We start from the raw sequence: 53,674 nt of genomic DNA on the forward strand, positions 1-53,674 counted from the left end.
CCTACCAAGCGCCCACCACCCCCACCGAAGAACTCCTCACACACATCTGGACCGAACTGCTCCACCTCGACCAGATCGGCATCACCGACAACTTCTTCGACCTCGGCGGCCACTCACTGCTCGCCACCCAAGCCATCACCCGCACCCGCACCACCTTCAACATCGGCCTGCCCCTCGCCACCCTCTTCGACCACCCCACCATCAAAGAACTCGCGCAGGTCATCACGCAGGAGCTGATCGGCGCGGACGCGGACGCCGACGACTACGAAGGGTTCGAGTTCTGATGGCCGGCGCCGACCTTGGCGACGTCGACGTCGCGGTGCCCGCCGCGGTCACGGACCGGCTGCGCGGGCTCGCACGGCAGCATGACGCGACCCTGTTCACGATCGCGGCCGCCGCCTACGCCGTGCTGCTCCAGCGGTACTGCGGCCAGGACGAAATGCTCATCGGCGCCTCCGTCACCGGCAGCACGCTGCCGTTGCGCATCCGCCTCGACGGCGATCCGACCTTTACCGAGCTGCTGGCCGGCACCCGCGGCACCATCCTCGACGCCCAGGCCCACCCGGACCTGCCGCCCGAGGCCCTCGGCCCAACGGCGGTCCGCGCCCTGGTGCGGTGGGCCGGGGCCGGCGAGCGCCCGGCGGCGGGCCGGTGGCATCTCACGCTCACCCTGGCCGAGGCCGAGGACGGGATGCGCGGTGCGCTGCGGTACAGCACCGAGCTGTTCGACCACACCACCATCGAACGGCTCGCCGGCCACCTGGGGATTCTGCTGGAGTCGGTCGCGCTCGATCCCGATCGGCCGGTGTCCCGGCTGCGGCTGCTCAGCGAGGCCGAGCAGCGGTGGCTGCGGGAGTCGCAGTCCGCCGTCGCCGAGCTGCCCGCGGTCGACGGCATCCACGAGCTGTTCGCCGCCCGGGCGCGGACGTGCCCGGACACCGTCGCGGTGCGGTTCGGGGAGGACAGCCTGACGTACGCCGAACTCGACCGGCGGGCGAACCGGCTCGCCCACCGCCTGCGCGGGCTCGGCGTCGGGCCGGACACCGTGGTCGGGTTCTGCCTGCCGCGCGGCATCGACGTGGTGGTGTCGATCCTGGCGATCTGGAAGGCCGGCGGTGCCTACCTTCCGCTGGATCTGAACGATCCGGCCGGCCGACGCCGGCGCATGCTCGCCCAGAGCCGCGCCCGCCTGCTCATCACCGACCGGGCCACCGCCGCCACCGCGGCCGACCCAGGCGGCGATGTCGCGACGCTCATGCTCGACGACCCCGCGATCGCCGCGCAGCCCCCGACCGCGCCGGCGGTCCGCGTCCATCCGGAGCAGGCGGCGTACGTCATCTACACCTCCGGCTCCACCGGCCAGCCAAAGGGCGTCGTCAACACCCATCGGGGCCTGCTCAACCTCACCACGACCCTGCAGCCGCAGGCCGGCACCCATCCGGGCCGCACCGCGCTGCAGTTCGCCGCCTTCACCTTCGACGCCGCGGTGTTCGACGTCGCCGTGAGCCTCACCGCCGGCGCGACCCTCGCCATTGCCACCCCCGCCGAGCGCGCCGACCCCGCCGAGCTCGCCCGGCTCCTCCACCGCCTCGACGTCCGGTCGGTGAGCATCGTGCCCTCGCTGCTCGCCGCGCTGCGGCCCGGGGACCTCCCGGCCGGCGCCACCGTCATCGTGGGTGCGGAGGCGCTGCCGGCGAACCTCGCCCAGGCCTGGGCGTCGCAGTACACGTTGCGCAACTGCTACGGCCCCACCGAGGCCAGCGTCATGACCACGTTCAGCACGATCGGTGCCGGCACCGCCCGCCCGCCGATCGGCCGCCCGCTGCCCAACACCCGCACGCACCTGCTGGACCGGTACCTCAACCTCGTCCCGGTGGGCGTCGCCGGCGAGGTGTTCATCGGCGGGGTCGGCGTGGCCCGCGGCTACACCGGCCAGCCGGCCCGTACTGCCGAGCGGTTCGTTCCCGATCCGTTCGCCGGGGACGGGTCGCGGCTGTACCGCACCGGGGACCTGGCCCGGCGCCTGTCGGACGGCCAGCTGGACTTCCTCGGCCGGGTCGACCATCAGATCAAGGTGCGCGGCCACCGCGTCGAACCCGCCGAGATCGAGCGGGCCTTGACCGACCATCCGCGGGTGGCCGCCGCCGTCGTCACCGCCCACGGTGACACCGACGCCCGGCGCCTCGTCGCCTACCTGGTGCCCGCCGGCGGTGACCTCCCGGCGGCGGATCAGCTGCGCGAGCATCTGCGCGCCGCGCTGCCCGAGCACATGATCCCCGCCGTGTTCGTCGAGCTGGCCAACCTGCCGCTCAACCGCAACGGCAAGCTCGACCGGGCCGCGCTGCCGGCGGCCGCGGCCGTCCGCCCGGTCCTGTCGGGCGACTACCGGGCCCCGACGACCCCGACCGAGGTGGCCCTCGCCGGCATCTGGGCCGAGGTCCTCGGCGTGGACCGGGTCGGCACCACCGACGACTTCCTGGACCTCGGCGGCCAGTCGTTCCTGGCGATCCGGGTCATCACCCGCATCCGCACCGTACTGGGCGCCGACCTGCCCATCGCCGCCCTCTTCGAGCACGCCACCGTCGGCGCCCTCGCCAAAGCCGTCACGCAGGTCGTGATCGGCGGCGGCGCCGATGTCGAGGAGTACGAGGAGTTCGAGTTCTGAGACGCACCGCGCACGACACCCCGGCCAGCCGACCAATCGAGCGAGAAAGACGCGACCCGCATGGACATTCTGAGCATTGACGCCGCCGAGCTTCGGGTCATCGAGAAGCTGCTCGACGAGTGCGTTGACGAGCTGGAGGACGTGGAGTCCGACAGCGCGCTGCGCCGGATCACGGTCCTGGCCCACGAGCTGCCGACGCGCATCCGCGCGGCGCTCAACGACTATCGCCTGGAACGGACGGCGGCCCTGTTCGTCATCAGCGGCTACATCGTCGACCAGGACCGGGTGGGCCCGACGCCGAAGCACTGGCGTCACCGCGCCGAGGCCGACACCCGCCGCGAGGAGGTGCTGCTCGCGATGGTCAGCTCGCTGGTCGGTGACCCGTTCGGCTGGAGCACCCAACAGGACGGGCGGCTCATCCACGACGTCATCCCGATCCAGGGGCACGAGCACGAGCAGCTCGGCAGCAGCAGCGAGACGCTGCTGACGTGGCACACCGAGGACGCGTTCCATCCGTTGCGCGGCGACTTCCTGTCGTTCCTGTGCCTGCGCAACCCGTACGCCGCGGCGACCACGATCGGCTACGTCGACGCCCTGCGGCTGCCGGACGCCACCCGGGCGGTGCTGTTCGAGGACCGGTTCCACATCCTGCCCGACAACTCGCATCTGCCGAAGCACAACTCCACCGACGGCGCGGAGGTCTTCTCCACCGTCGAGGAGATGCACCGCAGTCCCGATCGGGTCGCGGTCCTGTTCGGCGACCCGGACCAGCCCTACATGCGGGCCGATCCGTACTTCATGAGCGTCGACGAGGGCGACGCCGAGGCCCGCGACGCGCTCGGCGAGTTCACCGAGCAGATCGACAAGGCGATGTTCGACCTCTGCCTGGCCGACGGTGACATCGCGTTCCTGGACAACTTTCGGCTCGTGCACGGCCGCAAGCCGTTCCAGGCCCGCTACGACGGCACCGACCGGTGGATCAAGCGGATCAACATCACCCACGACCTGCGCAAGTCCCGCGCATCCCGGCCCGGCCTGGCGAACCGGCTGATCCGCTGACCCCGGCGCCCGTAGACGCAGGCGCTCCGACGAGAGGATGGATGGACCGTTGTCGCACATCGCAGTTCTGGTTCCACCGATGATCAGCCACGTCAAGATGACCCTGGGCCTGGTGCGGGAGCTCGTCGATCGGGGACACCGCGTCACCTACCTGAGCATCCCGGCGTTCGCCGACGAGGTAGCGCCGACCGGGGCGGACTTCGTCCCGTACACCTCCACGCTGCCCGTCGCCAACGGGTTGCCCCCGCGGGCGGCCAACCGGCTCGACATGATCGAGCAGTTCCTCACCGAGCAGGAGTCCCTGTTCCCGCAGCTGCGGTCCGTCTTCGAGAAGGACCGGCCCGACCTGCTGCTCTGCGACCGCGCGTCGGACGCCGTGCGGATCCTCGCCGACGACCTGGGCATCCCGTTCCTGATCTTCTGTACCGCGGTCGTGCCGCCGCAGGACCAGGGCGAGCGCCGGACGCGGCAGGCGGCCGGGGTGCTGGACGACCCGCGGGGCGCGGAGCTGCACCAGCGGCTTCGCGCCTGGCTGGCGGACAACGGCCAACCGGACGCGGATCCCTGGTTCTGGCTGGACGAGCCGGAGCGGGCGCTGGCGCTGATCCCCCGATGCATGCAGCCGGCATCAGAGGCGGTGAACACCAACCGGTACACCTTCGTGGGCTGGTGCGGCGACCGGCCCGGTCCCGATGACGGCTGGAGCCGCCCGGACGGCGTCGCCCGGGTGGTGTTCGTCTCCCTCGGCACGGTCTTCACCGACCGGGCGGGCTTCTACCGCGACGCCATCGCCGCGTTCGCCGACCGGCGCGGCTGGCATCTCGTACTGCAGATCGGCCGCCACGTCGACGAGGCCGCGCTGGGCCCGGTCCAGGCGAACGTCGAGGTGCACCGGTGGGTGCCGCAGACCAGCGTGCTGGCGGCGTGCGACGTGTTCGTGACCCACGGCGGGATGGGCAGCAGCCTCGAGGGCATTCGCAGCGAGACGCCCATGATCGTGGTGCCGCAGTCGCTCGACCAGTTCAGCAACGCCCGGCGCCTGGTCGACCTCGCCGTGGCGCGGCAGCTCGACACTGACCGGGTGACGCCGCGGCGGTTGCGCGCGACGGCCAAGAAGCTGGTGGGCGACCGGAAGGTCGCCGGCCGGCTGGCCGAGGTGAGCGCGCAGATCCGCGCGGACGGCGGGCCGGCTTACGCCGCCGACCTGGTGGAGAAGTGCCTTCCGTGAGCATCCCCCGTGCGGGGGATGCCGCGGCCGGCAAGATAGCTCGCGCCCGTGACAGCTTGGCGGGCCGCGGGCTCCCTAGGCTCACCAGTATGCCCAATATGACCATCGAGGTGCGCCAACTGACGAAACGGTACGGTTCGACGCTGGCCGTGGACGAGCTCAGCTTCGTCGTCGAGGCGGGGAAGGTCACCGGCTTCGTCGGACCCAACGGTGCAGGCAAGTCCACCACCATGCGGATGATGCTCGCCCTCGACACCCCGGACGAAGGCGCGGTGCTCATCGGTGGCCGACCGTACCGGACGCTGCGCGAGCCGGCCCGCACCGTCGGAGCGCTGCTCGACGCCGAGGCGGTCCACCCCGGCCGGCGCGCCTGCGACCATCTCCTGTGGATGGCGCAGTACAACGGGCTGCCCCGCCGCCGGGTGGCCGAGGTGCTGGAGCTCGTCGGACTGACCTCGGTGGCCCGCAAACGCGTCGGCGGCTTCTCCCTCGGCATGCGGCAGCGGCTCGGCATCGCCGGGGCGCTCATCGGCGACCCGCCCCTGCTCATCCTCGACGAACCGGTCAACGGGCTCGACCCGGAGGGCATCCAGTGGATCCGCGGCTTCCTGCGCGATCTGGCCGCCGAGGGCCGCACCGTGCTGGTGTCGAGCCACCTGATGAGCGAACTGCAGGACACCGCCGATCATCTGCTCATCGTCGGGCGCGGTCGGCTGCTCGCCGACACCAGCGTCAAGGAGCTGCTGGACCAGACCTCCGGCAACCAGGTGAACGTGCGCACCAGCGCCCGGACCAAGGCGGTCGACCTGCTCAGCAACGCCGGCGCGACGGTGGCGGTGACCGGTCCGGAATCCCTGACCGTCGAGGGCATCGACGTGGAGCGCGTCGTCGCCGTTCTCACCGGCGGCGACGTGCCGTTCTCCGAGATCGGCCGGCACCGGGCGTCGCTGGAGGACGTCTACATGAAGATGACCCGCGAGTACACGACGTTCGCCGCGCCGGCGCCGGACGCGGAGGACTGGGCATGACCGGTTCGCAGCAAGGCGGAGAGGCCGGCCGGCCGGGGCTCACGTCGCAGCTCGTCCGGCCGGAGCCCGGCGAGCCTCGCCCGACCGCCGAGCACTCGCCGGGGCTGGCCCGAATCACCGGCCGGGCGGTCCGGGCGGAGTGGACCAAGCTCACGTCGGTGCGCAGCACCGGCCTCGCCGTGCTGGCCATCGTCGCCTTCACGATGCTGCTCAGCATCCTGTCGGCATCGCTGAGCTCCAGCCCCGTCAACGACGGCGTGCTCAAGGTCGACCAGTTCCATTTCGTGCATCAGCCGATGAGCGGCGATGCAACGGTGACCGCCCGGGTGGCGGCGCAGACCGCGAGCGCCCCGTGGGCCAAGGCCGGGATCATGGTGAAGGCCGACGCGACGAGCGGTTCGCCGTACGTCGCACTGATGGTCACCCCGCGACACGGCGTGCTCATGCAGGCCGACGCGAAGACCGAGCTGACCGGACGGGCGACGGGCGCCCCGATGTGGCTGCGGCTGACCCGCTCCGGGCAGACCTTCGCCGGCGCCACATCCGCCGACGGCCGCACCTGGACACCGGTCGGCACCCTGACGGTCGCGGACCTGCCCTCCTCCGCCGAGGCCGGGATCTTCGTCGGCTCCCCGCCGTACGTGCACTTCGTCACGGTCAACGACAACAGCACGAAGCAGTACGACCCGACCCTCGGCGAGGCGACGTTCGACCACGTCGCGCTCGGCGCCGCGGCCGGGTCGAAGGACTGGCGCGACACCGACGTGACGCCGCCGCCGACCGATCCGCCGCCCCCGCCCTACGACTTCGGGCTGCCGTACATCCCGCCCGTCCAAGGCGGCAGCGTCTGGCACGACGACGGCACGGTCACGGTGCGCGGCGGCGGTGACATCGGCATGGCCGGCATGGGCGGCATCAACCTGGCCGACATGGACCGGGTCAAGGGCAGCCTCATCGGCGTCCAGTTCGGGCTCATCGGCGCCATCGCCGTCGGCGTGCTGTTCATGACGTCGGAGTTCAAGACCCGCACGATCGGCACCACGTTCGCCGCCAGCCCGCGGCGCGGCGTCATGCTGGCCGCGAAGGCGATCGTGCTCACCGGGTTCGTGTTCCTCACCGGCCTCATCGTCGGCCTGGCCGCGTTCCTCATCACCCGGCCCATGCAACGCCGCAACGGCTACCGACCCCCGGCCTATCCGGAGCCGTCGATCACCGATCCGGCGGTGATCCGCGCGATCCTGGGCACGGCGGCGTTCCTCGCCCTGATCGCGCTGCTGAGCCTGGCGGTCGGCGCGATGCTGCGGCGGACCGCCGGCGCGCTGCTCATCCTGCTGACCCTGATGGTCGTGGTCCCGAGCATCACGCCCGGCATCTCCAGCGGGGCGGACGCCTTCGTCCGCCGGGCGACGCCGATCGCGGGGATGTCGATCCAGCAGACGATGGCGTTTCCGCCGGGCTCCACCGAGGCGGTGACCGGACCGTGGACCGGCTTCCTGGTGCTGTGCGCCTACACCGCGGTCGCGCTCGCCGGGGCTTTCTGGCTGCTGCGGAGGCGGGACGCGTGAGACATGCGCTGTACGCGGAGTGGACGAAGCTGCGCACGCTCGTCGGCAACGTCTGGGCGATGATCGCCGTGGCCGGGCTGCTCATCGCCGGAGCCGTGATCGTGGTCGAGAGCATCAACAAGCCGGGCTGCAAGGGCAGTCCCGAGGGCTGCCCGCCGCGCGACACGGCCGCGCTCATGCTGTCCGGGGTGCACTTCGCGCAGATCGCCGCGGTCGCGCTCGGCGTGGCGCTCGTCAGCGCGGAGTTCCATCCGCGGATGATCCGCACCACGTTCGCGATGCAGCCGCGACGCGGCACGGTGTTCGGCGCCAAGGCCGCCGTCGTCGGCGCCACGGTCCTCGGCTGTGCGCTGCTGGGCGTCGTCGGCGCGGTGCTCGTCGGCCGCCCGCTGCTGACCGGCCGGGGCCTCACCGCGGAGCTCGGGTTCCGGCAGCTCGCGCTGTCCAGCGGCACCTTCCAGCGGTCGGTGCTCGGCACGGCGCTGTACCTGATGCTGGTCGGGCTCCTCAGCGTCGGCGTGGCCGCCGCCATCCGGCACGCCGGCGCCGCGATCGGCTCGATGCTCACCCTGCTGTACGGGCCGTATCTGGTTACCGTGCTGGTGCCGATGTCCACCCGTGCCCTGCACGGGGTGCAGGACGCGTCGCCGATGATGGCCGGCCTGGCCGTGCAGACCACGGTCACTGGGATGAGCACCGCGGCGCCGCTGCATCCGTGGGCGGGGCTCGGGGTGCTGGGCGCCTACGCCGCCGCGGCGCTCGTGCTCGGCGGCGTCCTGTTCCGGGTGCGGGATGCCTGACCATGTTGATTGACCGACACAGATGGCTTTCGATACCGTCGACGAGCACGGCTACGGGGGGAACTACATGATTATTGCCGGCCTGCGGTCTGCCCGCGGCAGCAGCGTCGCGGTGATCCGCGACAGTATCTTGGCGTTCGGTACCGACATCGACGACGGCGTCGAGCCCGACCACATGCAACGGCTGCTGTCCGACCAACGGTTCGAGATCGACGAGGTCGACGCCTGGGCGCTCGACGATGGCCCGGACGCTCGCGCCGACGCGGACCTGACCGGTGTCGAGCGCCGGCTGGAGCTGCCCGGGCCGAGCCGGTCCTCCACCGGCTACGGGCATGTGGCGTGTCAGCTGGCCGCGGCGTACTGCAGCAGCCCGTTCGCGGCGGCCGGAGCCCCGTCGCTCGTCCTGGTGTGGGACAGCGGCCGGAGCCCATTGCTGTACCACGTCGACGACGCCGGGAAGGTCGAGCCGGGCGGCACGCTCGCGGCGCCCCCCGACGCGGCCCTGACCGCGCTCGGCGGGCGCCTCGACGGGCCGAGGCGCGCCGCGGGCGTCCCGGACGGGGACATCAAGGAGTCGCTGCGCGAAGTCTTCGCCGCGCCGGGCGACGGCGACTTCGCCGACGAGCTCGACAAGCACGCGGCCCGGCTCGGCGCGGAGCCCGACGACGTGGCGGCGAGCGCGCACGAGCTGATCGCGGACCTGCTCGCCGAGCGGCTCGCCGACCGGGCCCGGGAATGGATCGGCGGCGCGGCGTTCAACCTCTGCTTCACCGGGTCCATGGCCCTGGACATCCGGTGGAACGGCGTCCTGCGCGCGCATCCGATGGTGGCCGCAATGTGGGTACCGCCATTTCCCGGCGCGTCGGGCACGGCGTTCGGCGCCGCGGCGCTGCGGGCCGGCCGCGGCAGCGGGCTGCGCGCGATCGGCTGGGACCTGCGCTGCGGCCCGGCGGCGCGCCGCACCAACCATGTCCCCGCGGGCTGGTCGGTGGCGCCCTGCCGCCCGGAGGAGCTGGCGCGGCTCATGCACCGCACCGGCCGGCCGGCCGTGGTCGTAGCCGGGCGGGCCAAGCTCGGCCCGCGTGCGCTGGGCAGCCGCAGCATCCTGGCGCCGGCGACCGACGCGGCCACCGGCGCGCTGCTCGACCGGCTCCGCGCCCGCGGGGACTGCGGGCCGGCGGCACCGCTGTGCCGGGCCGAACGGGCCGCCGACGTGTTCGACCCCGGCTTCCCGGACCCGTTCATGCAGTTCGAGCACCACATCCGCGAGGAGTGGGCGGACCGGCTCCCGGCGCTGCGCGGCGCGGACCGGCTGCAGACGGTCACCCTCGCCGACGATCCGGTCCTGGCGACGCTCCTGCGCGAGTACGAGATCTGGAGCGGCGTCCCGGTGTTGTGCACGGCCGGGGGCGGGGGCGTGATCTTCGCCGACGCCGCGTCGGCAATGCAGTGGGGCGAGATCGGGCTGGTCTGGAACGACGGCGTGCTGTACCGCCGGACGGCCGGCCTCGAGGCAGATGCGAGGGAGATCCGATGAGCAGCGCGCCGAGGGCGATGGTGATCTCGTGCATGAAGGCCGGGACGCACCTGGTGCAGGAGCTGATGCTGAACCTGGGGTACCGGATCGTCGGCGCACCCCGGCCGACCCCGCACGCGGCCCCGCGGCTCGACACCGAACAGCGCAAGGCCGTCGCCGCGCTCGTGCTGTCGAAAGCCGACTACGACGAGGTCCTGCAGCTGGAGGGCACGCCGCTGTTCGCCGAGCGCACGGACGAGGCCTGGTCCGCGCTGCTCTGGCACTGGCAGAGCCGGCTCGGGCAGCCGGTCGTCAACCGCTACGGGCAGACCCGGCTCGACTTCGCCGAGGAGACCATCACCAACCCGTACCTGCCCTATACCCGCTTCGCGGACACGCCCAGCGGCCTGTGCTGGATCTTCCACGAGCTGGACCTGCACCGGGCGGACGGCAACTTCCTCAGCGAGTGGGTGGAGACCTCGTCCCCGCCGCTGATCTACAACTACCGCGACCCCCGGGACGTGCTCGTCTCGATGATCAACTTCTTGGAGGGGCGCACCGAGTCCGGCTACGGCAACTTCTTCGAGGCCGAGATCTACAGCGCGATCCTCGCCAGCAAACCCACGTGGGAGGAGAAGATCGACTACGCGCTGAGCGATCCGGTGTTCCTCGGCCACCACGCGTTCGAGCGGGCGCTGTGGCTGCTGAACCACCCGAAGGTGCTCAACGTGCGGTACGAGGACCTCATCGGCGAGCGCGGCGGGGGCTCCCATGCGCGGCAGATCGAGACGGTGAACCGGGTCCTGCAGCACCTGGGCTCCCGGGAGGACGCCGAGGCGGTGGCGGCGACGGTCTACAACCCGGACGCGTGGAGCTTCTACCGCGGGCGCACCGGCGGCTGGCGGGAGCGGTTCACCCCGCGCAACATCGCCCGGTTCCGCGAACGGTACGGCGACGTCCTGGAGTGCTACGGCTACGAATGAGCCGGCGCGGTCCTGTTCACCTGGTGCGGCGACCACCTGGCCGCCGGCTGGCTGGCGGCCTACCGGGCCCGGCGAGCCACGCGGGGATGAGGTCGCGCGCGACGACGGGGTGAGGGCTGACAATGGACGGCGTGTTCCCTACGCGCGACGCCATCGGTGCGATCCGCCGCGTCGCCGCCGCGCCGTGGCTGCCGGCCGTCGGCGCGGCGCTGCTCGCCACGGCCGGGCTGGCCCAGGTCCTCGTCCATCCCGGCCGGCCCGCGACCGACCTGATCGCCGGCCTGGTGCTGGCGCTGTGCACGACGGCGCCGGTCGCGTTCGTGCGCTCCCACCCGCTGCCGGCCGCCGCGGCCGGGACCGTCGCCGTGCTGCTCACGCTCGGGCTCGGCCACCCGCCGACGCTCGGCGGGCTGGTCGCGCAGGCCATCGTGCTGTACTTCGTCGGCGCCCACCACGCCTACACCGCGGTGCTGTTCGCCGTGCCGTACGTCGCCTACGCGGTCGGGCCGGCGGAGTCCCGGGCCGGCGGCAAGGTGCTCGGTGTCGCGCTGCTCGTGGTCGCCGGAGGCGCCCTGGCGGTCGGCGGGGTGCGCCGCGCCCGGGCCGAGGCCGTCGACCACACCACGGCCGACAGCGCCCGCGCCGATCTGGGGCACGCGTACGCGGCCCGCGAGGAGCGCGCCCGCATCGCGCGGGAGCTGCACGACATCGTCGCGCACCACATCTCCTCGGTCTCGGTTCAGGCGGAGACGGTCCGGCTGACGACGCCGGGGCTGTCCGCGGACGCCGCCGCCCGCGTGCTCGCCATCGGCGAGACGGCGCGGCTGGCGCTCACGGAGATGCGCCGGCTGCTGGGCGTCCTGCGCGACGACGCGGGCCCGGACGAGGCCGATCTGCCCCAGCCCGGGCTGCAGGACCTCGTCACGCTCGTCGACGAGGCCCGCGATCGCCTGGGCACGCGGGTCCGGCTCATCGTCAGCGGCCCGGTCCGCCGGCTGGAGCCCGGGCTCGAGCTGACGGCGTACCGGGTCGCACAGGAGGCGCTCACCAACAGCCGCCGGCACGCGCCCGGCGCCGCGGTCGACATCGAGCTGCGCTACCGCGAGCACTCCCTGCTGGTGAGCGTCTGGGACGCCGGCGGGGCGGCGGGCCCGCCCTCGGAGGGCGGCCACGGGCTGCTCGGCATGTGGGAGCGGGTCGCGATGGCCGGAGGCACGCTGCACACCGGCCGCGGCCCGGTCGGCGGCTTCGTCGTGCAGGCCGTCCTGCCGGTGCCGGGCGGTGCGCGGTGACCGCCGCGGGCGCCGCGCCGGTGCGCATCGTCGTCGTCGACGACCAGGAGGTGGTGCTGGCCGGGTTCGCCGCGCTGCTCGGCACCCAGCCCGACTTCACCGTCGTGGGCACCGCCGAGAACGGCGCCGAGGCCGTGCGGATCTGCCGCGAGCTGCGCCCCGACCTGGTGCTCATGGACGTGCGCATGCCGGTCATGGGCGGCATCCAGGCCACCCGGCAGATCCTGGCCGACACCGCGGCCGGCCCGGCTCCCCGCGTCGTCGTGCTCACCACCTTCGACCTCGACGAGCACGTCTACGCCGCGCTCAGTGCGGGCGCCAGCGGCTTCCTGCTCAAGGACATGGCCGCGGAGCGGCTGTTCGAGGCGGTCCGGGTCGTCGCCGCCGGCGAGGCGCTGCTCGCGCCGAGCGTCACCCGGCGGCTCATCGGCGAGTTCTCCCGGCTGCGCCCGCTGGCCGACGCCGCGGCGGTCCCGCTCACCGTGCTCACCCCGCGGGAGACGGACATCCTGCGGCTCATGGCCGAGGGGCTGTCCAACGGCGAGATCGCCGACCGGCTCGTGGTCAGCACCGAGACCGTCAAGACACACGTGAGCCGCGTGCTGAGCAAGCTCGGTGTGCGGGACCGCGTGCAGGCGGTCATCGTCGCCTATGAGACGGGCCTGGTGGTACCGGGCTTCACCCAATAGCCACGGCGAATCGCCGGGCCGGCGGCTACGCCGAGGGTGACCGGCGGCGGACATGGCGTGGCCCGGGAGTCACGGACCGCTACCACGACGGACATCGCGGTAGCTCGGCGCTTCAAGAGGGTTCGCGCAGCGCCCTGTGGGGTTCGAGACAACGCTCGACGCTGCCGCCGGTCATTGCAGCGCGCGCCGGTAGCGCACCTCCAAGGATGCGCTCCCAACCCTGGCGCCGCAGGCCGACGTCCAAGCCATCGAGGTAGTCCTGCGTTATCAGCCCCCGGTAAGCGGACTGCCACGATTGAACATGGACATGCGCGATTGCTGCTGCATCGCCGACATCGGCGCGTCGAATCTGCATTTCAGGAATCTTGGCAGCCGACGACCCCGAGAACGGCAGAAGCAGCGCATGCCTGGCGGGCCGGCCACTGGCTATCATGATCTATGCCCGCGTTGACCGTCTGCCTCTGGATCTACGCCGGGGCCTGCGCCGGTACCTGGCTGCTGTCGGTGCTGACCCGGGAGAACTCCTGGGTCGACCGGATCTGGTCGGTCATCCCGGCCGGGTACCTAGCCGTATTCGCCGGCGCCGCCGGTTTCCGCGATCCGCGCCTGGACACCATGCTGCTCCTCGTCGTCCTCTGGGGCGCGCGGCTCACCTTCAACTTCGCGCGCAAGGGCGGGTACGCCCGCGGCGGCGAGGACTACCGCTGGGGCGTGCTGCGCGGGCGGATGTCCCGGTGGCAGTTCTGGCTGTTCAATCTCTTCTTCATCACGCTGTACCAGAACGCCATCCTGCTGCTGATCTGCCTGCCGGCTTTGACCGCGCTGGAGCACCGCACCGCCTTCGGCGTGCCGGACGCGCTCGCCGCCGCGCTGTTCCTCGCGTTCCTGGCCGGCGAGACCATCGCCGACCAGCAGCAGTGGGACTTCCACCGGTTCAAGCGGGCGGAGGCGGCGGCCGGCCACGAGCCGCTCCCGAGGTTCCTGAGCACGGGCCTGTTCCGGTACTCCCGGCACCCCAACTTCTTCTTCGAGCAGGCGCAGTGGTGGGTGGTCTTCGCGTTCGGCGCGATCGCGGCCCGCTCGCCGTGGCAGCCGACAGTACTCGGAGCGGTGCTGCTCACCCTGCTGTTCGTCGGCTCCACCCGGTTCACCGAGAGCATCACGCGCTCCCGGTACCCCGAGTACGCCCAGTACCAGCAGACCACCTCGCCGGTGGTGCCCTGGTTCCCGAAGCGGCGGCCGGAGGCCCGGGTGTCCTGAGCAGACTCGCGTTGCCTCCGACCCGCACCGACTCGACGACGGCGCGGCGCAGCGACACCCAGATTATTCAGGGTCTCCTAAACCCGGGGCCGGGGAACCCGGGCCCCGGGTGTTCTCAATCGGTGATGACGATGACGCCCGACGGCGCGTCCAGCAGCTCGACGGTCCGCTCGGCAGCGCGGTCGATCTGGACTCGCGGATCCGCCGGCGGATCCTCGTTGTAGGTGCCGGGGCCGTAGAACTGGCCATAGCTCAGCACGACACCGCCCTCGGCGAGCACGGAGCGCTCCAGCTCCAGTACGGCTTGGGCGTCGGGCCCCTCGGGTAGCGACCATGCCACGGTCTGGGCCAGAATCCGGGGTGATCCACTTTGCCGCGCGGCGTCGATCAGGTTCTGGTTTCCTTCCGTACGGATGCGGGCGTTGCGCTGCGCGTGGGCGCCGATGCTTGCCGCGTCGTCGGGCAGATCGGTCAGCTCGTTGAGGATCACGTGGGGTGCGAAGTCCCGAACGGCCTTGATCAGGGCGTCTCGGTCGAAGACGTCGCAGACGATCGGTTCGGCGCCGAGTTCGCGCAGCTGCTCGGCCTTGCCGGCCGAGCGGGTCATGCCGCCGACGACATACCCGGCCTTGACGAGCAGGGGGATCAGTCGCAGTCCGATCACGCCGGACGCTCCGGCGAGGAATACGCGCTGGTGGTGGGTGGAGGGCATGTGTCTACCTTGCTTTCTTCCCAGTTGGTACGCCGCTTGAGGCGTCGTTGTGCGGTAAGGCTGATCAGGGCGAGGAGCACGACCACGGCGCTGTACCCGCCGACGGTCGCAACGACACCCAGAACGTCGGTGAGCGCTCCGGCGATCACCACGGGCGCCCCGAGTCCGAGGTACGAGACGACATAGATTCCGGCGACGGCTCCCGCGCGCTGGTCCGGGTCGACGAGCGGGACGATCAGGCCCAAGGCGGCCGTGAAGGCCGCACCGAACCCGAGGCCGGCGATCGCCTGCCCGGCGAACATCGTGGCGAGGCTGCCGGCCGCGGCGCCGACGGCGATACCGACCGGACCGATGATGGACGCGATGATGCCGGCGGTCATCGCGGTACGCGCGCGGACGTTGGCGAACGACAGGCCGACGACCACCGAGACCGCCGGCGCGATGAACCCGGCGAGCCCGTCGAGCAGGCCGCTGTCGCGGTGGAAGACGCTCTGAACCATGCTCGGGGCCAGGCCTCCGGAGAGCCCGGCGAGCATCCAGACCGCGGCGATCACCGGTGCCGCGGCGAGGAACTCGGTGCGGGCCCTGGGCGCAACGGCGACATTGGGGATCATCGAGCCGAGCGCACCGGGCCCGCGGCCGATCGTCTCGGGCGACAAGAGGATGGCGATGCCGCCGACGACGGTCAACGCGATGAGCGCGACGAACACGATGGTGTTGGCGTGCGGCGTGAGCTGGATGCCCAGGCCGGCGAGCAGGGAACCCGCGGCCAGGCCTCCGGTGAGCCCGACACTGCCAAGGAGCGGGCCGAGACGTTTCCGCTGGGCCGGCGCGAGCTCGACGAGGACCGCGGTGAACGCTGCGGTTGCCGCGCCGCTGGCCACCCCCTGCACGACCCGGCCCGCGATCACCCAGCCGATGCCGGGGGCGAAGAGGAACATCAGGTTTGACGCGAGCTGCACGACCAGGGCGCCGAGCAGTACCGGCCGCCGCCCCAGGTGGTCGGAGAGTGATCCCAGGGTGAGGGCGGCGGCGAGGAACCCGATCGCATAGACCGCGAAGGCCAGCGTGAGCAGCACCGGCGGGAAACTCCACGCTGTGCGGTAGACAACCAGCAGCGGGGTCAGGGCGCCCGCGGCGAGATAGAGGCTGTTGAACGCGAGCGCGGCACCTGCCAGGGCCAGACCGGGGGAAATCCGATGGGACGACACGGGAACTCCTAGATCCGACGTTGTACCTTCCACGCTAGGGAGCAAATGGTCTGGTAGTAGAATCCATTTCTGTGGGAGAATCGCAGACCAATTCGCTCGCTGAAGCCGGCGTCGACCTCTACCTGGAGCTGACCGGCAGCGGACTACGGTCAGGGCTGTCCGACGCCCTGCGCGAGGCGGTGCGCTCGGGCCGATTGGCGCCGGGGACGCGCCTGCCCGCGTCGCGCACGCTGGCCACCGACCTCGGCGTCTCCCGCAGTACCGTCACGCAGACCTACGCTGAACTGGTCGCGGAGGGATGGCTTACCGCGCGGCAAGGCTCCGGCACCCGGGTCGCCCGGCGGGCCGAACCACGCCGCACGCCCACCGTGGCCGCACCGAAGCGGCCCCGGCCGACGCGCGGTTTGATGCCCGGCGCCGCAGACTTCGCAGAGTTCCCGCGCACCGCCTGGCTCGCCGCCGCCCGCCGGGTGCTGAGCGCGGCGCCGCACGACGCCTTCGGGTACGGCGATCCCCTCGGCCGCATGGAACTGCGCATCGCTCTGGCCGGCTACCTCGCCCGGGTCCGCGGCGTGTCGGCCGACCCGGAGAGCATCGTCATCTGCTCCGGCTTTCACCACGGCCTGACACTGATCGCCCAGGCGCTCAAAGCACGCGGCACCCGATCGGTCGCCGTCGAGGCCTACGGCCTGGATCTGTACCGTGCGCTGCTGCTCGACGCCGGCCTGACCATCCCACCGCTCTCGGTCGACGACCAAGGCGCGCGAGTCGACGAGCTGCTCGCCTTGAAAGGCGTCGGCGCCGCCCTGCTGACCCCCGCCCACCAGTTCCCCACCGGAGCCGTCCTGTCTCCGGAACGCCGGGCGGCCGTCCTCGACTGGTCCCGTACCACCGGCGCCCTGATCCTGGAGGACGACTACGACGGCGAGTTCCGCTACGACCGCAAGCCCGTCGGCGCCATGCAGGGCCTCGACCCGGACTGCGTCGTCTATTTCGGCACGGCCAGCAAGTCACTGGCACCGGCCCTCCGCCTGGCCTGGATGGCAGTGCCCGGCCACCTCCTGCCGGAGGTCGCGGCCGCCAAGGGACGCGTCGAGACGGTCAGCGTGCTCGAACAACTGACCCTCGCCGACTTCATCACCTCAGGCGCCTTCGACCGCCACGTACGCACCCGCCGCCAGACCTACCGCCGCCGCCGCGACCACCTGATCGCCGCCCTGGCCCGCAACGCCCCCGACGTCCACGTCACCGACACCCCGGCCGGCCTCCAGGCGGTACTCCGGCTCCCATCGCACACCGAACCCGCGGTCCTGGCGTCCGCCGGCCGCCAGGGCCTGCAGATCAGCTCCCTCTCCGACTTCCGCCACGAGTCACTGACCAGCTCACCCTCACCTGACGCCCTGGTAGTCAACTACTCGGCCGTCTCGGACAGCGCCTGGGAAACCACCCTGACCTCACTCTGCAACGCCATGCCTCAGCGCCCCTGACCCGCCGGCCGACGGCGATGGCCCGAACCTTGACGATGTTTCGCCGCTGGCGAGCAGGGCCTCCGGCCCTGATGACGTAGGCGACGCGGATCTGGCGACCCTGCTTGATCGGACCGCCCGCTACTACCGTATGCAGAGCCGGCCCGCCGAAGTCAGGCCCGGGCGTGACCGGTACGGCGCCGGCCTCGACGGGGCAGTACCAGGAACACGACGCCTGCCGCGCCGACCAGCAGGCCCATTGCCCACCAGCTGGCGACGTGGAGCCCGTGGACGACCCCATCGACGGTCGATGCGTGGTGACTCGCGAGATAGGCGGCCGCCGCGTTGCTGGCGATCGTGCTCAGCAGGGCGGTGCCGAGGGAGGCTCCGACCTGCTGCGAGGTCATGACCATTGCGCCGGCGACAGCCGTATCGGGGCCGGCATCTTGGGTTGCGGTGCTGTTGGCGGTGACCAGCACCCACCCGGTGCCCAGACCGACGAGCAGAAACACCGGCATGATGTGCGGCCAGTAGCCGCTCTGGACATCAGCAAAGCTCAGGAGCGCCAGTCCCCCGGCAATGACCAGAAGTCCCGCCGGCAGCAACGATACGGCTGAGGCCCGAACAAGGAGAGGGGCGGCCGCCCGGACTCCGACCATCAGACCCACCGTCAAGGGAAGGAAGGCAAGTCCGGCCTTGACCGGCGACCATGCGCGTACGTCCTGCAGGTAGAAGGTCAGGAAGAACAGGGCAGCGAACATGCCGATCGCGAGGCTCAGAACAGCCAGATAGGACCCGCCGCGGCGGCGATGCAGCACGACTCGCAGCGGGAGCAACGGCACAGACGTGCGCGCCTCAACGACGACGAAGGCTGCCAGCACCACTGCGCCGGACACGAGCGAGCCGATTGTCGCCGCGGCACCCCATCCGTCGGTCGCCGCCTTGGCGAACCCGTAGACCACCGCCATCAGGCCCAGTGTGGCGAGGAGAGCGCCGGCCACATCGACTCGTCGGTGAACCGGTGCGGCCGGGCGCACCGCATAAGCGGCGACGGCGGCGGCGATCGCCGCGACGGGGAGATTGACGAACATGCACCAACGCCAGTCGAGGTACTGCGTGAGCACGCCGCCGAGCAGGACGCCGATGCCCGAGGAGCTGCCCATGACGGTCCCGTAGATACCGAACGCCTTGGCCCGCTCCGCCGGCAGCGGGAATGTTGCGGCCAAGGTGGCGAGGACCGAGGGGGTCATCAGGGCTCCGAAGATGCCTTGGCCGGCTCGCGCGCCCAGCAGCATCGCAGTGTTGACGGCCGCTCCGCCGACCGCGGACGCGATCGCGAAACCGGCTAGACCGATCAGCAACGTACGTTTACGCCCGATCGCCTCCGAGACCCTGCCGCCCAGCAACAGCAGGCCGCCGTAGGCCAGCGCGAAAGCCGTGATGACCCACTGGCGGCCGGCGTCCGACAGACCGAGGTCACGCTGGGCCGATGGAAGCGCGATGTTCATGATTGTCAGGTCAAGACCGATCATCAGCTGGGCGGTCGCAACCGCGACAAGCGCCCACCATCGGCGCGCAGAGACGATCCCGGCCGGATGGTTGGCCACGGATGTATCGGTGGCAGTCATGCGGAACCTCACAGGTAGTCGGTCGGTGAGCGGCGCCGGGTGACTGGCCTGACGTGATGCGGCGGCACCCGAGTAGGTCCACGGCAACAACCTTCGGTTGCCGGCTAGCGAAAAACATTAGCCGGCAAATCATTAGCCGTCAACCGAACGGCCGTGGCATCGCCCGACCGCTAACCTGGGAGCGCCTGACCGGTTCGCTGAACATCGAGGAGTAGCCGTGACCCAGCTCACCGACACCTACACGGACGCGTCGAAGTCTTTCCGCGCCGTCCTGACGGTGATCCTGCGGCGCCACGGCCTGCATCTCGGCCAGAATCTCGTCCTGACAACACTGATGGAGCGCGACGGCCAGACCCCGGGCGAGGTTGCCGCCGGCCTCAACGTCACAACGCCGACGATCGTCAAGATGGCCACCCGCATGGCATCGGCCGGATTACTGGTACGGCGCCGGGACCTGGCCGACAACCGACTCGTCCGGCTGTTTCTCACCGACAGCGGGCGCGATCTCTCCGATCCGCTCAATGGTGACCTGGAGGACATCGAGGCTCGCCTGACCGCCGGTCTCTCCGAGAACGAACGCGCTACCTTGCTGGCACTGATGGACCGCGTGACAGCAAATGCCCGAGCACTTCTGGCCGAATGGAACGAACCCATCGACCACTAGCCTCAGGCACTGTGGCTCTGGTGCGTTCGCTGCTCGGCAAGATCCAGGCAGGCTTGAACGGTGCAGCGTCCAAGCCGGTGGCCGCACCGGACCGCACGGACGACCATCGCCGGACACGCCTTCATGCGGAACCTTCGCCGCGGCCACTACGAACTCGGATGAGCTCCTACCGCGCGAGCGCCGCCTGGACGAGCTCGGTCAGCAGCGCGGTGTAGGAGATGCCGACCGCCGCGAACATCTTCGGCACCTGGGACTGCTCGGTCATGCCCGGCGTCGTGTTGACCTCGTTGAGCACCAGGCCGGTGTGCGTGAGGAAGAAGTCGAGCCGCGCCACGCCGGCGCAGCCCAGCGCCTCGAACATGGTCAGCGCGGCGGTCTCCAACCGGGTCAGTTCGTCCGCATCGAGCACCGCGGGCAGCCGGAACTGCGCCGTCCCGCCGTACTTGCGGTCCGTGTCGAAAATGCCTCCGTCGGGCACGACGATCTCCAGCGGGGGGCCGATCAGGTGGCTCCCGTCCGGCCGGCCCAGCACGGCGATGTCGATCTCGCGCCCGTGCACGACCTCCTCGACCAGCACCCGGTCGTCCAGGGCGAGCGCCGCCGCCAGCGCCGCGTCGAGGTCCGCCTCGTGGTCCACCCGGGTGACCCCGTAGCTCGATCCGGCCGCGACCGGCTTCACCACGACCGGCAGTGGCGGCAGCGACCGCGGACCTTTGCCGGTGACCAGCGCCGCGGTCGCCGTCCGGATGCCGAGCGCCTCGGCCACCAGCTTCGTCGCCCACTTGTCCATGCCGATCGCACCGGCGCGCACGCCCGATCCGACGTACGGCACACCGGCGAGCTCGCACAGCGCGGCGAGGGTCCCGTCCTCGCCGCGCGGCCCGTGCACGAGCGGGAACACGACGTCGGCTTCCGAGACGACGTGGAGTGGAACGGGCTCGCCGCCGGGCCGGATCCACAAACCCTGTTCCGTGATCGTGATGGACTCGACCTCGTAGCGTTCGCGGTCCAGCGCCCCGGCGACCGATGCCGCGGTAGCGATGGAAACCGAGTGCTCGCAGTTCTGGCCGCCGCCGATGACCATCACGCGGGGCCGGTTGTTCGTGCTCATGCATCCCTCACATAGGTACGGATGATCCGTTGCCCGATCCGGGCGACGATTTCCTGTTCGATCGTGTCCGCCCAGCGCGCCCAGTCCGCGACGGTCGGCTCGCCCTTCGCGCCGGGCCCGAACACCGTGGCGACCTCGCCGGGCACCACCGGCTCGTCGCCGACGTCGATCACGATCTGGTCCATGGAGACGGCCCCGACCAGCCGGCACCTGCGGCCGCGCAACAGCACCTGGCCGGTGCCGCCGGCCGAACGCGGGATGCCGTCGGCGTACCCCAGCGGCAGCAGGGCGAGGCGGGTCGCCCGCAGGGTCACGTGCCCGTGCCGGTAACCGACCGCGGTGCCGGCCGGCACGTCCCGCACCGACACCACCGGGGCGAACAGCGACATCGTCGGCAGCAACGCGGTGCCGCCGGACGGGTCGATGCCGACCAGCCCGGCGCCGATCCGGGACAGGTCGTAGTGGGTGCGCGGGTCGGTCAGGGTCGCGGCCGTCGTGGCAAGGTGCCGTATCCCCGGCGCGAGCCCGGCACGGCGCACGGCGACGAGCCCGCGCTCGAACGCCAGGCGCCCGGCGGGGTTGTGCGGGTCGTCCGGGTCGTCGGCGCATGCGAGGTGCCCCATGACGCCCACGAGTTGCACCGGTCCCCGGGAGACCGCCGCGGCGATGCGACGCAACAGGTGCGGCCATTCCGCGGCGGCAGCGCCGTCGCGGGCCATGCCGGTGTCCAGATGCAGGTGGATGCGGGCACGGCGGCCGGTACGGACGGCGGCCGCGGTGACGGCGTAGAGGTGGTCGACGCCGGGCACGGCCAGGTCGACCCGGTGCCGCAGGGCGGTGTCGAAGTCGGCATCCACGGCGTTGAGCCAGCTCAGGATCGGGGCGGAGAGCCCGGCCGTGCGCAGCTGCAGAGCCTCGTCCACCGAGGTCACCCCGAGCCAGCCGGCCCCGCCGGCCAGGGCGGCGCGGGCGAGGGGCACGGCTCCATGACCGAACCCGTCGGCCTTCACCACGGCCATCAGTCCGGCCGCGTTGCGCTGCGCGAAGAGCCGCGCGTTGTCCTGCACCGCGGAGAGGTCGACGACGGCCGTGGCCCGGCCCCTCGTCATCCGCGGCGGATCCATGGTCGGCGCGGCCGTGCGGTTGCCGGCCGGGCTGGTGGGACTCATCGGGCCTCTCATGAACAACTCGGTACAGGAACTCGCGCCCGCCCCCATCACAGCGCCTGCGCGTCAACGTTCGGTCGCCGCGGCGCCGACAGCGGGCGCTGCGGAGGCTGGCACAGCCAGGTCTGCACGACGGCTACAGCCGGGGCCGCCAGCCGCATCGTGAGGAGATTCGTCAGGGAACGGTGCACAGCAACCACGGCCGATCATGCTTCGGATCGGGCCGTTAAGGAGCCGTCAGGGATGCCCTTATGAAACCTTTATCCCTGCTGTACCAGCCTTGCCGCCGGAAGCAGCGGTTCGACCGGCGGAGGCCGCGGTGCGGCGATGACGCCGAAGACGACCGCGACGATGCACACAGCGGGCCAGACGCCCGGCACGCGCCTGGGCGCCGGCCACCGCCATGCCGGCCAGGCGAGTGCGTATGCGGACGCGGCGACAAGACATTGACGGAGGATGTGCGAGTGGCCCATGTACGCCGATTCACGACTGCCGTATGGAGTGCGTCGTGAATTCATATCGGGCGCAGCAGCTCCTGCAGCTGATCAACGCGATGGACCCGGCGGACCAGGACGGGCGACGCAGGTTGCTGGCCGAGCTGTTCGGCGCATTCGGGGAGGGCAGCGAAATCCGGCCGCCGGTGCAATGCGATTACGGCCATCGCATTTTCGTCGGCGTTCGTTGCCGGGCCAATCCGGGCCTGACAATTCTTGACGCGGCCACCGTCACCATCGGCGACGACGTGCAGATCGGCCCGAATGTGCAGTTGCTGACGGAAGGCCGGGACGCGGCATTGCCGATCGTGATCGGTGACAACGTGTGGCTCGGCGGCGGCGTGATCGTCTGTCCCGGCGTGACGATCGGGCCGGACACCGTGGTCAGCCCCGGATCGCTGGTGGTGGGGGACCTACCCGAGCGGGTGGTGGCCGCGGGCTCGCCGGCGCGCGTCATCCGGCAGCTGTAGACGCGTGCGGGGGCTCTTAGCGCTGGCGTGAGCTGGACAAGCGGCTTCAGGCGATGTAGTCCTCGAGCAGCGCCGGGGTGAGCCCGGCCTTCGAGATGGCTTGTAGCACGGCTAGGAAGTCGTCGATGAATGCCGGGCGGAAGTGCATCAGCACGATGTCGCCGGCCTTGACCGTCTGCCCTTCCTGGTACCGCACGATGCCCTTGTCCGTCGTCTCCTTCCAGAAGAACGCCGCCTTCATCCCGCAGTCGTGCACGACCTTGAGAGTGGTGGCATCCTTGTCGCCGAACGGCGGACGGAACAGCACGGGCCGGCGCCCGTAGAGCTTGCCGAGCTCGTCGGCGGAGCCGCAGATCTCGTGCTTCTGCACGTCGTACGACTTGCCCTTGAGGTCGGGGTGGCTGATCGTGTGTGCCTCGATCACGGCGCCGGTCTGTTGGAGTGCCGTGAAATACCCCGGATCGGCCTTGATGGCGTTGATCTCCAGGAACAGCGTCACCGGCACGTGCGCGGCGCGGAACAGCTCGACCGCCTCCGGTACCTTTGTCCAGCCGTCGTCGATGGTGATGAAGGCCACCGGCTGGTTGGTCGGGACGGCGCTGTACCAGCCCGCGGACGGTCCGGCCGGCACGGTGATCGCCTTCGGCGCCGGAGGGGCCGGAAACCGCGGAATCCGGGCCAGCTGCGCTGCGGTGAGCCCGGACCCGCGCGAAGCCTCCGACCCGGCCCCCGAGCCCGACGCGTCCGGTCTCCCCGCCCCGCCAGGCTCCGCGCCCTTCCCCGACGTTTCCGCGCCGCACCCGGCAACCAGCGTGCAGACGACCAGCAACGCGCCCAGCGGCCCGCGGAGACGAGAGAACATGTGCTGTGCGGCTCCGCTCGACGAGGGTTCGGAACGCCAGTCTGCCGCCCATGCCCGCCGACGGGTTCGGTACCGCCCCGCAGCTCAGTTGCGGGTTTCCCGCAACACCTCCACTGACCGGTCATTTGACAGACGCGGCCGGCGACGATCTGGCCAGAGAATCCGTCTCCAGGTCCTTCACCGGACGAGAACTGGAGATGACGATGAGCATGGCCGGCAACGCCAGCCGGGCGGCCGCCGACCCGCGATGACCACGACGTTCGCGCTGATGCTGCGCACTGCGCGCCACGAGTGCGGGCTGACGCTGGAGGAGCTGTCGGAGGCCTCCGGCGTCAGCGTGCGCGCACTCAGCGACATGGAGCGCGGCCGGGCGCTGGGCCCGCAGCGGCGGACGGTCGAGCTGATCGCCGACGCGCTCAAGCTCGACGGGGCACGCCGCGACGAGTTCGTCGCGCTGGCGAAGGCGGGGCGCACCCGTTCGGGGTATCTGACGGCCGCCCCGGGGCTGTGCGAGCTGCCGGGGTCCATCGGTGACTTCACCGGCCGGACCGCCGAGCTGGCATGGATCTCCGGCGTGCTCGACGCGCTGGACGAGCCGGAGGACCGGCTGGGCGCGGCGGTGATCTCCGGCGGCGCAGGCGTGGGCAAGACGACCCTCGTGGTCCGCGCCGCACACCGGCTGCGCGACCGGTTCCCCGACGGCATGTACTTCGTCGACGCCCTCGGGATGAGCCAGCGGCCGGTCGCCAGCGCCGAGATCCTCGGGCAGGTGTTGCGGGCGATGGGTGTACGCGACCAGCAGATGCCGCAGGCTCCAGCCGAGCGCGCCGGGCACTACCGGCAGTTGCTGCGGCAACGGCGCGTCCTGGTGATCGTGGACGACGCGGCGGCGGAGTCCCAGGTGCGCCCGCTGCTGCCCGGTGGCGGACCCAGCCAGCTGATCGTCACCAGCCGCCGGCTGCTGGCCGGACTGGAGGGCGTACAACGGCTGCATCTGGATCCGATGCCGGCCGCCGACGCCAAGGACCTCCTGGGCCGGATCCTGGCCGAGCGGTTCGACGCGCCGCGCGCCGACGACCTGCAGGAGCTGGTCGATATGCTGGGCGGGTTGCCGCTGGCGGTGCGCATTGTGGGGAACCGGCTGATCTCGCGGCCGGGCTGGAGCACGGCGGATCTGGTGGCGCGGTTGTCCGTCGCGGAGCGTCGGCTGGATCAGCTCAGCGCCGGCGATCTGAAGATGGCGGCGGCATTCGAAATGTCGTACGAGCAGCTGCCTGACCCGGTGCGGCCCTTGTTCCGCCGGGCGTCGCTGGTGCCCGGCGCGGACTTCAGCGCGGTGCTGTTGTCGGTGATCGGCGAGGTCGCGGTGTCCGTGGCCGAGGACCAGCTCGACGATCTGGTCGACCTGGGGCTGTTGGAGGCCGCGGAGGGCGGCCGGTACCGTTTCCACGACCTGGTCCGCCTCTACGCGAGCCAGCGCCTGGAGGCCGAGGACCCGGTCGACGTCGTGGCCGACGCCAAGCGGCGAATGGTCGCCTGGCTCCTGGACACGCTGACGACGGCGGGCCGGTGGTTCCAGCCGGGCGGGGCCGACACCGCCGTGTTCGGCAGCGCGGAGGACGCCGAGGCATGGATCCGCGCGGAAGCCGAGCATTGGTTCCAGGCGCTCGGCGCCGCCGCCGTCGCCGGGGACCACCGGGCCGTGGTTCGCGCCGTCAACGCCGCGTACGCGTTCCACGAGCGCTGGGTGCACTGGCCCCGCTGGAGTGACGTGTTCACGCTCGCGCTGGACTCGGCGGTCCAGCTCGGCGACGCCGCGCTGCAGGCCGAATTCCTGAACTACCTCGCCTACACCCACACGCTGCCGTGGCGGGCGAACGGGCCGGCCGCGCTGGACCGTGCGCAACGGGCGCGGACACTGGCCCGGCAGGCCGGTGACCTCCGGCAGGAGGCGTTCGCCCTGCTGTACACCGCCGCCGCCCGGCGCGGCCGGCCGCTGCGCGATCTCGAGGCGGCGCTGAGCGCCATCCGGCAGGCCGCGGACCTCTTCGAACGGGCCGGCGACGTCGGCGCCCGCGTGGAGACCTTACTGGGCGCCGGCGTCATCGCCTTCGACCTCGGCGACGCCGCAGCGGCGCTGGCCGCCTACCGGCAGGCGCTGGCCGTCGCGGAGGACCCGGACTCCGGGCTGACGACCTTCGCCGTCGAAGCGATCCTCCCGCACATCCTCGGCCACACCGCCCAGGCCCTGGGCCGCCTCGGCCGCCGCGACGAGGCGATACCGATGATGCTGCGCGCGGTGGACCTCTTCGGCGGCCTGCAGGTCGTCATGGGCCAGGCGGCGTGGCTGCGGATCCTCGGCGAGGAGCTGTACGGCGACGACCATGCGGCCGAGGCGCGGGCGAGCCTGTCGCGGGCGGGCGACCTGTACGAGACGGTCGGCCAGCATGATCGCGCCGCGTACTGCCGGGGCGCGGCCGACGCCATCTGCGAGGGCGGCAGGAACTAGTTCCGCATCCTGTCCTGCCTGGGCCGGCGCCGCCTGGCGGGACTTGCATGGAGTGCGAAGCGGCGGGCGTCTCGCTTGCCGCCGGACCCGATGGAGTACTCCATGATTCGCAACGTCGTGCTGGTGCACGGTGGGTTCGTCGACGGATCGGGCTGGCTGGGCGTACACCGGCTGCTGACCGCCGACGGGTTCACCGTCAAGATCGTGCAGAACCCGACGCTGTCGCTGGAAGGCGACGCCGCCGCGACGCGCTTCATCCTCGACGGGCTCGACGGGCCGGCCGTGCTGGTCGGCCACTCCTACGGCGGGGCGATCATCAGCGAGGCCGGCACCCACGACGCCGTGGCGGCGCTGGTCTACATCGCGGCGTTCGCCCCGGACAAGGGCGAGTCCGTCAACACGCTGATCGCCGACCCGCCGCCCGGCGCGCCCGTCCCGCCGATCCTGCCGCCCCGCGACGGCTTCCTCTTCCTCGACCGCGACAAGTTCCACGACTCGTTCGCCGCCGACCTGCCCGCGGACGAGGCCGCGTTCCTGGCCGACGCGCAGGTGCCCTGGGGCGTCGACGCACTCGCCGGCGCCGTCACCGAGCCGGCCTGGCGTCACAAGCCCAGCTGGTACCTGGTCGCCACCGCCGACCGCATGATCCCGCCGCCGGCCCAGCGGGCCATGGCCGCCCGCGCCGGCGCCGTCACCGCCGAGGCGATCGGCAGCCATGCCATCTACGCCTCCCAGCCCGGCGCCGTCGCCGACCTCATCCGCCAGGCCGCGGCCGGCCGCTGACCACCGCGAGGAGATCACCATGGCACCGAATGTCTCACGCCGTCAGGTGCTGGCGACCGGCGCGGCGTTGGCCGGGTCGGCAGCGCTGCTGGCCACTCCGCTCGGGGCGGAGGCGGCGACCGCCGCGACGCCCCAGACGGACAGGCCCGGGGCGAACATCAAGCCGACCATCGTGCTGGTGCACGGCGGCTACGCCGACTCGTCGTGCTGGAACGGGGTCATTTCGAAGCTGCAGCGCGAGGGTTACACCACGATCGCAGCGTCGAACCCGCTGCGGGGCATCCCCACCGACGCACCGTACATCGGGAGTCTGCTGGACTCCATCAGCGGGCCGGTCGTGCTGGTGGCCCACTCCATGGGCGGAACCGTCATCACCAACGCTGCTGCCGGCAAGAGCAACGTCAAGGCCCTGGTCTACATCGCAGCGTTCGTGCCAGATGTGGGCGAGACGCAGGGGGATCTCATCAACAAGTTCCCCGGCAGCGAGGTACTGCCCGTCAGCGTCCCGGTCCCCTACACCAAGCCCGACGGCACCACCGGAACCGACCTCTACCTGAGCAAGGACGGCCAGGCGGCCTTCGCCGCCGACATTCCCACGGAGACGTTCCGGCTCCTGCAGGCCACGCAGCGGCCGTTCGATGCGGACTCCTTCATCTACCCGACCAAGGCCGCCGCCTGGCGGACCATCCCGTCGTGGGGGCTGGTCGCCGGCCGGGACAAGGCGATCCCACCTGCATGCGAACGTTTCATGTACAGCCGCGCGAACGCCCGCAAGGTCGTCGAAGTGCCGACCTCGTCCCACGTCGTCATGATCAGTCATCCGAGGACCGTCGCGGACCTGATCCTGGACGCCGCCGCGGCGACGTCCTGAGGTCGCACGTCGCCGCGGCCGCATTGCACTGCGCGATGGTCAGCCACCCGACCTGATCGTCGCCGCCGACCGCTGACCGGTAGCTTCTCGCGGGGACACCGGGCCCTGGCGATCCGCCAGGGCCCGCGCGCAGACTGCGCCGCGTAGGTCACAACCACCCGGCCACGAACGTACGGTCCGTGAAGCGCTGCAGCACCACCGCAGCGACCAGACCGGTCGGGCGGCCTGATCTGGTAACGCCTCGGCCAGAAGTCCGTTGTGGTCGACGGGGCCGCCGTTGCCGAGGTACGAGGAACTGATCCCGCGGTGCGGTGACAGGCCGGAGCATGGGCCTGCCTCACGGAGACCGACAGCTCTCCCGGATCCCGTCCCCTTGCGTCACGCGATGACCCCTGGGGCCGGCGGCCCACCGACCGGTCCACGAGAATCGCGACGGGTGGAACACCGCTCGTGTCAACGATCGTTCGCTCACACGCAATAGAGTGCAATGCGGCCATGGATCTGCTGGAGCGATCGTCGCTGCTCGACGAGCTGAGCGCTGTGCTGGCCGCCACCTCGGCGGCCGGTCGCGTCGTCCTGGTCGCAGGTGAGGCCGGGATCGGCAAGTCGGCGCTCGTCAAGCAGTTCGCCCACCGGCACGCCGGCGACGCGCGGTTCCTGTTCGGCGTGTGCGATCCGTTGCTCACGCCCCGGGCGCTCGGGCCGCTGCACGACCTCGGGCGCGAGGTGGGCGGCCGGCTCGCGGCGCTGCTGGGTGCGGGCAGCCCGCGGGAGCAGCTGTTCGCGGCGCTCCTCGACGAGCTGGACCAGCGCCCGCAGCGGCGGGTGGTCGTGGTCGAGGACGCGCACTGGGCCGACGAGGCCACGCTCGACCTGCTGATCTTCCTCGGCCGGCGGATGGAGCGCACCCAGTCGCTGCTGGTCGTGACCTACCGGGACGATGAGCTGGGGCCCGACCATCCGCTGCGGGCCGTGGTCGGCCGGCTGCCCCGGCCGGCCGTACGGCGCCTGCACCTCGAGCCGCTGTCCCCGGTGGCGGTGGCCGAGCTGGCGCGGCGCGCCGGGCGCGCCGGGCGGGCCGCCGACGGGCTCTTCGCGCTCACCGGCGGCAACCCGCTGCTGGTCGCGGAGGTGCTGGCCGCGCCCGACGCCGACGTGCCGCTGACCGTCCGCGACCTCGTCCTGGCCCGGTTCAGCGGCCTGCCGGCCGACGCGCGGGAGGTGGTGCGGCTGGCCTCCGTCGTGCCGACCCGCGCCGAGATGTGGCTGCTGGAAGGGAGCTCGACGGCGGCGGTCGACGCGGCGGTCACGGCCGGGCTGCTGGTCGCCGAGGCCGACACGATCGGGTTCCGGCACGAGCTGCTGCGGCGGGCGGTGGAGGGCTCGCTGTCCGCTGTCGGCCGCCGGGACCTCAACCGGCAGGTGCTCGCGGTGCTGACGGGGAGCCCCGGGCGCGGCGTCGACGTCGCCCGGCTGGTGCACCACGCGCGCGAGGCCGGCGACATCGAGGCGGTGCTGCGGTACGGGCCCGAGGCGGCCCGGCAGGCGGCGGCCGTGGCGGCGCACCGGGAGGCCGTCGGGCACTACCGGGTGGTGCTGGCCGGCGCCGACCGGCTGCCCGGGGCGGCGCACGCGGACCTCCTGGAGGGGTACTCGATCGAGTGCTACCTGTCCGGGCTGTCCACCGAGGCGGTCACCGCTCGCCGGGCGGCCGTCGAGCTCCGCGAGGCCGCCGGCGACCGGGAGCGCGTCGGCGCCGGCCTGCGCTGGCTCTCCCGGATGCACTGGTGGGACGGCAACCGCCGCGACGCGGAGGCGGCCGCCGCCCGCGCCATCGCCGTGCTGGAGAGCCTGGAGCCGGGTGACCTCCTGGCGATGGCCTACAGCAACCAGTCGCAGCTGGACATGCTGGCCAACCGGTTGGAGGCGGCGACCCGCTGGGCCGAGCGGGCGATCGCGATGGCCCAGCGGCTCGACGATCGGGAGACGCTCAGCCACGCGCTGACCAACATCGGCTCGGCCCGGCTCCTCGACGCCGACCCGGCCGGCCGCGCCGACCTGGAGCGGGCGTTCGACGTCGCGGTCGCCGCCGGGCTGGAGGACGACGCGGCCCGCGCCCTGTGCAACCTGGGAACGATCAGCGCCGAGATGCGGGACTACCGCCACGCACGCGGCGACCTGGACCGGGGGCTCGCCTTCGTCCAGGCCCACGAGCTGGCCGGATACGCCCAGCACCTGCTCGGGCGCCGCGCCCTCGTGCGGCTTGAGCAGGGTGACTGGCTCGGCGCCGAGCAGGACGCGGAGGCGGCGCTCGCCGAGCTCGTGGCGGGCGGGGCCCGGATGGTCGACGGCCTCGTGCCGCTGGGGCTACTGCAGGCGCGCAGGGCCGATCCGGCCGCGCCCGCGACGCTGCAGGAGGCGACCGAGCGCGGGTTCGCGACCGTGGAGCTGCAGTGGACGGCGCCGGTGGCGGCGGCCCGCGCCGAGTACGCCTGGCTGCACGGCGACGACGACCGGATCGCCGAGGAGGCCGCGCGGGTCTACGAGCAGGCCGTGCGGGCCGCGCACCCGTGGTTCACCGGGGAGCTGGCCTTCTGGCTGCGGTTGGCGGGCGCCCTGCCGGAGGTGCCCGAGGTGGTCGCCGAGCCCTACCGGCTGGTGCTGACCGGTGACTGGCGCGCGGCGGCCGGCTGGTGGCGGGAGCGTGGCTGCCCGTACCAGCAGGCGTTGACGCTGGCCTGCGGCGACCACGACGAGGCGTTGCTGGAGGCGCTGGCGCTGCTGGACGGCCTGGGTGCCCGGCAGTCCGCGCTGCGGGTGCGCCGTGACCTGCGCCGCCGGGGACACCAGCGCATACCCCGCGGTCCGATCCGGGCCACCGCGGCCAACCCCGCCAGCCTCACCGCCCGCCAGATCGAGGTGCTCGAACTCCTGGCCGACGGGCTGACCGATGCCGCCATCGCCGCCCGGCTCCTGCTGTCCAGCAAGACCGTCGGGCACCACGTCTCGGCCCTGCTGGCGAAGCTCGGCGTCACGTCGCGCCATGAGGCCGTCGCGGCGGCTCGCTCGCGCGGCCTTCTCGAGGCGAAAGCTGGGGAGGTCGACGGCGAGAAGTAGGGAGCCGCTCCCGATCCCCGCCGGCCGCGGCGTCCATAGCGTCTTCAGCGACCGACCTCGCTGGGAGGTCGCGACAGGAGGCACGACATGGACATCGCCACCATCAAGCAACGGCAGCAGGCCACCTGGGCGTCGGGTGACTACTCGGCCGTCGGCACCCGGCTCCTGCCAACGGCCGAGCTGCTCTGCGAAGCGGTCGACCTGCGGGCCGGCGAGCGGGTGCTCGACGTGGCCTGCGGCAACGGCAACGCCGCCCTGGCCGCCGCGCGCCGGTTCTGCCAGGTCGTCGGCGTCGACTACGTCCCCGCCCTGCTCGACCGGGCCCGCCAGCGGGCCGAGGCCGAGGGGCTGGACGTGAGCTTCAAGGAGGCCGACGCCGAGGCCCTGCCGTTCCCAGACGACTCCTTCGACGCCGTGCTGTCGACCTGCGGCGCCATGTTCGCCCCCGACCAGGAGCAGACCGCCGCCGAGCTGCTGCGGGTCTGCCGGCCGGGAGGCCGGATCGGCATGGTCAACTGGACCCCCGACAGCTACGTCGGCGAGCTGTTCCGGACCATCGGCCGCTACGTGCCGCCGCCGCCCGGGCTGCAGCCGCCCGTGCTCTGGGGCGACCCGGACCGGCTGCGCGAGCTCTTCGGCCCCGACCCGACCATCTCGGCGCCGCGGCGCAGCTTCCGGTGGCGGTTCTCGTCGCCCGAGCACCAGGCGGAATTCTTCACCGCGTTCTACGGCCCGACCAACCGCGCCGCCGCCACGCTCCCCGCCGACCGCGCGGCCGAGTTCAAGGCCGAGATGGTCGAGGTCGTCAAGCGGTTCAACGAGTCGGGCGACGACACCCTCGTGCTCCGCATGGATTACCTGGAGCCGGTCATCCGCAAGCCGGCGAAATAGCCCGGGCGCGGTCGGAGGTCGGGAAGCGGTCGAGCCGAGCGCGGCTACGTGGGGTACGCCATACGACCAGATCACGCAGTGGCGTGGGGGGTGAGTGCCCTATTCGAGCCGTGGCCCGCGCCCTGTCGGAGCCGTGACGTGGCTACGCTGCGTAAACTCGGAATCGTGATCGTGGACCTTTCGCACGAGATCGCCGCTGGGGTGTTCGCCGGCTCGTTCGGGATCGGGTCGTTGAGCGTGTTCGGCAATATCGGCACCTGCCTCGACGCGCCGTACCACTACGACGCCGAACGGGCCGACCTCGCACACCTTCCGCTCGAGCGGTTGGTGAATGTATCGATCACCATCGTGCACGCCTTCGGCCGGACCTCAGTGACCGCAGCCGACCTTGGCGACCCCGAACAGCTGTGGGGACGCGCCGTGCTGGTGCACACCGGCTGGGCCCACCACTGGGCGACGCCCCGCTACCTTGGCCTGGACTGCCCGCACCTGGCACCTGACGCCGTCGACAAACTCGTTGACGCCAACGCTGCGCTCGTCGGTATCGACTCGCTCCGCATCGACGACCCGCGCGACCCGAACCGGCTCGCCCGCCAGCGGCTGCTCGGTGCCGACATCCCCATCATCGAGCATCTGACCAACCTCGAATCGGTACCCGACACAGGGGCCCGCTTGACCGCCCTCCCCCCGCCGGCACGGGAGATGGCGTCGTTCCCCGTGCGCGCCGTCGCCGTCCACGACGGCTAACGGCGACGTCGCCTGAGGGGGACGAGCGCCCGGGTCGTTCAGCTCGCGCTCGGCGTCAATGACGGAGACGGCGCCGTCGTGCCGGACGGGGCTGGGTCGTCGGTGGGACTGACCACAGTCGATGACGGGGATGCCGACGCGGGCGGGGGTGACGTCGTGGCGGGCGGGGCCGAGGTGCCAGTGGGCGCGGCCGGTCCCGTGGCGGGCCTCGTGGTGCGCGTCGGCGACGGACCGCGCACCGTCGGTACCTGTGCGGCGCGCTGCTGGGTCGGTGAGGGATCGGTCCGGGTGGCGGGCGGCGCCGACGGCTGCTGGCTCGGCTGGTCGCCGAGCCGCGGGTCCGTGCCGGACGAGGGACTCTCGACGAGCGCCGTCTGAGCGGTGCCGTGCTGCGGCGCCGTGGCGGCCTGTGCTACGTCATCCGGTCCGCCTGCCCGGAACGACGACACGTACGCCGAGCCGATCGCCGCGGCTGCGAGGACGGCCGCAGCGGCGTACAGACCGGTACGCCGCCGGTACGCCGAGTGCCGGCCGCGTCGGAAGTACTGTAAGTGACGAGGAAGATACTTGCGGGCCGCGGGCGGCTGCTGGTTCGGATTCTCCACAGAAACCGCAATGCTCCTTCCGAATCCGTCTACCGGGTTAGCTGACGGATTCGGACGGGAGGATCGCCCTACCTCGCGACGCGAGGCCGCTCGGATTCACCCCAGTGGTACCTGGTTCCCCGGCTCGTGCAAACACGATTCAACGGGTCCGCGGTGACGTCACCCGGGATTGGCGACGGCCAGCCACAGCGAACCCTACGACCATAATGGCTGGTCGTCCGTACGGGAAGCCGGCGCTCATAACTGCCAACGAGCAGGCGGAGGCCTTGCTATCAGACCGTGGTCAGCGTCCGCCGCAGCGGCGAGACACGGTTCGGCGGGCGCTCGTCAAGGTCGGAGTGGAGATGCGCGACAACCACGGCCGAGAACGACAAGGTGCGAACGCGCGAGCGGTTCCGGCCAGGCTCCCGCGCTGAGTGCGGGACTCGGGTTTCGAGTCCGGGCCAGGAGATGCATAAAGCATTCATATAAAAGTGCTATGCTTCAAGCATGAGCCGTCAAGACGCCGCTCCTGGCGCTTCCGCTGCAATCGGGTCAGCCCTCTACGGACTGGCCACCAGGGCCGTGAGGCGTCTTCCACGTGACCTGAGCCTCACGTCCGCTGCCACCCTGGCCACCCTGGACAGGACCGGCCCACGACGAATCACCGATTTGGCCGCGATTGAGGGTGTCACCCAGCCCGCGATGACCGTCCTGGTTCGGGTGATGGAGGAATCCGGGCTGGTCGAGCGCAGAGGCGACGCGTCCGATAAGCGGGTCACGCTGGTGTGTCTGACCGAGGCCGGCGCGTCCTACGTTCAGGCGCGGCGCCGGGCGGGCGTCCATGCGTTTGAGCGGTTGATCGACAAACTCACTGACGACGAGGTCGAGGCCTTGGTGGCAGCCCTTCCGGCGCTGCGGCATCTGGAAGCGCTCGACAGCCAAGATCGAGAAGGGCCGAAGCAGTGACAGGGCGGTCAGTGTTCGACCACATCACGATCGGGACCAACCGATGAGCACTACCCCGGAGCGCTCCGAGGCGCGGCTGCTGGTCCCCTCCCTGATGTTCATCGCCCTGGTCGTGGCGGCAGTCGCCAGCCTCGGGACGCCGCTCATCACCAGCGTGGCGACCACGTTCCACGTCTCGCTCGACAGCGCGCAGTGGACGCTGACCATCGCGCTGCTGAGCGGCGCCGTCGCTACGCCCGTCCTCGGCCGGCTCGGAGCCGGCCCACACCGACGAGCCACGATTCTCGCCACGCTGGCGGTCGTCGTCGCTGGCAGTGCGCTCACCGTGCTACCGCTGCCGTTCGCGTGGCTACTTGTCGGTAGGGCGGCCCAAGGCGTCGGGCTCGGTCTGACGGCGCTGATGATGGGCGTGGCCCGTGACCATCTTCCCGAGGGGCGCAGCGCGGCCACGATCGCCCTGATCTCGGTGGTCTCGATCATCGGGGCCGGCGTCGGTTACCCGCTCGCCGGGCTGCTCGCCGAGTTCGGCGGGGTTCGGGCCGCCTATGGCCTCGGTCTGTTCGTCACCGCTGTCGCTTTCCTGGCCGCGTGGCGCTCCATGCCCGTAGCGCCCGAAGGCCGCTCCGCTCGCGTGGACGTAGCCGGCGCGCTCGTCCTGGCGGGTGGACTGTTCCTCGTCCTGTTCCTCGCAAGCGAGACGAGTCTATGGAGCCATCACCTCGCCGTGGCGGTGGTCCTCGCCTTCGTTGCCGTGCTCTTGCTCTGCATCTGGACCGCCTCCGAGCTGCGCAGTAAGACGCCCCTGGTCGATGTCCGGGCGATGCGGCACCCGGCGGTCGCCGGGGCGAACATCGCAATGTTCGTCGGCGGGATCGGCATGTACCTCCTACTCACGCTCATCACCCGCTACGCGCAGACGCCGCACAGCGCCGGCTACGGCTTCGGGCTGACCACCTTCGTCGCCGGGCTGGTCCTTGTCCCGTTCTCTGTGCTGGGGTTCGTCGCCGGCAAGCTCACGCCTCGGGTTCGCGAACGGATCGACGCCCCCTTGCTCTTGGCCGGCAGCGCCGTCGTCGTCGGTGGCGGGTTCGTCCTCTTTGCGGCGGCCCGGTCGAACCTGGCCGAACTGTTCGTAGCAATGGGCGTGCTGGGCTTCGGTGTCGGCAGCTTCTCGGCAGCCATGCCCGGCGTCATCCTGGCCGTCACTCCCAAGAGCGAGACGTCGAGCGCCATGAGCTTCAACTATGTCGTCCGTAGCGTCGGGTACTCCCTGGGCAGCGCCATAGGCGGCCTGGTCCTGGCCGCCGGCACCGACACCGGCCATCTCTTCCCGAACGACGGCGCCTACACCACGGCAGCGCTGGTCGGCATTGCCGCGATGGCGATCACGACTATGACCAGCCTCGCTCTCGCCCGCCAACGCTCGCCCGAGACCAACCCGACCGCAGTCCCGACCGGCGCGCCGAGCCAGGGCCGGTCGAGTCGATGACCGGCTCGCCGGAAGGGCGGCGGCCCGACGTGGCGGCCCACATGTTCGCACCCCCTCTGACCGGCACGTTCGAAGATGGCGAGACCTCCGTGACGAATCGCCGTTGCAGTATTAGTACTCCAGCCGCACTTCCGTGTCTGGCGTCTTTGCCGGTAGAAGGCAGTTTGAGTGTTTCAACGAGCTGCCGCGAGCAGGTTGATCGTCCTATGTAGACTATCGGGTCGTGTCGATCACCGCGGTTCCCGGTTGGCTGTCCGGCTTCGAAGATTTGATGGCGATCCTCGCGCCCCGGTTCGGCCGGGTGGAGCCGCGTCGGCAAGCCCGCAGCTACCTGCTGGGACTGTTGTCGCCGCTGGCGGACAAGAACGGCTGGACGCTCGCCGAGGCGGCGGGCGACCGGACTCCGGACCGGATGCAGCGGCTGCTCAACGCGGCCCGCTGGGACGCCGACGCCGGTCGCTACGTCCTTGATCACATGGGGGTCCCGACACCCTGCGCGACGACGAAGGAACGTTGATTAGGATTTCCGGTCATGGCCCGTGTCGTCACTCCGCGTTCGGAGGACTTTCCCCGTTGGTACCAGGACGTGCTCGCCAAGGCCCAGGTGGCCGACAACGGGCCCGTGCGCGGCACCATGGTGATCCGACCAACGGGGTACGCGATCTGGGAGCGCATGCAGTCCGAGATGGACGACCGCATCAAGGCGGCCGGCTCCGAGAACGCCTACTTCCCTCTGTTCATCCCCGAGAGCTACCTGCGGCGCGAGGCACAACACGTCGAGGGTTTCTCGCCTGAGCTCGCTGTGGTTACGCACGGCGGCGGCAAGGAACTTGCTGAGCCCGTGGTCGTCCGGCCGACAAGTGAGACCGTCATCGGTGAGTACATGGCGAAGTGGGTCAGCAGCCACCGCGATCTTCCGCTGTTGCTCAATCAGTGGGCCAACGTCGTGCGGTGGGAGCTGCGCCCGCGGCTGCTGCTGCGCACAACCGAGTTCCTTTGGCAGGAGGGACACACTGCCCACGCCACGGAGGACGACGCTCGCCGCTACGCGCGCAGGATCCTTCACGACGTTTACGAGGACTTCATGCGCACGGTCCTCGCCATGCCGGTCTTGGTGGGCCGCAAGACCGCGCGCGAGCGGTTCGCCGGCGCCACCAATACGTACACCCTCGAAGGCATGATGGGCGATGGCAAGGCGCTGCAGATGGGCACCAGCCATGAGCTGGGACAGAACTTCGCCAAGGCGTTCAACATCGTCTTCTCCAACCAGGCCGGCGTACAGGAGCATGCGTGGACAACGTCGTGGGGTAGCTCGACCCGCATGCTCGGCGGCTTGATCATGTGTCACGGCGACGACGCCGGCCTCCGCGTTCCACCGCGCGCCGCAGCGACGCAGGCGCTCGTCGCGGTGGTCAAGGCGGGCGAAGGGGTACTAGCAGCCGCCGCTCAACTACGTGACGAGCTCCACACGGCCGGCGTTCGGGTAGCACTCGACGATCGAGTGGACATCCCATTCGGGCGACGGGCCGTCGATGCCGAGCTCAAAGGCTTCCCCGTGCGTATCGAGGTCGGCCCGCGCGACCTGGCAGCGGGCAACGTGGTGCTCGTGCGGCGGTTTGACGGCACGAAGACGCCCGTGGAGCTCGGTACGATCGCCAAGATGGTGGTGGAGACGCTGACACGTGATCAGCAGGCGCTTTACGACGAGGCGCTCGCCCACCGTGAGGCCAACACGGTCGATGTGAAGACGGCCGACGACGCGGTCGCCGCTGCGATCGAGGGCAAGTGGGCGCGGGTTCCGTGGTCGACCATGGGGTCCGAGGGCGAGGCGAAGGCAAACGGAGAAGGGGTGACCGTCCGTTGCCTGGTCCGACCAGACAACACCGTCCCTGATTCCGAAGACGAACCCGGTCTTCTGGCAGTCGTTGCCCGGTCGTACTAAATTTAGTACCCCAGCCACACTTCCAGTAGGCCGAGTCTTCGCTGGTAGTGGCTGGTCTTGGCGCGATACTGGTGTCGACGGCGCCATCGTGACCATCGATCGATATGATCAACGGGTCGGACGATGGTGATCAGGTGTGCCAGGAGACGTCGGACCTCGCCGAGGGTGAGGCGGATGAGGCCGTCGCGTTCCGGTTCGTAGCCCCCTTTTCGGCCTGCGACGCGGTGGTGGCGAGGAAGGCGTGGGCGAGCATAACGAGAGTTATGTGGCGGTACCAGGCGTCGTAGCGGCGCACCTGGTAGTGATCGAGGCCCACCTCGTTCTTCGACGTCTGGAAGCACTCCTCGATCGCCCATCGGGTTCCGGCGACGCGGATGAGTTCTTCGTCGCCGGTGCCGTCCGGGCCGTAGCACAGGTAGTAGGCCAGTTCGGTGGGTTTGGCGATGCTGCGGCGGATGAGCAGCCTGCGGGTGTGGCCATGTTCGGCAGTGCCGGTGTCGGGCAGTGTCGCGACCGCCCAGTCGTAGACGCGCGGGCCTTTGACCCCGTCGCCGCAGCTGCGCCGTTTCCAGGCCAGAGCGGATGCGGCGGCGGCCAGGGCGTCGGCGCGGGCACTGCCGCGTTCGGTCGGGACCTTCTGATTGCTTGGCACGGCCAGGACATAGCCGATATGCCGTTGCTGCAGCCACAGCCGGAACTTGCCGTCTTTGCCGTAGGCCTCGTCGCCGGTCACCCAATTCGCCGGTAGTCCCGCATCCAGCGCCCGGGCGAGCATCCGCAGCCCCAGCGCCGGCTTGGTCGCGAAGCGGACCTCATCGCCAATACCGGCCTCGCGGCGGCGGGCCTGGTCGTCGCACCAGGTGCGAGGCAAATACAACTCACGGTCCAGCAGCACCCGCCCATGTGGACTGGCATAGGCCAGGAACACACCGAGCTGGCAGTTCTCGACCCGGCCTGCCGTGCCGGAATACTGCCGCTGGACCCCGGCGGACTTCACGCCCTTCTTCACGAAGCCGGTCTCGTCCACAATCAGCACCCCGGCGGGATCGCCGACCTGCGCCGCTGCGTAGTCGCGCAGATCGTCACGGACCGCGTCAGCATCCCACCGGGCGGCGTTGAGCAGCCTCTGCATCTTGTCCGGGGACCGGTCACCCGCCGCCTCCGCGAGGGTCCAGCCGTTCTTGTCCGCCAGCGGCGACAACAACCCGAGCAGGTAGTTGCGGGCCTGCCGACGTGGCTCCACCCGACCGAACCGGGGCGCCAGAACCGCCATGAGATCATCGAACGCCGACATCCAGCCGGGCACCGCATCAACCGACACGAGCCGACAGTCTACATAGGACGATCAACAATCCAGACCCGACCCGATCGCACACATAAACCGTCATTGACCAGGCAAGACGTCAAGCACGGAAGTGCGGCTGGAGTATTAGGCGGCGGAGGTGCGGACCAGGGTGCGGATCTGGCGGAGCAGCACCGAGATGGCGGCCAGGTCGCGCGGGGACTCGCCGAACTCGCCCATCGCGTTGCGGGTGCGGGCGATCGACGTGGCGTTGCTCTGCTCCCACTCGCGGACCCGGCCCGTGGCGTCATCGTCCGGCGCCGTCGCCTTGAGAACCTCCGCAGTCAGGGCGGCCAGTGCGGCGTAGAGGTCGTAGCGCAGCGCCATGCGGGCCAGGGTCTGCCAGCGGTCCTCGCGCGGCAGGTTGGAGATCCGCGACAGCAGGTCGTTGACGCGGAAGCGCTCCGACAGCACGTAGTAGACCGTTGCGACCTCGTTCACGTCGCGGCCGGTGGCCGAGGCGACCTCGACGATGTCGAGGAGGCCGAAGCCGTACATGATCCGGGTTGTCGCATCCGCGATCTCCGTCGGCAGGCCCAGCCCGCGCCGCGTGGACGCGTTGGCGTGCATAGCCTCGCGCTCCTGCCCGCAGAACAGCGTCTCCAGCTGCGGCAGCAGGCGCGAGATGCCGGGGCGCAGGCGGGCGATCTCGCCCGGGACGTCGATCGGCAGCCGCCGGTTGGAGACCAGCCAGCGGACCGCCCGGTCGAGCAGCCGCCGGGTCTCCAGATAGACCGCCGTCTGCGCCTCCGTCGGGACCTGGTTGTCGAGGGACTCGACGGCGCGGCGCAGCTCGCCCAGGTTGTACACCTCGTGGATTACCACGGATGCCCGGAGGATGTCCGCGGCGCCGGCCCCGGTCTCCTCGGCGGCGCGGTAGAAGAACGACGTGCCACCGAAGTTGACGACCTGGTTGACCACCTGCGTGGTCACGATCTCTCGGCGCAGCGGGTGCTCGGCCATCGCCTCGGCGAAGCGCTCCCGCAGCGGGGTCGGGAAGTAGTCGACGAGCACCTCGTTGGTCCAGTCCTCGTCGGGCAGGTCGGCGTCGAGGATCTCGTGCTCGAGCACGATCTTCACGTAGCACAGCAGGACCGCGAACTCGGGTGAGGTCAGGCCGACCCCCGCCTCGGCGCGCGCGTCGAGCTCCTCGTCGGTGGGCAGGCCCTCCAGCGCGCGGTCGAGCTGGCCGCGGCGCTCGAGGTCGGCGATGAGCCGCTTGTGCACCGGCAGCAGGGAGCGGGACTGCGCGCGGGAGTTGCCAAGGGCCGTGGCCTGGTCGTAGTTGTCTTTCAGGACCAGCTCGCCGACCTCTTCGTCCATCCCGGCGAGTAGCGGGTTGCGGTCCTTCGGGTCGAGCGCGCCGTCGACGACCGCACGGTCGAGCAGGATCTTGATGTTGACCTCGTGATCGGAGCAGTCGACGCCGGCCGAGTTGTCGATGAAGTCGGTGGCGATACGGCCGCCGTTGAGCGCGTACTCGATCCGGCCGCGCTGCGTCAGGCCGAGGTTGCCGCCCTCGCCGACCACCCTCGCACGCAGCTCACGGCCGTTGACACGGAGGTAGTCGTTGGCCTTGTCGCCCACGTCGGCCTGCGACTCGCCGGTCGCCTTGACGTAGGTGCCGATGCCGCCGTTCCAGAACAGGTCCACCGGAGCGGCCAGGATCGCGTGCATGACGTCATTCGGGGCCAGCGGTCCGACGGCGGTGATGCCCAGCGCCGCGCGGGCGGCCTCGGACAGCACGATCGACTTGGCCGTACGCGGATACACCCCACCACCGGCCGAGATCTTCGACCGGTCGTAGTCGTCCCACGACGAACGCGGCAACGCGAACAGCCGCGACCGCTCCGCAAACCCCGACGCCGCCTCCGGCACCGGATCGATGAAGATGTGCCGGTGGTCGAACGCCGCCACCAGCCGGATGTGCGGCGAGAGCAGCATGCCGTTGCCGAACACGTCTCCGGACATGTCACCGACACCGACCACGGTGAACTCGGTCGCCTGCGTGTCCACGCCGAGCTCGCGGAAGTGCCGCTTCACCGACTCCCAGGCGCCCTTGGCGGTGATGCCCATCTTCTTGTGGTCATACCCGGCCGAACCGCCCGACGCGAACGCGTCGCCGAGCCAGAACCCGTACCGCATGGAGATCTCGTTGGCGATGTCGGAGAACGTCGCCGTGCCCTTGTCCGCCGCCACGACCAGATAGGGGTCGTCGGGGTCGTGGCGCACCACGTCGGGCGGCGCGATGACCTTGCCGCCGTCGAGGTTGTCGGTGACGTCCAACAGCGCCGAAATGAACAGCTGGTAGCAGGCCACCGCCTCGTCACGGTCGCCCGGGTTCTGCTTGAGCACGAACCCGCCCTTGGCACCGGTCGGCACGATGACCGCGTTCTTCACCATCTGCGCCTTCACCAGGCCCAGGATCTCGGTGCGGAAGTCCTCACGCCGGTCGGACCAGCGCAGACCGCCGCGGGCGACGGTGCCGAAGCGCAGGTGCACGCCCTCAAACCTCGGGGAGTACACGAAAATCTCGAAACGCGGCCGGGGAGCCGGCAGATCCGGGATCGACTGAGGGTCGATCTTGAAGGCCGTGTAGGACTTCGGGCGCCCGGTCTCGCCGCGCTGGTAGAACGACGTACGCAGGGTGGCCTGGATCAGGTGCAGGAACGAGCGCAGGATCCGGTCCTGGTCGAGGCTCGTGACCTGGTCGAGGTCCTCGTTGATCGCCGCGGCCATCTCCTTCGACCACTCCGACCGCGCCGTCTCGGACAGCTGCAGCCGCGGGTCGAAGCGAGTCGTGAACAGGTCCACGAGTTTCGCCGCGATCGAGGGATAGGTCAGCAGCGTCGTCTCCATGTAGTCCTGCGAGAACACCGTGCTGGCCTGGCGCAGGTACTTCGCGTAGGCCCGCAGGATGACGACCTCGCGCCAGGTGAACCTGGCCGTCAGCACGAGGGCGTTGAAGTTGTCGACCTCGGCCTCACCGTGCCACGTGGCGGAGAACGCGTTCTCCAGGTGGGGGCGGATCTCGACGATCGGCCGCGAGTCGGGCGGCAGTTGCAGGCCGAAGTCGTAGAGGTAGATGATGCCGTCGGAGCGGACGATCTCGTAGGGCCGCTCGTCGGTGACCCGCACGCCGAGGGAGTGCAGCACCGGCAGGACGGCCGAGAGGATCATCGGCTCGCCGTACCGGAACACCTTGAGCCGGATGTCGCTTTCGGCCTGGCGGCGAAGGTAGACGTGCATCGCGAGCTGGCCCGGCTCGTCGAGCAACTCCATCTTGGCGACGTCCTGCACCGCTTCGTTCGGCGTGTGCTCGTCCTTGTACGTGTCCGGGAGCGCGACGCCGTAGCGCTGGTGGAGTCGCTTGGCCTGGTGCTCGTCGTCAAGGTTGCGCTCCAGCACCAGGCGGAAGTCGTCGTCCCAGAGCCGGGTGGCGTCGGCGAGGCGCTGGGTGAGACGGTCGACGTTGATGTCGCCGGGCGGGTTGCCGGGCTCGGTGCGCACGATGAAGTGCACGCGGGCGAACTTCGACTCGCCCACCCGGGTGGTGTAGTCCACGCCGACGCCGTTGAGCTCGGCGAGCAGGATCTGCTGGATGCGCAGCCGGTTGGCGGTGGTGAACCGGTCCCGCGGCAGGTAGACCAGGCAGGAGATGAACCGGCCGTAACCGTCCCGGCGCACGAACAGCCGCAGCTGGCGGCGGCCGGCAAGGCGCAGGACGCTCATGGTGGCCGCGTAGAGCTCGTCGGTGGTGATCTGGAACAGCTCGTCGCGCGGGTAGGTCTCCAGCGTCTCCAGCAGGTCCTTGCCGGAGTGGCTGCGCGGCGACAGCCCGGAGCGCTCGACGACCTCGGCGACCTTGCGCCTGACGACCGGCAGGTCGCGCACGCTGGTCCGGTAGGCCGCCGAGGAGAACAGGCCGAGGAACCGCTTCTCCCCCACCACCTCGCCGTTGACGTCGAACTGCTTGAAGCCGATGTAGTCGAGGTAGGCCGAGCGGTGCACGGTGGCACGCGAGTTGGCCTTGGTGATGATGAGCAGACGCTTCTCCAGCGCCTTGGTGTAGGCCTCAACGGTCATCGAGCTCAGCACACGCGGACGGGTCTGGTCGGACCGCAGGATGCCCAGTCCCGAGCCGGGCACCGCCTGTATCAGTTCCTCCCCGTCGGCGCCCTTCGCCAACCGGTACTCCCGGTAGCCCAGGAACGTGAAGTGGTCGTCCACCAGCCAGCGCAGCAGCTCGACGGAGTCGGCGATGTCCTTGTCCGGCACCGGCAGCTGCGCGCTGCCGAGCTCGTCGGCCAGGGTGAGCGCCTGCGTGCGCATCTTGGGCCAGTCCTCGACCGCCTTGCAAACGTCGTTGAGCACCCGGGCCAGGCCGTTGCGCAGGTCCTCGATCTCGGCCTCGTCCCGAATCCGGTCGACCTCGATGCGGATCCAGCTCTCGACGATGTCACCCGGCGCGGCGTCCTCCGGCTCCAGGCCGACACAGACCTCCTCCAGCGCGCCCTGCGGCGCCCGCCGCACGACGACGAGTGGGTGCACCAGCATGTTGACGTCGAGATTGCGCGCCGACAGCGCACTCGTGACCGAGTCGACAAGGAACGGCATCTCGTCGGTGACGATCTCCAGCGACGTGCCGCCGGCAACACTCATGCCCCGCCGCAGCTTCAGCTCGCCGGGCGCCCGCTGCTGGGCCAGCTCCAAATGCGACCGCGTGGCGGCAATTATCTTCGCCGCCTCGCAGCCGGCGAGAGCCTCGTCCGGCACGAGGCGCCAGTAGCGCGCGACCAGCTCGGGGTCGGCGTCCTGGGCTGTCGCCAGGACCGCCGCCTCCGCAACCAGATGCTCCGCATCGGGCACGTACCGCTCCAACTCGTCGTCCCCCACCGCAGGTTTGGCGGTGCTGCCGCCCACCCGGGTGGCCGTAGGCCGGTTCATCGGTTGCTCTCCCTTCACCCACGACGCTGTGAGTGGTCCCTGGACGGCCTAACTCACCCCGACTACCCGGCCAAGACCGGGTAATCGGGGTGGGGGATCTTGAGTTCAGGCCAAAAGGCCCCGGCTACCGCCGGGGCGATTCGTCGACGGACCTCCGTGTGCGACTCGCCGAACCGAAGAGCGTCAAGATGGCTTACCGCCGCATCGCCGGCAGCCATAGCATCGAACTACCGACGCGGCGGGGGGGTGTGGATGCGACGGGCCCGTGCGCAGCAGCAGGCTTCGAACGCGGCAGAACGAGACGCCTCCAGCGGCTAGAGCCCTCGTTTCCCGGCACAGCACGCGATCGTCGGTCGGGTCGACCGTCAGCGCGCGCGCCCGTCGGCAAGGCCGCGCTTGAACTCGGCGATGTAGTCGGGCAGCGTCCGGGTCACGGTGTAGCCGAGCTGCACGGCCTTGCTGATGTCGGCGCGGCCGCGGGTCCGCTCGCCCGGCAGCGCGGGCGTGAACTCGATCGGGCCCCCGAGCATCTCGGCGACCTCCAGGATCGGCCATTCGGTGCCGGTGCCGAGCAGGTATCCGTCGCCCTCGCCGAACTCGGCGCACAGCAGGATGCCGCTGATGATGTCGTCGACGTGAGTGAAGTCCCGAGTCTGCGTGCCGGGCGACACGACCGGCAGCGGCAGGCCGCGTTCGAAATGATCCTCGAAGATCCCGATGACCGTCGCGTACTTCCCGGTGCGGATGTGCCCAGGCCCGTACACGTTGTAGAAGTAGGCGACCACGTAGTCCAGGCCGTACCACTGCGAGTAGTTCGCCAGGTACTCGACGTTCTTCGCCTTCGTCCAGGCATACGGGTTCAGCCGCTCGTCCTGCCCGTCGTTGCCGAACTTCGAGCTCGAACCGGCGTAGACGATCTTCGCGCCGTGCCGCCGCGTGAAGTCGACGACCTCCTTGGTGCCGCGGAGGTTGTACTCCCACGTCAGGTCCGGCTCCTCCAGCGAACGCACCACCCGCGAGTACTCCCCGAAGTGGAACACGAACTCGGGCCGCGGCAGACCCTCACTCGCCCAGACCTTGCTCAGCTCCACGGTGCTGGCGTTGAGGTAGGTGACCCGCGGATCGTCCACCTGCCGCTCCACGGTCCCGGTGAAGTAGTTGTCGACCGACACGACCCTGACATCGGGATGCTGCTGCAGCAGCCGCCGGATCAGGTGGCTGCCGACGAACCCGGCTCCGCCGGTCACCAGCACCGTCTGACCGTCGATGGCGCGCGGTCCCGGATGTGCGTTCATGTGTGTCGTCATCCCTCTTCGTCGGCCGAGGCTCGTTGTGACAGGCGGCAGGCGACCGCTGGTCGATCCGCGTCGGCCCGTGACCGGCCTGGTGAGCCGCCGATCCGGAAGGAATGTCCGACGCGTCGCTCGCGGCGCGGACGCGGGTCTGGAGCCTATCAGCGCATCGACCGTCCGACGGACCCCGCGACCTCCCCGTTCGCTCGGCAAAGGTGCTGCGCAACGGCACCCAGCGGCAATGGTCGCCACTGGGTGCCGTTGCCGCCGGTTTGCGAGTGTTACGCGGCAACCGTGGGATGGCCGGTGAGGCTGGTGCGGCCGGCGTAGACGGCGCGTTCGCCCAGTTCCTCCTCGATCCGCAGGAGCTGGTTGTACTTGGCGGTGCGGTCGCTGCGCGACAGGGACCCGGTCTTGATCTGCCCGCAGCCGGTCGCCACGGCCAGGTCGGCGATGGTGGTGTCCTCGGTCTCGCCGGAGCGGTGGGACATGACCGCGCTGTAACCGGCCTGCCGCGCGGCCTGCATCGTGGTCAGCATCTCGGTCAGGGTGCCGACCTGGTTGACCTTGACCAGGATCGAGTTGGCGATGCCCCGGCTGATGCCGTCGTACAGCAGGTCGGCGTTGGTGCAGAAGACGTCGTCGCCGACCAGCTGGCAGCGGTCGCCGAGCCGGTCGGTGAGGGCTTTCCAGCCTTCGAAGTCGTCCTGGGCGGCGCCGTCCTCGATCGACACGATCGGGTACGTCTCGGCCAGCTCCGCCAGGTAGTCGACGTGCTCGGCCACCGTGCGCACCCGGTCTTCGCCGCGGTAGTGGTAGGCGCCGTCGCGGTAGAACTCCGACGCGGCCGGATCCAGCGCGATCGCGATGTCCACGCCCGGGGTGTAGCCGCTGTCGCTGATCGCGGCGCTGATGAAGGCGAGGGCTTCGTGCGCGGTACGCAGGAGCGGCGCGAAGCCGCCTTCGTCGCCGACGCTGGTGTGCTGGCCGGCGGCCTTCAGCGCGGCCCGCAGGGTGTGGAACACCTCCGAACCCATCCGGACCGCTTCGGCGAAGCTGGCCGCGCCGACCGGAGCGATCATGAACTCCTGAAAGTCGAGCGGGTTGTCGGCGTGCGCGCCGCCGTTGACGATGTTCATCAGCGGCAGCGGCAGGATGACGGCATCGGGGCCGCCGAGGTAGCGGTACAGGGGCTGCCCGGCGGAGACCGCGGCGGCCTTGACGACCGCCAGCGAGACGCCCAGGGTCGCGTTCGCGCCCAGGCGGGACTTGTTGGCGGTGCCGTCCAGCTCGATCAGCACCCGGTCCACGGTGGCCTGGTCGCGGCCGTCCAGGCCGGCCACCGCGTCGGCGATCTCGCCGAGCACGGCGCCGACGGCGCGGCGCACGCCCTTGCCGTGGTAGCGGCCGGTGTCGCCGTCGCGCAGCTCGACGGCTTCGGCGGTGCCGGTGGAGGCCCCGGACGGGACGGCGGCCCGTCCCAGCGAGCCGTCGTCGAGCAGCACGTCGACCTCGACGGTCGGGTTGCCGCGGCTGTCCAGGATCTCCCGGGCGTGGACGGTGTCGATGGCGGTCATAGGGCTCCTCGGGTCGGGATGGTCGGCGAGCCAGCGCAGCACCTGCTCGGCGTGCAGGGCCGGCTCGGTCACCGGATGGAACACGTGCTCGACCACGCCGTCGGTCACGATGAGCGTCAGGCGCCGGTAGTACGTCGTCCCGTCGGCCTGGAACGTCGGCAGCCGAAGCGCGGTGGCCAGGCTCAGGCGGGGGTCGGCCAGCAGCGGGTACGGCAGCCGCAGCCGGTGGGCAAGCTCCCGCTGGTAGCCGGTCGACTGGGCCGACAGCCCGTAGACCTGGTCGCAGCCGGCGGCCAGCAGCTCGGCGTGCAGGTCCCGGAATCCGCACGCTGCCACAGTGCAGCCCCGGGCGCCGGGTATGTCGTCCCAGCCGGCCGGCATGGCGACACCGGGCCTGCTGCTCAGCGAGTACAGAAACAGCACCGTGCGGTGCCCGTCGAACCTTGCCGGTCCGACCACGGTGCCGTCGGTAGCCCGGAAGGTGAGCCCAGGCATGAGCGCACCGACGAGACCCACCGAACTGGTGGACCCGAGGGCCCGGCCGGCCGTGGGCGGGACGGCCGGCCCGGCGGTCGCGTCCACCAGCGACAGCAGGGCGTCGCGCTGGCCGGTCAGGCGCTCGATGCGCTGCTCCAGGCCGGCGATCGCCCGCCGATAGGTGCTCAGTGCCGCCGGATGACCGTCGGTGCCGTCGCTGTCGATCATGGATTCGATGAACGGCCTGGTCTCCTCGACGCTGAAGCCGAGCGTCATCAGGGTCCGGATCTGCTCGACCAGGCGCACGGCAATCGGGTCGTACTCCCGGTAGCCGTTGCCCAGCCGGCGGGGGACCACCAGGCCGGCCGCCTCGTAGTAGCGCAGTGCCCGGACCGTGGTTCCGGTCCGGTGCGCCAGTTCACCGACTCGCATGTCACGACCGTAAACCTGTACCTACGGGTATAGGTCAAATCGATGCCGCTCAACGCGAGCGGTCCGGTTCTGCGATACTGCGCCGATGGATGGCTCGACTGCCCCGCAACGGCGGCTCGGCAAGACGGCATGGTGGACCGTTGCAGGGGTCGCGGCGGTGGTCGTCGTCCTGGCGGTGCTGGCCGTCGCGACACTCGGCGGCGGCGCGCCGGCCGGGCGGAACGAGGCCGCGAACGCCTCCGCGCCCGGCTCGGCCGCGGTGACGCAGGCGGCGACCGCCACGGCGACGGCGGGGGCATCCGGCCCGTCCGCGGCAGGCGGCTCCGGGTCGACGGTCACGACCGGCCCTACGGGCACGGGCACGGCCGGCACGCCCGGCGGCGGCGCGCCGAACGGGACGCTCGACCTGTGCGCCGCCGTCGACTTCGGGCCGGTCGCCGGCCTGGGTGCGGCCGCGACGCAGCCGGCCGCCGGGGACCACACCGACAAGTCGGACTACACGTCGTACACCTGCGATCGGCCCTTCACCGGCGACGGCCTGCAGATCGCCGCGGACGTCACGGCCCTCGTGGGTGTCGATGCCACCGGCGCGTCCCGGCGCTTCGCCGACGCGCGCGCGAACGCGCCCGCGGGCGCGGCGGGCATCGCGGGGGTCGGCTCGAGCGCGTTCGGCTACCAGATCGGCGACGGCACGGTGCGCACCTACCAGCTGTGGGCGCTCGACGGCCGCACGCAGCTCGGCGTGCGGCTCAAGGTGACCTCGGCCGCGGCCGGATCGCCGGGCACGGACCGCCTGCGGGACACGGCCGCCGCGGTCGCGCGGTCGGCGATCGCCCGGCTGCACACGTGAACAGACCCTGCCGGCGGGCGCACCCGCCGGCAGGGTTCACAGCCCCTCTCGAAGTCAGTTGTTGCTGACGAAGGTACGAGCGAGGTTCTGGCCGAGCGTCACCGCGTTGTTGTGGTTCTCGATCGGGGAAACCCGCTGCGAGCCCTGGAACACGATGTACGTCACGCCGGAGTCGGTGCCGCCGTTGCTCGGGTCGGGGTTGATGCCCAGCGAGTTGGCGGTCGCGTAGGACGCTTCCCCGATGATTGCCGTGGGCCCGGTGTCACCGACCACGGCGTAGAGCACCTGGTTGTTGTAGATGACGGCGACGACCGTGCCACAGCCGATCTGGTAGTTGGTGTAGTTCCAGGTCGAGCTGGGGCTGGGGACCACGACGTACGGCAGCTGCGCCGCGTTCAGCGGGCTGTCGCCCGACGTGTGGCAGAACGTGTCCGCCTGGAAGCAGCAGTCCGTGTTCTCGTTGCACTGCGTGGTGCGCACACCGTCGCAGTCGATGTCCATGTCGGCCTTCCAGAACACCGCGCCCGTCTTCTGGCACACGGCGACGGTCGCGCTCGACACGTCCTCGTCCGTCTTGTACTTGCCGTTGGAGATCTGGCTGCACGTGTTCACCTTGGCCAGCAGTTCGGCCGCGGTCGGCGCACCGCCACCGCCGCCGCCGGAGGCGCCGAAGCGCAGCCGGTCCACGTTCGGACCGCCGTTGCTCGTCGTCGCCGTCGCGCGGATCGTGTTGGTGCCGGCGTTGAACGTCGCCGTGAAGCTCTGGTCCGCCCAGGTGTCCCAGGTGCCGGTACCGTTGAACGCCTGGCCGGAAGCGACGGTCGTGCCGTTGACGGCGATGGTCATCGGACGGTTGACCGTCGTGCCGTTGGCGTAGCGGATGGTGAAGTCCACGCTGCCGGCCGCCGCCGCGCTGACCGTCCACTCGACGTACGAGCCGGTCACGTTGGTGTAGTCGACGAACCCCGTGCCGGTGTAGCCGGTGTGGTTGGTCGCGACCGCGGCCTGGTTCAGGGTCGCGTTCTCGGCCTGGTAGTCGGTGAACGTCGACGCCGCGACCTCGAAGTCCAGGTAGTCCAGGTTCGCCGGGCCGTTGGCCGTGGTGGCCGTGACGCGGATGGTGTTGGCGCCCGCGTTCACCGGCGCCGTGATCGTCTTGTTGGCCCAGGTGTCCCAGTCGGTGGTGCTGTTGAACGCTGACGCGGCGGCGACCACGGTGCCGTTCACCGCGATGTCGGCGGGCCGGCCGGTGGTGGTGCCGTTGGAGTACCGGATCGTGATCGTGGCCGAGCCCGCGCTGGCGGCGTTCACCGTCCATTGCGTGTAGCTGCCGACGACGTTGTCGTTGTTCACGAAGCCGGTACCGGAGAAGTTCAGGTGGTTGGACTCCACCACGCCCTGCGAGATCGTCGCGCTCTCCGCCTCGTAGCGGGTCGGTGCGGCGCTCGCCGGTGCGGCGGGGATCAGGACACCGAACCCGAGCCCCGCGATGCCGAGCATCGCGAGCACGGCCCGCTGTCTGCGTTTGCCCATTGACTCCCTCCCTGCCTGCGGTACAACTGTAAGGCAACCTTACTGACAGATAAGGCTCGATGTTATGACCGCACACCAACCGAGGTCAACCCACATCGCGGCGTCTTGACCGCACCCGAGCCACGCGCCTAGCATCGAGAGCCATTAAATAGTAAGACTCTTTAACAGTTCGCCGACCCGGCCCGCCCGACGCTCGCGAGGCCGTCGAACACCCGTGTACGCAGACCGCCCATCACCCGGGAGGCGTCATGCTGCTCAAAACCCGAACCCGTTCCCCGTTGCGCCTGTTTGTCGTGGCGGCCACGGCGGTCGCGCTGGCCGGCAACGGCGCGGCACCGGCCGTGGCCCGCCCGGAGGCGGCAGCGCAGCGGGCCGCCGTCCAGGTGTCCGCCGCGCTCGGCGAGCGGACCGCGATCCCCGGCTTCGCCATCCAGTCCTCCGGCAGGACCAGCGACACCGGCGGCACCATCTCACAGCCGGGATACGCGGCCTCGGGCTGGTATCCGGTGTCCGCCCGCTCGACCGTGCTCGCCGGCCTGCTGCAGAACAACGTGTACCCCGACCCGTTCTACTCCACCAACATGAAGTCGATCCCCACCGCGGACTTCACCGTGCCGTGGTGGTATCGCGCGGACTTCACGCTCGGCTCCGAGACCGGGCTGCACACGTTCGTCGACGTGACCGGTGTGCTGTCCAAGGCCGACGTCTGGGTCAACGGCACCCAGGTCACCACGAGCGCCACGATCGCCGGCGCCTACACCGACCACGAGCTGGACCTGACCGCGGTCGTCCACAGTGGAGTCAACAGCGTCGCCATCAAGGTGTACCCGAACGACCCCAACCGCGACCTCACGATGGGGTGGATCGACTGGGTGCAGACACCGCCGGACAAGAACATGGGCATCGTCCGCGACGTGACGCTGCGCCGCTCAGGCGCGGTGGCGCTGCGCAACGCCCACGTGGTGACGAGGCTCAGCACGCCGGCGCTGGACAGCGCGACGCTGACCGCAAAGGCCGACGTGCGCAACGACTCCGCCGCCGCGGTCACCGCGACGGTCTCCGGTACCGTCGCCGGCACCGCCCTGTCGCAGTCGGTGAGCCTGGCCGCGCACGAGACCAAGACGGTCACCTTCGGCCCGGTGACGCTGGCCAATCCGCAGGTCTGGTGGCCGGCCGGCATGGGCGGACAGCCGCTGTACGACCTGAGCCTGACCGCATCGGTCGGCGGCACGGCCGGCGACGCCGCGCACGAGCGGTTCGGCGTGCGTGACGTGAAGGCACCGCTGGACGCCAGCGGGCACCGGCGGTACACCATCAACGGACGCCCGCTGCAGATCCGCGGCGGCGGCTGGTCGCCGGACCTGTTCCTGCGGTGGAACCCCGGCTACGTCGAGGACAAGCTGCGCTACGCGCTCGACCTCGGGCTCAACACGATCCGCCTGGAGGGACACATCGAGGCGGACGAGTTCTTCGACCTGACCGACCAGTACGGCATCCTCACGCTGCCCGGCTGGGAGTGCTGCGACAAGTGGGAGGGCCAGGTCAACGGCGGCGAGCCCGGCGACGCCTGGACGTCGGCCGACTACCCGATCGCGAAGGCGTCGATGGCCGCTGAGGCCGCCCGGCTGCGCGACCACCCGAGCGTCATCTCGTTCCTCATCGGCAGCGACTTCGCGCCCAACGCGACCATCGAGAAGAACTACATGGACGCGCTGACCGCGGCCGACTGGTCGACCCCGGTCATCGCCGCGGCGTCGGACAACTCTGCCCCGCTGACCGGCTCGTCGGGGATGAAGATGACCGGGCCGTACGACTGGATCCCGCCGAACTACTGGTACGACAAGGCGCACTCGGACAGCGGCGGCGCCTGGGGCTTCAACTCCGAGACCAGCGCCGGGCCGAACGTGCCGACCATGGACACGCTCAAGCGGATGATGTCCGCCAGCGAGCTGACCACGCTGTGGCAGAGCCCGACCGCGACGCAGTACCACCGCTCGCCGTCGAGCACCTTCAACACGCTGAAGATCTTCGACAACGCCATCACCGGCCGCTACGGGACGCCGGCCAGCCTCGACGACTACGTGCGCAAGGCGCAGCTGGCGCAGTACGAGAACGTCCGGGCGCAGTTCGAGTCCTACCGGCGTAACTTCACCGACTCGTCGAACCCTGCCGACGGCGTCATCTACTGGATGCTCAACAGCGGCTGGACCTCGCTGCACTGGCAGCTGTTCGACTACTACCTGGACCAGAACGGCGCGTACTACGGCGCCAAGAAGGCCAACGAGCCGCTGCACGTGCAGTGGTCCTACGACAACCGCTCGGTCGTCGTGGTCAACCAACGGCACGGCTCGGCGAGCGGCCTGACCGCCAAGGTGAACCTGTACAACCCCGACGGCACCGAGGTGTTCGCCCAGACGTCGGCGACGCTGACGGTGCCGGGCGATGGCGGGCGGGCCACGGCCCTGACCGTGCCGTCATCGATCAGCGGCATCGCCGGCACCTACCTCGCCAAGCTGGTGCTGCTCGACGCATCGGGCGCCGAGGTCAGCCGCAACGTCTACTGGCTGTCGACCGCTGCGGACACGGTCGACTGGGCGAACAACGACTGGTACTACGCGCCGACGACCAGCTACGCCAACCTCAAGGGCCTGTCGGGCATGGCGCAAGCGCCGGTGTCGGCGACCGCGTCGTCGAGCGAGGCGGGCGGTACCACGACGACCACCGTCACGCTGCGCAACACCTCGACCGGCAAGACGCCGGCGTTCTACGTCGACGCGCACGTGGTCGGCGCGGCCGGCAAGCCGGTGCTGCCGATCCAGTGGGACGACAACGAGATCAGCCTGTGGCCGGGCGAGTCGAAGACGCTGACCGCGAAGTACCGCACGAGCGACCTGGCCGGCGCGGCCCCGTCGGTGCGGGTGTCGGGCTGGAACGTAGCGACCCAGACCGTGCCGGCCAGCGGTGGCGGCGGCGGGCCCGTGCGATACGAGGCGGAGAACGCGACGATCTCGCAGGGAACCGTCGCGACCAACCACACCGGCTACTCGGGCACCGGCTTCGTCGACTACACCAACGTCACCGGCAGCTACGTCCAGTGGTCGGTGACCGCGCCCGCAGCAGGCACCGCGACGCTCACGTTCCGCGTCTCCAACGGCACGACCGCCAATCGGCCGATGGACATCGCCGTCAACGGCACCGTCGTGGCCGCCGGTGTCGCCTTCAACCCCACCGCCAACTGGGACACCTGGCAGGACGTGACCGTGACGGTACCGGTGACCGCCGGCGCCAACACCGTCCGCCTGACCGCCACGACCGCCAACGGCGGACCGAACGTCGACTACCTCAACGTCCGCTGAGCTCTCCTTCGATGGGAGGATCAATGAGAAGAACCAGTCTGTCGGCCGCCGCCGGGCTCCTGCTCGTGCTGCCGATGGTGATCACGACAGCCGCCGG

General features: G+C 70.8%; 40 protein-coding genes, 2 pseudogenes and 1 riboswitch. Of the genes and pseudogenes, 29 read left to right on the forward strand and 13 right to left on the reverse strand.

The genetic code is table 11. The features are described 5' to 3' along the window. The 11 genes from ABD901_RS51490 to ABD901_RS51540 all read left to right on the forward strand — a co-directional run. Positions 1–284: phosphopantetheine-binding protein (locus ABD901_RS51490; protein WP_345141306.1), on the forward strand; the 284-nt coding region annotated here is incomplete at its 5' end. Continuing rightward, entirely contained in the window at positions 284–2,665 is a 2,382-nt protein-coding gene (locus ABD901_RS51495) for a non-ribosomal peptide synthetase (RefSeq protein ID WP_345141309.1), read from the forward strand. The genes ABD901_RS51490 and ABD901_RS51495, both read left to right, overlap by 1 nt. 60 nt (positions 2,666–2,725) lie before the next feature. Continuing rightward, positions 2,726–3,724: a guanitoxin biosynthesis L-enduracididine beta-hydroxylase GntD gene (gntD, locus tag ABD901_RS51500; protein ID WP_345141312.1), complete on the forward strand. Its 999-nt coding sequence runs from the start codon at positions 2,726–2,728 to the stop codon at positions 3,722–3,724. A gap of 79 nt (positions 3,725–3,803) precedes the next feature. Continuing rightward, positions 3,804–4,952, forward strand: a complete 1,149-nt coding sequence (locus tag ABD901_RS51505; RefSeq protein WP_345141314.1) for a macrolide family glycosyltransferase — start codon at positions 3,804–3,806, stop codon at positions 4,950–4,952. Positions 4,953–5,041: 89 nt separating this feature from the next. After that, positions 5,042–5,980, forward strand: coding sequence for an ABC transporter ATP-binding protein (locus ABD901_RS51510; protein WP_380139274.1), 939 nt, complete (start codon positions 5,042–5,044; stop codon positions 5,978–5,980). After that, the gene (locus ABD901_RS51515) at positions 5,977–7,545 is read left to right on the forward strand and encodes an ABC transporter permease subunit (RefSeq protein WP_345141318.1); all 1,569 of its coding nucleotides are present in this window, start codon (positions 5,977–5,979) and stop codon (positions 7,543–7,545) included. Before ABD901_RS51510 ends, ABD901_RS51515 begins: the two co-directional genes overlap by 4 nt. Continuing rightward, on the forward strand, positions 7,542–8,345 hold the full coding sequence (locus tag ABD901_RS51520) for an ABC transporter permease (RefSeq protein WP_345141320.1): 804 nt from the start codon (positions 7,542–7,544) through the stop codon (positions 8,343–8,345). The genes ABD901_RS51515 and ABD901_RS51520 overlap by 4 nt, the downstream gene beginning before the upstream one ends. 22 nt (positions 8,346–8,367) lie before the next feature. Then, the gene (locus ABD901_RS51525) at positions 8,368–9,882 is read left to right on the forward strand and encodes a carbamoyltransferase C-terminal domain-containing protein (RefSeq protein WP_345141323.1); all 1,515 of its coding nucleotides are present in this window, start codon (positions 8,368–8,370) and stop codon (positions 9,880–9,882) included. Further along, positions 9,879–10,844 carry a sulfotransferase domain-containing protein gene (locus ABD901_RS51530; protein ID WP_345141327.1) on the forward strand — a complete coding sequence of 322 codons (966 nt, stop codon included), beginning with the start codon at positions 9,879–9,881 and terminating at the stop codon, positions 10,842–10,844. Before ABD901_RS51525 ends, ABD901_RS51530 begins: the two co-directional genes overlap by 4 nt. A gap of 131 nt (positions 10,845–10,975) precedes the next feature. After that, entirely contained in the window at positions 10,976–12,136 is a 1,161-nt protein-coding gene (locus ABD901_RS51535; protein WP_345141330.1) for a sensor histidine kinase, read from the forward strand. Then, a complete protein-coding gene (locus ABD901_RS51540; protein WP_345141333.1) occupies positions 12,133–12,825 on the forward strand; it encodes a response regulator in 693 nt (230 codons plus the stop codon). The genes ABD901_RS51535 and ABD901_RS51540 overlap by 4 nt, the downstream gene beginning before the upstream one ends. Before the next feature lie 112 nt (positions 12,826–12,937). On the opposite strand, the gene ABD901_RS51545 is transcribed toward ABD901_RS51540, so the two are convergent. Further along, on the reverse strand, positions 12,938–13,180 hold the full coding sequence (locus ABD901_RS51545; protein WP_345141335.1) for a hypothetical protein: 243 nt from the start codon (positions 13,178–13,180) through the stop codon (positions 12,938–12,940). Between the two features lie 83 nt (positions 13,181–13,263). On the opposite strand from ABD901_RS51545, the gene ABD901_RS51550 reads away from it, so the two are divergent. Continuing rightward, a complete protein-coding gene (locus ABD901_RS51550) occupies positions 13,264–14,085 on the forward strand; it encodes a DUF1295 domain-containing protein (protein ID WP_345141337.1) in 822 nt (273 codons plus the stop codon). Between the two features lie 115 nt (positions 14,086–14,200). On the opposite strand, the gene ABD901_RS51555 is transcribed toward ABD901_RS51550, so the two are convergent. Beyond that, a complete protein-coding gene (locus ABD901_RS51555; RefSeq protein ID WP_345141340.1) occupies positions 14,201–14,797 on the reverse strand; it encodes an SDR family oxidoreductase in 597 nt (198 codons plus the stop codon). Then, on the reverse strand, positions 14,746–16,008 hold the full coding sequence (locus ABD901_RS51560) for an MFS transporter (protein WP_345141343.1): 1,263 nt from the start codon (positions 16,006–16,008) through the stop codon (positions 14,746–14,748). The genes ABD901_RS51555 and ABD901_RS51560 overlap by 52 nt, the downstream gene beginning before the upstream one ends. 71 nt (positions 16,009–16,079) lie before the next feature. On the opposite strand from ABD901_RS51560, the gene pdxR reads away from it, so the two are divergent. Next, a complete protein-coding gene (gene pdxR, locus ABD901_RS51565) occupies positions 16,080–17,495 on the forward strand; it encodes a MocR-like pyridoxine biosynthesis transcription factor PdxR (RefSeq protein ID WP_345141345.1) in 1,416 nt (471 codons plus the stop codon). Between the two features lie 152 nt (positions 17,496–17,647). Here pdxR and ABD901_RS51570 read toward each other — a convergent pair whose 3' ends face one another. Beyond that, a complete protein-coding gene (locus tag ABD901_RS51570) occupies positions 17,648–19,102 on the reverse strand; it encodes an MFS transporter (RefSeq protein WP_345141347.1) in 1,455 nt (484 codons plus the stop codon). A gap of 217 nt (positions 19,103–19,319) precedes the next feature. Here ABD901_RS51570 and ABD901_RS51575 point away from each other — a divergent pair, with 217 nt between their 5' ends. Next, positions 19,320–19,766 (forward strand): MarR family winged helix-turn-helix transcriptional regulator, encoded by a 447-nt coding sequence (locus ABD901_RS51575; RefSeq protein WP_345141350.1) that lies wholly within the window; start codon positions 19,320–19,322, stop codon positions 19,764–19,766. 166 nt (positions 19,767–19,932) lie between these two features. On the opposite strand, the gene ABD901_RS51580 is transcribed toward ABD901_RS51575, so the two are convergent. After that, complete coding sequence (locus tag ABD901_RS51580; RefSeq protein ID WP_345141354.1) at positions 19,933–20,877, reverse strand: D-alanine--D-alanine ligase family protein; 945 nt, start codon at positions 20,875–20,877, stop codon at positions 19,933–19,935. Beyond that, positions 20,874–22,046, reverse strand: coding sequence for an alanine racemase (gene alr, locus ABD901_RS51585; RefSeq protein WP_345141357.1), 1,173 nt, complete (start codon positions 22,044–22,046; stop codon positions 20,874–20,876). The genes ABD901_RS51580 and alr overlap by 4 nt, the downstream gene beginning before the upstream one ends. Positions 22,047–22,551: 505 nt before the next feature. Between alr and ABD901_RS51590 the strand changes: the two genes are divergently transcribed. Continuing rightward, positions 22,552–23,007 (forward strand): sugar O-acetyltransferase, encoded by a 456-nt coding sequence (locus tag ABD901_RS51590; protein ID WP_345141360.1) that lies wholly within the window; start codon positions 22,552–22,554, stop codon positions 23,005–23,007. Positions 23,008–23,053: 46 nt separating this feature from the next. Here the strand turns inward: ABD901_RS51590 and ABD901_RS51595 are convergent, their stop codons facing one another. Next, entirely contained in the window at positions 23,054–23,869 is an 816-nt protein-coding gene (locus tag ABD901_RS51595; RefSeq protein WP_345141364.1) for a polysaccharide deacetylase family protein, read from the reverse strand. A 50-nt stretch (positions 23,870–23,919) separates the two neighbouring features. Between ABD901_RS51595 and ABD901_RS51600 the strand changes: the two genes are divergently transcribed. From ABD901_RS51600 to proS, 12 genes and pseudogenes are all read left to right on the forward strand, one after another. Further along, positions 23,920–24,120: a hypothetical protein gene (locus ABD901_RS51600; protein ID WP_345141367.1), complete on the forward strand. Its 201-nt coding sequence runs from the start codon at positions 23,920–23,922 to the stop codon at positions 24,118–24,120. Beyond that, a complete protein-coding gene (locus tag ABD901_RS51605; protein WP_345141370.1) occupies positions 24,117–26,378 on the forward strand; it encodes a helix-turn-helix domain-containing protein in 2,262 nt (753 codons plus the stop codon). Before ABD901_RS51600 ends, ABD901_RS51605 begins: the two co-directional genes overlap by 4 nt. A gap of 102 nt (positions 26,379–26,480) precedes the next feature. Then, a complete protein-coding gene (locus ABD901_RS51610; protein WP_345141373.1) occupies positions 26,481–27,161 on the forward strand; it encodes an alpha/beta fold hydrolase in 681 nt (226 codons plus the stop codon). A gap of 19 nt (positions 27,162–27,180) precedes the next feature. Next, the gene (locus ABD901_RS51615; protein WP_345141395.1) at positions 27,181–28,032 is read left to right on the forward strand and encodes an alpha/beta hydrolase; all 852 of its coding nucleotides are present in this window, start codon (positions 27,181–27,183) and stop codon (positions 28,030–28,032) included. A gap of 495 nt (positions 28,033–28,527) precedes the next feature. Continuing rightward, positions 28,528–31,149: an ATP-binding protein gene (locus ABD901_RS51620; RefSeq protein WP_345141397.1), complete on the forward strand. Its 2,622-nt coding sequence runs from the start codon at positions 28,528–28,530 to the stop codon at positions 31,147–31,149. A gap of 87 nt (positions 31,150–31,236) precedes the next feature. Beyond that, positions 31,237–32,040: a class I SAM-dependent methyltransferase gene (locus ABD901_RS51625; RefSeq protein ID WP_345141406.1), complete on the forward strand. Its 804-nt coding sequence runs from the start codon at positions 31,237–31,239 to the stop codon at positions 32,038–32,040. Between the two features lie 165 nt (positions 32,041–32,205). Next, on the forward strand, positions 32,206–32,787 hold the full coding sequence (locus ABD901_RS51630) for a cyclase family protein (protein WP_345141410.1): 582 nt from the start codon (positions 32,206–32,208) through the stop codon (positions 32,785–32,787). A 102-nt stretch (positions 32,788–32,889) separates the two neighbouring features. Then, positions 32,890–33,165, forward strand: coding sequence for a hypothetical protein (locus ABD901_RS51635; RefSeq protein ID WP_345141413.1), 276 nt, complete (start codon positions 32,890–32,892; stop codon positions 33,163–33,165). A gap of 238 nt (positions 33,166–33,403) precedes the next feature. Next, positions 33,404–33,547: riboswitch (cyclic di-AMP (ydaO/yuaA leader) on the reverse strand. Between the two features lie 334 nt (positions 33,548–33,881). After that, positions 33,882–34,340 carry a MarR family winged helix-turn-helix transcriptional regulator gene (locus ABD901_RS51640; protein WP_345141417.1) on the forward strand — a complete coding sequence of 153 codons (459 nt, stop codon included), beginning with the start codon at positions 33,882–33,884 and terminating at the stop codon, positions 34,338–34,340. A 43-nt stretch (positions 34,341–34,383) separates the two neighbouring features. Then, on the forward strand, positions 34,384–35,829 hold the full coding sequence (locus tag ABD901_RS51645; RefSeq protein ID WP_345141426.1) for an MFS transporter: 1,446 nt from the start codon (positions 34,384–34,386) through the stop codon (positions 35,827–35,829). A 271-nt stretch (positions 35,830–36,100) separates the two neighbouring features. Further along, positions 36,101–36,310: pseudogene (locus tag ABD901_RS51650) on the forward strand (transposase); the annotation flags it as partial. Between the two features lie 51 nt (positions 36,311–36,361). After that, complete coding sequence (gene proS, locus ABD901_RS51655) at positions 36,362–37,771, forward strand: proline--tRNA ligase (RefSeq protein ID WP_345141429.1); 1,410 nt, start codon at positions 36,362–36,364, stop codon at positions 37,769–37,771. A gap of 130 nt (positions 37,772–37,901) precedes the next feature. On the opposite strand, the gene ABD901_RS51660 is transcribed toward proS, so the two are convergent. The 5 genes and pseudogenes from ABD901_RS51660 to ABD901_RS51680 all read right to left on the reverse strand — a co-directional run. Beyond that, entirely contained in the window at positions 37,902–39,065 is a 1,164-nt protein-coding gene (locus ABD901_RS51660; protein WP_345141472.1) for an IS701 family transposase, read from the reverse strand. A 135-nt stretch (positions 39,066–39,200) separates the two neighbouring features. Further along, positions 39,201–44,060: an NAD-glutamate dehydrogenase gene (locus tag ABD901_RS51665; protein ID WP_345141432.1), complete on the reverse strand. Its 4,860-nt coding sequence runs from the start codon at positions 44,058–44,060 to the stop codon at positions 39,201–39,203. A gap of 365 nt (positions 44,061–44,425) precedes the next feature. Next, the gene (locus ABD901_RS51670) at positions 44,426–45,355 is read right to left on the reverse strand and encodes an NAD-dependent epimerase/dehydratase family protein (protein ID WP_345141434.1); all 930 of its coding nucleotides are present in this window, start codon (positions 45,353–45,355) and stop codon (positions 44,426–44,428) included. Between the two features lie 278 nt (positions 45,356–45,633). Continuing rightward, positions 45,634–46,929 carry a phosphopyruvate hydratase gene (gene eno, locus ABD901_RS51675; RefSeq protein WP_345141476.1) on the reverse strand — a complete coding sequence of 432 codons (1,296 nt, stop codon included), beginning with the start codon at positions 46,927–46,929 and terminating at the stop codon, positions 45,634–45,636. Between the two features lie 75 nt (positions 46,930–47,004). Beyond that, positions 47,005–47,838: pseudogene (locus ABD901_RS51680) on the reverse strand (MerR family transcriptional regulator); the annotation flags it as partial. Positions 47,839–47,923: 85 nt separating this feature from the next. On the opposite strand from ABD901_RS51680, the gene ABD901_RS51685 reads away from it, so the two are divergent. Then, entirely contained in the window at positions 47,924–48,688 is a 765-nt protein-coding gene (locus ABD901_RS51685) for a hypothetical protein (RefSeq protein WP_345141453.1), read from the forward strand. A gap of 54 nt (positions 48,689–48,742) precedes the next feature. On the opposite strand, the gene ABD901_RS51690 is transcribed toward ABD901_RS51685, so the two are convergent. Continuing rightward, the gene (locus ABD901_RS51690; RefSeq protein WP_345141468.1) at positions 48,743–50,221 is read right to left on the reverse strand and encodes a glycoside hydrolase family 75 protein; all 1,479 of its coding nucleotides are present in this window, start codon (positions 50,219–50,221) and stop codon (positions 48,743–48,745) included. Between the two features lie 248 nt (positions 50,222–50,469). On the opposite strand from ABD901_RS51690, the gene ABD901_RS51695 reads away from it, so the two are divergent. Then, positions 50,470–53,577 carry a glycosyl hydrolase 2 galactose-binding domain-containing protein gene (locus ABD901_RS51695; RefSeq protein ID WP_345141470.1) on the forward strand — a complete coding sequence of 1,036 codons (3,108 nt, stop codon included), beginning with the start codon at positions 50,470–50,472 and terminating at the stop codon, positions 53,575–53,577. Positions 53,578–53,674 lie beyond the last annotated feature (97 nt).

It is taken from the genome of Dactylosporangium darangshiense (assembly GCF_039537565.1).
Lineage (GTDB): Bacteria > Actinomycetota > Actinomycetes > Mycobacteriales > Micromonosporaceae > Dactylosporangium > Dactylosporangium darangshiense.

What these genes read in the sequence shown, in the direction of transcription:
- ABD901_RS51550 (WP_345141337.1), top strand. Translation starts at nt 13,264, where the DNA reads ATGCCCGCGTTGACCGTCTGCCTCTGGATCTACGCCGGGGCCTGCGCC.
- ABD901_RS51625 (WP_345141406.1), top strand. Translation starts at nt 31,237, where the DNA reads ATGGACATCGCCACCATCAAGCAACGGCAGCAGGCCACCTGGGCGTCG.
- ABD901_RS51530 (WP_345141327.1), top strand. Translation starts at nt 9,879, where the DNA reads ATGAGCAGCGCGCCGAGGGCGATGGTGATCTCGTGCATGAAGGCCGGG.
- ABD901_RS51610 (WP_345141373.1), top strand. Translation starts at nt 26,481, where the DNA reads ATGATTCGCAACGTCGTGCTGGTGCACGGTGGGTTCGTCGACGGATCG.
- ABD901_RS51570 (WP_345141347.1), bottom strand. Translation starts at nt 19,102, where the DNA reads ATGACTGCCACCGATACATCCGTGGCCAACCATCCGGCCGGGATCGTC.
- proS (WP_345141429.1), top strand. Translation starts at nt 36,362, where the DNA reads ATGGCCCGTGTCGTCACTCCGCGTTCGGAGGACTTTCCCCGTTGGTAC.
- ABD901_RS51555 (WP_345141340.1), bottom strand. Translation starts at nt 14,797, where the DNA reads ATGCCCTCCACCCACCACCAGCGCGTATTCCTCGCCGGAGCGTCCGGC.
- ABD901_RS51495 (WP_345141309.1), top strand. Translation starts at nt 284, where the DNA reads ATGGCCGGCGCCGACCTTGGCGACGTCGACGTCGCGGTGCCCGCCGCG.
- ABD901_RS51580 (WP_345141354.1), bottom strand. Translation starts at nt 20,877, where the DNA reads ATGAGCACGAACAACCGGCCCCGCGTGATGGTCATCGGCGGCGGCCAG.
- ABD901_RS51600 (WP_345141367.1), top strand. Translation starts at nt 23,920, where the DNA reads ATGCCCGCCGACGGGTTCGGTACCGCCCCGCAGCTCAGTTGCGGGTTT.
- ABD901_RS51670 (WP_345141434.1), bottom strand. Translation starts at nt 45,355, where the DNA reads ATGAACGCACATCCGGGACCGCGCGCCATCGACGGTCAGACGGTGCTG.
- alr (WP_345141357.1), bottom strand. Translation starts at nt 22,046, where the DNA reads ATGAGTCCCACCAGCCCGGCCGGCAACCGCACGGCCGCGCCGACCATG.
- ABD901_RS51595 (WP_345141364.1), bottom strand. Translation starts at nt 23,869, where the DNA reads ATGTTCTCTCGTCTCCGCGGGCCGCTGGGCGCGTTGCTGGTCGTCTGC.
- ABD901_RS51505 (WP_345141314.1), top strand. Translation starts at nt 3,804, where the DNA reads ATGATCAGCCACGTCAAGATGACCCTGGGCCTGGTGCGGGAGCTCGTC.
- ABD901_RS51685 (WP_345141453.1), top strand. Translation starts at nt 47,924, where the DNA reads ATGGATGGCTCGACTGCCCCGCAACGGCGGCTCGGCAAGACGGCATGG.
- ABD901_RS51525 (WP_345141323.1), top strand. Translation starts at nt 8,368, where the DNA reads ATGGCTTTCGATACCGTCGACGAGCACGGCTACGGGGGGAACTACATG.
- ABD901_RS51515 (WP_345141318.1), top strand. Translation starts at nt 5,977, where the DNA reads ATGACCGGTTCGCAGCAAGGCGGAGAGGCCGGCCGGCCGGGGCTCACG.
- ABD901_RS51510 (WP_380139274.1), top strand. Translation starts at nt 5,042, where the DNA reads ATGCCCAATATGACCATCGAGGTGCGCCAACTGACGAAACGGTACGGT.
- ABD901_RS51695 (WP_345141470.1), top strand. Translation starts at nt 50,470, where the DNA reads ATGCTGCTCAAAACCCGAACCCGTTCCCCGTTGCGCCTGTTTGTCGTG.
- ABD901_RS51645 (WP_345141426.1), top strand. Translation starts at nt 34,384, where the DNA reads ATGAGCACTACCCCGGAGCGCTCCGAGGCGCGGCTGCTGGTCCCCTCC.
- ABD901_RS51640 (WP_345141417.1), top strand. Translation starts at nt 33,882, where the DNA reads ATGAGCCGTCAAGACGCCGCTCCTGGCGCTTCCGCTGCAATCGGGTCA.
- eno (WP_345141476.1), bottom strand. Translation starts at nt 46,929, where the DNA reads ATGACCGCCATCGACACCGTCCACGCCCGGGAGATCCTGGACAGCCGC.
- ABD901_RS51665 (WP_345141432.1), bottom strand. Translation starts at nt 44,060, where the DNA reads ATGAACCGGCCTACGGCCACCCGGGTGGGCGGCAGCACCGCCAAACCT.
- gntD (WP_345141312.1), top strand. Translation starts at nt 2,726, where the DNA reads ATGGACATTCTGAGCATTGACGCCGCCGAGCTTCGGGTCATCGAGAAG.
- ABD901_RS51545 (WP_345141335.1), bottom strand. Translation starts at nt 13,180, where the DNA reads ATGCAGATTCGACGCGCCGATGTCGGCGATGCAGCAGCAATCGCGCAT.
- ABD901_RS51605 (WP_345141370.1), top strand. Translation starts at nt 24,117, where the DNA reads ATGACCACGACGTTCGCGCTGATGCTGCGCACTGCGCGCCACGAGTGC.
- ABD901_RS51615 (WP_345141395.1), top strand. Translation starts at nt 27,181, where the DNA reads ATGGCACCGAATGTCTCACGCCGTCAGGTGCTGGCGACCGGCGCGGCG.
- ABD901_RS51660 (WP_345141472.1), bottom strand. Translation starts at nt 39,065, where the DNA reads ATGTCGGCGTTCGATGATCTCATGGCGGTTCTGGCGCCCCGGTTCGGT.
- ABD901_RS51620 (WP_345141397.1), top strand. Translation starts at nt 28,528, where the DNA reads ATGGATCTGCTGGAGCGATCGTCGCTGCTCGACGAGCTGAGCGCTGTG.
- ABD901_RS51690 (WP_345141468.1), bottom strand. Translation starts at nt 50,221, where the DNA reads ATGGGCAAACGCAGACAGCGGGCCGTGCTCGCGATGCTCGGCATCGCG.